This is a genomic window from Winogradskyella sp. (genome assembly GCF_016744625.1).
In the GTDB taxonomy this organism is placed as follows: domain Bacteria; phylum Bacteroidota; class Bacteroidia; order Flavobacteriales; family Flavobacteriaceae; genus Winogradskyella.
Window position 1 is genome coordinate 1 of record NZ_JADGDZ010000008.1, and the last position, 57,671, is coordinate 57,671.

The window sequence follows — 57,671 nt, forward strand, 5'->3', positions numbered from 1 at the left end:
AGAAAAGAATTAATTGAAATCACACATGCAGCAGGCTATGAACATCCTAGTCAGTTTAAAATGAGTGATGTAGAAATAAATGTCGATGACCATAATTTATCTAAAGAATTTGATAAAACTTTTGGTTATAAAAAATCACCTGTTAAATTTGAAAACTTTCAACAATTAAAGGATTGCGAGTATCTTGGCGGACAAATAAACTAAATTAAAAAACTAGAATTTTAATGGATTTAGATAAAATTATCGAATTACTTTTCAGCTTATTACCAGCACTAATTGTTAGTGCAATAGCCTATTATTTTTTCAAACAACATATTGAGAATGAAGAAGGTCGAAGACGCTATTTATTACAAAAAGACATGCAAAAAGAAGCCTTCCCTTTACGCCTACAAGCTTATGAACGTATGGCATTATTCTTAGAACGCATAACACCTTCTAAATTATTAACAAGAACAAATCCAACGTCCTCAAATAAAGAAGATTACGAAGGTTTACTTATAGCAACAATTCAACAGGAATTTGAACACAATTTATCACAACAAATCTATGTTAGCGACGAATGCTGGAACATTATTTTGGCTGCTAAAAATGCAACAATTCAATTAATCAGAAAAGCTAACATGCTTGAAAAAACAGATACCGCAAATAAGCTTAGAGAAGTTGTCTTAACCGAATTAATGGACAAGCAAGCACCAAGTAATGCCGCATTATCTTATATTAAACAAGAAGTTGGTGAGATGTGGTAATTAGCTTGAATGTTTCTGCTCTGCATGACCATAACCTTGTTGCCACCATTTTTGCATAAGACGTTTACTAAATATCAATGAGTTTTCGGTTAATTTTGTTGGCGTATAATACAAGTTAAGTTTTACATTTTTATTCTTAGCCGCTAATTTTCCTATCATAATATCATTGCGCTCCACCTGATCCATTAAATGACCAAATAAATTAATCATTAAGGAAAAAGGATTTTTTCCGAGCACCTTTTGCTTTTTAAGACTCTCAGACTCTAAAACAACCGCATCAACTTCTGTTGCACCTCTTCTAATTGCTTCTCTAATAGGAATTACACAACCTAAACCTCCATCTGCATATTCATAGCCATTAACTTTTGCTAAAGACATAAACGGAACATAATTACAAGAAATCCATATCCAATTACAAAATTCTTCATAACTACAGTCATTAATAGACTTATACTCCACTCTATTCATAGACAAATTAGAAACAGTCACTACAACATCTTTCTTTTTGTTCTTTATTTTTTGATATTCTTCGAAAGTAAAATCCTTACGTATTTTTCGTTTCAACGCCTTACTCTCACCAAATGTACGCTTGCGTTTTATAAACTGCCACAGGGAATTCACAAAATCAATAGAAACGAACTCTCTATCACCTTTTTGACGCTGCACAAATGGACTAACACTAAAGATATCTTGCTGCTGCACATTAGTAAATATGTCGTATAACTTAGAAATATCATTTACAGCTAAATGCGGAACTAAAAGACTCCCAGTAGAAGTACCCAAAAACATATCGTATTTACGACCTTCTCGCTCCATGAGGTATTGCGCTACACCACCAGCAAACGCACCTTTACTTCCACCACCAGATATTACTAAAGCTCGCATTAGTTCTTTTTTTGCTCCAATTGTTCAGATAATTGTTTTGCAAACTTAACCAATCTCCAGTTATGATGCGATTTTGCAGTTTCCAAATTAGATTTACACTTTTCATTACAAGCTTTTATTAAATCTAAATACTGAAAAGCATTAATTCTTAAATCAGCATTATATTTCTCATTAGTATAACCCACCAACTCATCATACAACCCTTGCTTATTATCAGCTTCATAATACGGTGTATTTAAATTTAAAACCAACCATAGTAAACGAACATTCTTATCACTAAAGCCAACAATATTTCGTGTTTTAAAAAGATATTTAGAGCGCTCTAAAGGAAAATTAATCCAAAGATTATATAATGCGTTCTCTATAGTAATATAAGACTTATCATTGAGCAAAGACTCATAATCCGATTTTAAACTCTCAGGTATCTTAGTTACATGTTTCGCAATAGCCTGTCTTACTTTTAAACCATTCTTAAACACATTTGATATCACCAGTTCCGGCACTTGCGAAATTACCTTTGCCTTTGCTTCATCTGAAACATAATATTTAAGATACTCAGCACATTTAGAAGATTTAGCCTCACAATCAACCTGAACAAATTCATTAATAAAAGTAGATTGCCGCTTCAATATTGCGAAAGCCATATCATATGGAAATGCTTTTTGCTTAATCCACAAATTAACGAAAGTAGACAAAGACCTCCCATACAAACGTTCAACTTCTGAAATAAAATCAGAGGTTTCCACACTAGCCAATTGATATTTTTCGAGGTAATTCTTAACCGCTTGTTTAAAAACTACATCTCCAACTTTATTACGCAATGCATATAAAACCCATGCGCCACGCTGGTAAAATGTTAAACTACTCGACTTAGGGTTTAAAAGCGATGTTCCATTACCTGAAAGATCTTGCCGACCAAGCTCCACAACAGATTCATATAGCTTGAAATAGTAATAATCATCACCAAAAATCTCCCGTTCTGATAATAATGCATAATAGGTTGCAAAACCTTCCTGCAACCAATGGTGCTTACTAGATTTTGCAGTTACCAAATCACCAAACCATTGATGCGCTAATTCATGAGCATTGACATTCACATAGTTTTTATCATTAAAACCAATAGAATCAACAACAAAAGCATCCGAAAAAATAGTAAGACTTGTATTCTCCATGCCAGCATATAAGAAATCATGAACAGGCACTTGCTTATAATTTTGCCATGGATAAGCAAAACCTATTTCTTCTTCTAAAAAATCGAACATTTGCTTAGAGTAACGATAGGTTGACTCCACTTTTAAAGAATCCTCAGGATAGCAATAATACTCTAATGGAATTCCGCTTTTAGAGGTTTCTGTTTTTTTGTTGTATTTACCAATAACCAAAGCAACTAGATAGCTTGACATTGGTTTTTGCATATCAAAAACATGCAAGCTTTCCTCTTTATCCTTTACAGGCTCAGAACCAATTAAATTACCGTTAACAACAACATTATACGCTTTATCAAAAGCGACCCTTAAATCAAACTCAATTTTATCATTAACATCATCAATACTAGGCAACCAATTACTCGTGTATTTCCCTTGACCTTGTGTCCATATTTGCCACGCATCCTCACGCTTAAGAAAATACAAGGCTTTTTTAGGATACGCCACATAATTAAAAATCACAGAATAAGTCTCACCTTCTTCAAAATCAGATTTAACCCACAACTTCTCGCCATCATTCTTCAACTTTATATTTTCATCTGATTGTACAAAAAATTTAAAATCCATATCAATAGCATCTAGATAAACTGAGTCTGTCTTTTTAAGTATCTTAAACTCTAAATAAACGCCTCCTTGTATTTTGGAAGAATCCGGAACAAAACCTAGAGTAGCCTCTAACTTCTTAAAATCCACATAATCCGCTTGCTGAGCAAAAGAAATACTCAACATAAAAACACAAAAAATGATTAAGATTTTTTTCATAAAATAAAACTAAACAAGGATAACGCCAAAGTACAAATTTTTAAAAGTATTGTTCTAAGAGAATATTAATTAAACATTTAATTAACCTTTTCCTACACTCAACTTATAATTAGAACACTTCAACGAAATATAAACGTCTATTTCTTTTAATTCTTTTGCTTAGAAGTATTTTTGCGCAAAATTTAAGAGATTAAAAAAAAACAAAGTATGAAAACATTCCTAGTACCTATTAGCTCTTTAAGAGAAAAGAAAGCAACTTTAATCTACGCCATTGACTACGCAAAAGTAGTTGGAGCAGAAATGATTTACGGAATTCAACTTAACGAAATAAACGAAGAAGACCACCTAGAAGAGATTATGGCTCACGCCAAGAAACAAGGCATTAGTATTAATTTTAGATTTTTTGAAGGAGACACATTAGATTACATTAAAGAGTTTTGCACTGATTACAATATAGACCTTATTATTGCCTCAGCTAGAACTCCAAAAACTAATGACAAACTTTATTTAGATGAATTATCTGGAAGTATTGTTAAGAAAACAGAAATGCCAGTATTACTAATTCCAGAAAATTATGAATACAAAACTATAAACACTGTATTAACAGCCATTAAATCTGGAATCATAAAAGCAAAAGGATCACTAATTCCACTAGAACACATGTTAATAGCCGCAAAAGCAGACATGACATTGTTACAAATAAAAACTCCTTCATATTTACCTGAAGATTTAATGTTTGATAAAGATTTAGCTATTCTTACTTCTAAATATTACTCTTCGGAAAATGCAACACTATTTCAAGGTGTTTTAGAATATATCCATGTGATTAATCCAGATATGATTTGTGTTTTTAGACGTAAACGTGGCTTCTTTGAAAAACTATGGAACGATGTCACTTTAGACCATAGCCTAAACAAAGCCGATTTTGAAAGCCGTGTTCCCGTTTTAGTTCTCAAAGGAGATCAGTAAACTTATATATTAAATTCTTTAAAAAAAACTTCAAAGCATACGCTTTCACACCCGAAATAAATCAACAAAAAAATATTAATCAGCAACTACAGGCTTAGCAATAGGAGTATTACTTTTTACCACAACATAAGTTGATGTTGCATAAAATGCGTTACCACCTACACCATCACTGACCCAATTCTCATAGTCATATTCAAAATCAAAAGTAGTACCAGCTAATGGTGTGCCAAAACTATCTACTCTAGGCGGAACGACCATTCCTGGGCACCATCCTGCTCTATCTGGCTGCCAGTTTCCAGGATTTTGATTATTTATTGGATTAGAAGCACAGCCTAATGGCTCTAAATTATGCTGAAAGGCTGCCACTCCATTAATAACAACATTATGAGTTCTAAAGCACCACTCAGCACAAGGCCTTCCATCTTGATCATTTGGCGTTGCGTGTCCCCAACCAGAGATTACCGTTCTTAAATGAGTACTTTCTGCATTAGACGGTACACTAATTTGTTTATCTAAATCAAAACTATGACCTACACCATAAGGTACACCATCAATAGAGTTAGCATGATACCCTAAAATCTCAGACACTGCGTAATAAGGGTAATCTGGAGTACCTTCAATATAATCAAAATCTACAGTAATTAAATCTGCTTTTGCTGTCCAGTTTTCTATATATATTCTTAATTCAGTAGTGCCAACCAACAGTGATTTAAAATCTGTAACATCAAACTCTAAACCTCTTTCCAACAACCCAGTACCAACCCAGTATGGCGTAATATACCTACCTATTTCATACCAATCACCAGTACTTTGGTCTTTAACTTTAACATTTGCAAATCGATCCCAATCATCACATCCAGTACCTGGACAATCAATTTGTAAGTACATTTTAATTTGAGATATATTGGACAAATCTGAATGTAAATTAAACACCTGACTAGCAGATTGATTAAATCCATTTCCAAAAGCCAAAGCTTTTTGATTAAACGCAACATAATTATACGTAACTGGCACTCCATTACCTGACAAAGAAATTTCTACATTCTCTACTTCAGCATTTATGACACTCAAAATCCCTGTAGCATCTCCAATTGTTAATGGAGCAAACCTTACATATACCACAGTTTCTACATTAGCAGTTTCTACAGGTATTTGTAAGTTATCACCATAATTAGTTCCATCAAAAGATATTTCAAAACGCTCTGTAACACTTAAATCTATAACCGTATTTAAGTTAGCTCCATCCACTAAAAACGTACTTGCATCTGAAACATTCATAACTGAAGTGTTTTCAAAATTAAGACTTGCATTATTCACACTAATCGCAGGAGCAGCACTCAACCCTACTCCATTTAAACTAACGGTCTTAGCTACAGCAGAATCACTCTCAAACATTAGCGTACCATTAATAATACCTATAGCATTCACCAATGGCGAAAACTTAACATAAATCGTTTGATTTATTGCATTTGCGTCACTTGCACCAATAGTTAGTTCACTTAAAAAATTCACATTATCTAAGGAAATCAAAAAACTATTAGTAACAGAAATTGACAAATTTGAAACTAAATTATCACCAGTAACCTGCAAATTCTGAGAAGATGAACTACCAAGCACATTAACTTCTCCAAACGGATTAATTGCTCCTGTAACAACAATAACAGAAGACTGCGCAGCACTATCTGAACTATCATCACCACTACAATTGACTATAAACAATATACTTAGCAAAATACTCAAAATCCCTAAACCCCTCTTAACTTGATAAATCGTCATAATTTTTTTATTGCATGATTAACACAATATACAATTATCATTTATAAAAAAACTAAATTATTAAGTACTCCTCAGAAAAAAATAATAATTTTGATTGAATGAGTGTGAATTTACAAACTCCCATTGACTACCTCAAAGGCGTTGGTCCAAACAGAGCGGATTTATTACGCTCAGAATTGGATATTAAAACATATCAAGACCTCATTAATCTATTTCCCAATCGCTATATTGATCGTACTAAGTATTACAAAATCAATGAACTTCAACGAAATAATGCTGAAGTTCAGATTATTGGTGTAATCACAGGCTTTAAAGAAGTAGCCCAAAAGCGAGGCAAACGTTTGGTCGCTGATTTTAAAGACGAAACCGGAATGATGGAACTCGTCTGGTTTAGAGGACAGAAATGGATAAGAGAAAGTCTTAAAATTGGGCAACCTTATGTGATTTTTGGCAAAACCAATTGGTTTAGCGGAAAATACAGCATACCTCATCCAGAAATTGAATTACAATCTGAACACAACAACAATTTGCGCTCAGCAATGCAAGCGATTTATCCTTCTACTGAAAAACTATCTAACAAGGGCATTACAAATAGAGTTGTAACTAAAATAATGCAACAACTATTTTTAGAAACCAAAGGACGCTTTATTGAAACTTTATCAGATTCTACAAAAAACGAATTAAAATTAGTTTCAAAATCTGATGCACTATTTAATATTCATTTTCCGAAGACTCCAGAGCAACTATCAAGAGCTCAATTTCGACTAAAGTTTGAAGAATTATTTTACATTCAATTGCAATTAATTCTTAAAAATTTAATTCATAAATCAAAAATTAAAGGCTTTCCTTTTGATAAAGTCGGAGACTATTTTAACAGCTTTTATAACAACCATTTACCATTCGAATTAACCAATGCACAGAAACGAGTTTTAAAAGAAATTAGACAAGACTTAGGTAGCAATGCACAGATGAATCGACTTCTGCAAGGAGATGTAGGCTCAGGGAAAACCATAGTCGCATTTATGTCAATATTAATGGGACTTGACAACGGTTTTCAATGTTGTTTAATGGCTCCGACTGCTATTTTGTCAGCACAACACTACAATGGATTATTTGAATTATGCAAACCGTTAAATATCAGTATTTCACTACTCACTGGTTCAAGTAAAACTTCAGAACGAAAAAAAATTCACGAAAACCTAGAAAATGGTAGTTTACAAATACTAATTGGCACACATGCACTTTTAGAAGATAAGGTGAAATTTAAAAATTTAGGGCTTGCTATTATAGACGAACAGCATCGTTTTGGAGTTGCTCAGCGTTCAAAATTATGGCACAAAAACACGTCTCCTCCACATGTCCTTGTGATGACTGCAACTCCAATTCCGAGAACCTTAGCAATGTCTGTTTATGGAGACTTAGACATTTCTGTAATTGATGAATTACCAGCGGGCAGAAAACCGATAAAAACAGTTCATAGATTTGACAATAATCGTCTTAAAGTTTTCAAATTTATGAAAGATGAAATCGCTATAGGTCGACAAATTTATATCGTCTATCCATTAATTCAAGAAAGCGAAAAAATGGATTACAAGGATTTAATGGATGGTCATGAAAGTATCTCAAGAGAATTCTCAATGCCAGATTACCAGATTTCTATTGTCCATGGTAAAATGAAGCCAGCTGATAAAGATTACGAAATGCAACGTTTTGTAAAAGGGGAAACCAATATCATGATGGCCACAACGGTTATTGAAGTTGGCGTAAACGTTCCAAATGCCTCTGTAATGATAATTGAAAGCGCAGAACGTTTTGGCTTATCTCAATTACATCAATTACGTGGCCGTGTTGGTCGTGGTGCAGAACAGAGTTACTGTATTTTAATGACAAGCCATAAACTGAGTCAGGATAGTAAAACAAGACTAGAAACTATGGTTCGCAGTAGCGATGGATTTGAAATTGCAGAAGTCGATTTAAAACTTCGTGGACCTGGTGATATTATGGGAACACAACAAAGCGGTGTTTTAAATCTTCGTATCGCAGATATAGTAAAGGATAAAGATATTTTAGAACAAGCACGCTATTATGCAAAAAATATTTTAAAGTTAGATTCTAGTTTAGCATTACCAGAGCATAGAGTGATTCTTGATACTTATAGACAAATGAGTAAATATCGTAATATCTGGAATTATATTAGTTAAAACTCATAGAACTACTAGATTCTGAAATACTGAAACAATTTCTGCACAGGCGAGTTCAGAATGACAAACACTGATATCTCATAGATTTACTATGAGATTCCTACTTTCGCAGGAATACAAAAAAAAGGCCTGGCACCAACTATGACCAGACCTTCCAAAACAGAACTATACGTGTTTTGCTGATGAAATTCTTATAGTACTCCTAATTCTTTTAGATTCTTTTCAGAATTGGCTTTTACATTTGCAGCTGGATTTAAAGCCAAGGACTTTTTAAAATGTTTAACTGCAGTCTTCTTATCACCTTTAGCTTTATACGCCTCTCCTAAGCTGTCGTGCCAATTAGCGTTCTTAGGATCACTTTTCACATTCATGCTAAAGTATTTTACTGCTCTATCAAAATCTTTTGCTGTAATCATAGCATAGCCCATTCTATTGATTTGGTTAGGATTCGCCATTGTTGCTGCTTCATCCATAGTTTTACCAAAACCATTCGCATCTCCTTTTTTCTGAAGTATTTGTGCTTTAATCGCTAAACCATTCACCGTTTTTTGACTAAAAAACTGTCCTTCTAAGGCTGAATTAACCCAACCTAGTGCTTCATCTAAATCGCCTCCATTATTCATTGAAAAATTAGCAGCCTGTTCCCAGTTTTGTCTTGTAAAGCCTTTTTGACCTTTAAACTGTGCTCTAATATCTTCTAGAACAACTTCAGTTACATTAACCTCAATTTTAAAAGGAATTGCTTTCTTTCCCCAAGTTAATGATGCAGTAGTCGAATTTGCTTTCACATCATTAAACTCATAAGTCAGTAATTCTGTATGGCCATTATCGCTAAGCTTTACATCTGCTCTTAATGCATCATTTGCTGGATCGTAGAAATAACTTCCCCAAGCATCAGTGTCTTTAGATAAGATAATAATGGCATTGTCTGCATCTTTTACGTTGATATGCAAACCATAAGTACCAGCTGCTATTGATTTACCCTCAATTTTAGCATCGTGTGTAAACGTAATCGTAGTGTTTTCGTTAGCACCAGCTCTCCAAGGTGCTGCTTTAGAAGTCCCAAATCCAAGATTATTCATACCATAAGGCACTAGCTTTCCCCAGATTTCACGATCATTTACACTTGGTCTAGAATAAGTAATCGTAACATCAGTAGTTCCTACACGTTGCATCACAGAAGCCATTTGACTACCACGTGGCGTGCTTAACTGTGCATTTGCAGTGAAAGAAAAACACAACATAAAACACATAACAAAAGAAGTAATTGTTGTTCTCATTTTTATATAAATTTTGATTAGTAGTACCAGCAAATTACTCTCATTATAGAAGCAAGGCTGTTAGGAAGTTGTTAAAGAAATTGAAATGTGTGTTAATTAACGTATTGTTAAGAATAAGAAAAAAATTATCTTAGTACTATTTAAGAACAGTAATTATGCCCACTAAACTAGGTCAAAAATTCACAGACACCTTTACCAAATATATGCCAAGTGCATATGTCTTTGCATTACTACTAACTTTATTAACCGGAATCTTAGCACTAACTTTTACTAACAGCAAACCTATTGCCATCTTAGAAGGTTGGTATAATGGGTTTTGGAATTTATTGTCTTTTGGAATGCAGATTGTTTTAATCATTATCACAGCATACTGCATTGCTCAATCTTCTCCAATAAAAAAAGGAATTGACAGATTAGCAAAGCTTATTAGAACACCAACGCAAGTCTATTTTATTATTATCGCTTTAGGTGCACTATTGTCATTAGTAAGTTTTGGAATGGTTGTTATTACAGCAATCTTAGGTCGTGAATTAGCATTACGGATTAAAGGCATCCATTATCCTTTTTTAGTCGCTTGTGTCTATTTTTCATTTGGAGGTTGGGTTTGCGGACTATCGAGTTCTATTGCTCTATTATTAAATACTAAAAATAATTTTCTAATTAAAAGTGGCATTTTAAGTGATACTATTTCTACAAGCTTCACTTTAGGCTCAACATTGAATTTACTAATGATAGGTCTTTTTGTTATTATTTCTCCAATAATTATCTGGCTATTGATTCCGAAATCATTTGATGGTAAAGAGCTTAACGATTTAAAAGCCGATTCTACAGATGAAGAAGGATCTGTGAAAGATGAAGCGTTATCTTATAAATTACCTTTTAAAGCCCTTTCTGATGCACTTAATAATGCTGGTTGGCTACAAGTTAGTGTCGCTCTTCTAGGCCAGACGTATATTATTTATCACTTTACTACTAAAGGATTTGATTTAAATTTCAACATCATGATCTTTATATTCTTAATCGTTGGAATGTTGTTACACATTACACCAATGCGCTATAGTATTGCTATGAAACGTGCAAGCAGTAATATCTCTGGTATTTTGTTTCAGTATCCATTTTACGCAGGCATTATGGGCATTATGATGGCATCTGGCTTAGGTGAAAAAATTAGTGACGTATTAGTATCTATTGCTACACCAAATTCTTATGCCTTTATTTCATATTTAACAGGAGGCATCATCAATTTTGCAATACCTTCTGCTGGTGGCGAGTTTGCAGTTATTGGACCAAGTATTATTAATATGGTACAAGAGTTAGGAGCTAACCTCTCGCCTACTGAAGTTACAGCAATGACAGCCAGAGCATCAATGTCTGTAGCTTATGGTGAAAGTTTGAGTAATTTATTACAACCATTTTTTCTGTTGATTGTGTTTCCTGTAATGGGAGCTGGTATAAAAATACAAGCCAGAGATGTCGTTGGCTATTTATTTATTCCTTTTTTAGTATTATTTATAATTCAGGCCTTGATGGTAACATATATACCACTCTAGATCATTTTTCATTAATAAAGCATGAATTCATTAGCAATTAAACTTAAATAGTATACAAATTTTGCGATAACGCTTTCTTTCACTAAATTAGATAAACATAGCTATAAGATTATTTTGAGCATAATTAAAAACATAAGAGAACAACGAGGTTTTACACAAGCCGAATTAGCAAAACAAACGGGTTTATCTTTAAGAACAATTCAGCGTTTAGAATCTAGCAATAAGGAACCTAAAGGTCATAGTTTATCTGTACTTTCTGAAGTTTTTAATATAAAACCTTCTGCATTACAAAATCAATTTAAAAGCATTAAACAAACAAAGGAATCAGAAGCCACTTCTATTCGGCTTATCAATTTATCGGTTTTATCATTTTTAGGAATCCCATTTGGTAATATCATTTTACCATTAATACTCTGGAGGAGAAACCGAAAATCTAAGTTTGTTGATGAAATGGGCAAACGGATTGTTAACTTTCAAATTATATTCTCTGTAGTGCTTTCATTATTGCTCTGCATCTCCCCTTTTATTAGTCGCGCTTTATTTTCAAACACTTCAATAATCTTATGTGTTTTGTTTGCCGCTTATGCTGTTAATGTGATTATTGTTTGTCGCATCGCTATGAAATTACAACGCAATAATTTCGACTTTCTAAACAGTCCACTTCGCTTTATATAGGCCTAAAAACTTGAATTGTCGTAAAATTGTCGGCATCCTAAACACTAATTACTTTCATTTTTAATATTACTTTGTGTATCTGTGTTTCTATAAACTCATAGATTTTCATCACATCAAAAATTATTAATCATGAAGAAAAAAATCGGCTACACGCTACTCATTCTTTTAATGCTTATGCTTTCTGTTGGGTTTTACTACATCAGAAAATTTAATAACGCTTTTTTTAAAGAAAAAACAGCTTACTTAGAATATACTTTTGAGTCTAAACCCATTCATTTTGATTGGGCTGCTAATTCTACAGGTTCAGAAGGTTATCACGAACCACAAGCGGCAATGATAATTCCATTAAAGATTAAAGGATTAGCACATCATTTCTATATGCAGTTTGATACTGGTGCGCCACATTCCTTTATCTATGAAAATGATTTAAAATCCTTACGTGCTATTGGAATAGACATTAAAGAAGTTACAAAAGGTGGAGAGCGTTTTGTAGAACAATTAGAATTTGTATTAGATGACAACCATATTAAAGCTTCTATGATTAGAATTTTAGGTAATTACGGAAATACTTTTGGTAAAAATGACACCATCTCTAGAATAGGCATAGGTACTATTGGTAGTGATTTTATAAAAGATCAGATAACAGCAATTGACTTTAAAAATCAAACATTAGAGTTCTATAATGAGCGTTCAGAATGGATGAAAACTTTACCAAAATTCAAACCCTTTGATTTTACTGGAAGACGTATTATGTTGCCAGTAACTATCAACAACAAAGATTACGAACTCTTCTATGATTCAGGCTGCAGTGCTTTTGGATTAATCACTATAAAAAGCCGATTTGATAAGTATAGTAATGAGAATACTGAAGTTATTGCATATAATGCCAAAAGTTGGGACAGCAGTATACCCATTACAAGTAAAACAACTAACCAACCTATTAGCATTGGTGATTCTAAGCTAAGTTTAAAACGTGTTAGCTTTATAGATATGTACACTTTTATACAACCCGTAGTAACACCTTTTACTCGTATTGGTGGATGGTTAGGCAATCAACCCTTTAATGAGAGTGTTTTAATTCTCGACACAAAAGCTGAAGAGTTTATTGTAGTTAATAATTAAATCAGACTTAAATCACTAAATTGTGGGTAATAAATCTAATGATATGAACATTTTTGAACAAGCTGCAAAAAAAAATGAAACAAGATGAAGGTTCTGCTTTTTTAGAAAACCATACTTCCAACTCATTTTTTGAAATAAAAGAATCTTCTGATAATAAAAAAATTGGACGTCAATATCCACAAGTAGATTCTATTAATTTAACTTTCGCACATTCAATAACACACCATCAAATGCCTCGTCAAAACTTAAAATTTGACAAAATTTAATTATATAAATCTGCTAAACTGACTGATATTATTAGTTCTGGAGCAATATGTGCACATGGTCTTTTGCTAAGTGAAAAAGCCTTGAAAATTTTTCAAAATTATAAATTAGGTAAGCACAAAGTATTTTAAAGCTAAAGTTTTCCTTAAAGGAGAAAAGTATGATTATGGGTATTTGCAAATAATGAATGATTTAAAAAATCGTATTGATTATGAAATGTCTAGTTTTTATGTAACTGATATACTTGGTAAACCTTTAAGTGATTTTGAAATAAATGACATTCTGGAATATGAGAGGATGGATAAAAAAATTCACTCAGGAGAAATTGCAGAATTTGAAGAGTACAGCTATTTGAGCATCAAATCTGCATTTTTTAAAAACAACTCTCAAATACCAGATTTTTTTACTCTTGATCCATGTGGAATAACATTGTTTATTTCAAAAAGATTAAGAGATGATATAGTAAACAGTAATATATCTGGTTCAGAAATTAGACCGACAAATAAAATTATTACTACCTAAAACTACATGCATAATTTATTGCTGGCTCTGTGTGTACTCAGAAAACCTATACTAATTACCTCTGATTCGTTTCAATTTTGCTAAATTAGTTGCTTAACCATACATAAATACGTTAAGCCCATCAATGAAAACCTATTTTAAAATCATATGTATCTTATTGCTGATACTCTCTTGTTCATCAAACGACAATGATGTAGACACTTCCCAGATGTATCCTTCATTTGGTTCAGAAATCAACGTCACCATTAATGGTTTATCCTTTGATGCTATGGAGCCTTTTCTGTCACCAGATGGAAATTATTTATTCTTCAACAATTTAAACGATGGAGAAAACACAAAACTATATTATGCAACTAGAGTTAATGATTCAACATTCAATTATATAGGAGAACTAGTGGGAACCAACCAAACCACAGCACCGCATTTAGATGCCGTTGCCGACATGGATGTTAATGGCAATTTCTATTGGACCTCAACACGGAATTACCCAACGGAACTAAATAATCTCTTTCACGGCACTTTTAATAATGGGACAATTAGTAATATAGAACGTGTACAAGGAGATTTTAACAGAAATACTCCGGGTTGGCTCGTTATGGATCATGGTATAAGTTTAGATGGTCAATATTTATACTTCAACAATGCAAGGTTTGATGACTCTAATTGTTTAGGTCCTTGTGAAACAACCATAGGAATTGCTCAAAAAGAAAATGGATCTATGTTTACTACACTTCCAAACTCTAGTACAATTCTACAAAACATCAATGATGCAAATTACATTTATTATGCTCCTTGCATAAGTAGTGATAATCTAGAGTTGTATTACACAAGATATTTAAAAGGCAACATTACATCTAATACTGTTTTTGAGATATGCGTTGCAGTTAGACCTAATGCTTCGTCCAATTTTTCTCTTCCAAAAGTTTTGTTTTCAGAAGTGATTGCAAATTTAATTGAAGCACCTACAATATCTATAGATAAAAGCATTATCTATTACCATCAAAAGACTTTTGACTCACATAAAATAGTGATGAGGTATCGAAATGTTTTGTAAAGCTATATAACGGTTAGAATAAGTCTTTTAATTATTTATTTTTAATTTCAGTAATTGTTTTCTTAAGTCTGTTTATTAACTCATAAATTTCTTCTTCGTTGTATGCTGCAAAACCAATTCTTATACAATTGTGTTCTAATTTAGCACTATCATAACGCAACCAATCACCAATTTCTAATTTATGGGTTCTTGCAACTTCAGAAATAGTTTCCCAAGAATAATTTTCATTCAACTTCGCCCAAACTGCCATGCCTCCTTTTGGAATTTCAAACTGTAAAAAACTGCCCAATTCATCTTTTAAAAGTTCACAAAATAAATCGCGTCGCTGTTTGTAAATCTTCATCACTTTACGAATATGTCTATCTAAATCACCAGATTTTATAAAATCTGCAAATGTCAATTCTAATAAGGCATCTCCTTGCCGATCTACTATACCTCTTAATTTAGAGGCTTCATCTACAAATTCTTTTGAAGCAATTAAATAACCTATTCTAAAAACTGGAGCTACCGATTTACACACAGAACCAATATATATTACATTTCCGTTAGTATCGTGACTTGCTAATGGTAAAATCGGAGCATGATTGTAATTAAAATCGTAATCGTAATCATCTTCAATAATGGCAAAATTAAACTGCTTTGCAAGATTTAAAAGATGAATTCTCCGTTTTGCGGAAAGCGTTACTGTGGTTGGATGGTGATGATGCGATGTTACATATACAGCTTTAATTTGTTGTCGTTTACATAGCTTTTCAATCTCGTCAGTTAAAAGTCCATTTTCATCAACCAAAACACGTTTTAGTTTTGCTTGTTGATTTAGAAAAGTAGAATTAGCAGACTCGTAATTGGTATTTCCAACGACAATACTATCATCTTTTTTAAGCAATAATTGTGATGACAACCAAACTCCCATTTGACTACCACGTGTAATCAAGACATTTTCTTTTGTAATATGTAAACCTCTTGTTGTATTCAAATAATCAACTAAAACATCTCGTAACGTATCATTTCCATAAGTAGAACCATAAGACAAATGCTCAAACACATTTTTTTTAGCACAAACTCTTCTATATGTTCTTGCAATTTCATCAATTGGAGTTAATCTTCCATCGGAAGTTCCATCATTTAAATATATAAAATCCTTATTCTTTTTCGGAGCTCTTTCGCGTAAAACACTAGTCTGATAAAAAGAAAAACCTGTCCTTTTTTTCATGTCAAAAGCCACACAATTCTCAAGTTTCTCTTGATCTAATAGTGGTAAATTACGACGTACAAAAGTTCCTTTTTTAGGAATACTCTCTACCCAACCTTGTAGCAATAACTCTTCATAGCAGGCAACAATCGTTTTTCTATGCACATTTAATTGCTCTGCTAAAGTTCTACTACCAGGAAGTTTAGTATTAGGAGCGAGCGTTTGATTCTTTATTAATTGAATAATTTGATTTGATAATTGCAAGTACAATGCCTGATTGCATTTTCTATCAAATTGAATGCTAGTTTTAAATGGAAACATCTGGACTACTTGTTATATTTATTCTGGATTATTATAATAGTCCATAAATATAGTATTTTTGAATTATACAAGCAATAGAAATGACAAAACTAGACTTAAACCCATCCGAATTTGATGACTATTATTTAAGATATATTAATAAGTTATCTAACAAAACAGAACTTAGAAAAGGCTTTAAAAATGGTAAAGACACATTAATCGACTTTTTTAAATCCATTCCTAAAGAAAAATTAACGCATCGTTATCAACCAGAAAAATGGAGTATAAAAGAAGTGCTTCAACATTTAATAGATACCGAACGTATTTTTATGTATCGCTGTTTTAGAATTGCCAGACAAGATAAAACGGCCTTGGCAGGATACGATCAAGATGAATACATTACGCCTTCTGGAGCGGATGAAAAAACAATTGCCAATTTACTAAATGAATTTACTACAAGTCGTAACCATTCAATTTCATTACTAAATAGTTTAACCGATGACGACTTGTCTTTCATTGGAAATTCTAGCGGAAATGCAATGTCAGCAAGAGCTGCTGCATTTACTGTTATAGGTCATGATATTTGGCATAAGGAAGTCATAGAGAATAAATATTTATAAATCTCAATTAACAAAAATGATTTATTATAAGTATTATGATGGAATTCAAACCACACAGTATTGATTTTGCAAAAGAGTTTTCAGAACTGAAAAATGTACCTGAAATACTTGATAATGGATATGATAAAACACCAAATCCATACACTGAAAAAGATGCTATTGAATTTATAACTAAAGAAATTGGAAAAAAACCAGCAGAACGATTTCTTATTTACTGGAATAATGAGGTCGCTGGCGAAATAGGTATTACAATAAAAGAAGATGTGTTTCGGCTAAATGCGGAAATCGGCTATTTTATTTCTAAAAAATTCTGGAGAAAAGGATTAGCAACGCAAGCGGTGAAAAAAATGACAGATTATACATTTAAACATTTTGATGTCGTACGACTCGTTGCTGGAGTTTTTGATTTTAATAAATCTTCAATGAAAGTATTAGAAAAGAATGATTATTATTTAGAAAGTATCCGAAAAAATGCAGTCATAAAAAACGGTAAAATCATTGACGATTATATTTGGGTAAAATTAAGAGATACAGAGAATTTAACAGAATAAAAATGGAACTAACAATAGAAAATAAAGCCTATATAGATAGAAGTGTTCTATGTTGGCTTGCAACGGTATCACCTGAAAACGCACCAAATGTCTCGCCAAAAGAAATCTTCAAATATTATGGAGCAGATAAAATAATTGTTGCAAATATCGCTTCACCACAAACCGTTCGAAACATAAAGCAGAACAATAATGTTTGTGTAAGTTTTATTGATATTCTGATTCAGAAAGGTTTTCAAATAAAAGGAAAAGCAAAGATTATTGGAAAAACTGATTCTGAATTTTTGAAAATGAAAAAAGTATTAACTGAAATGACTGGCGGAAATTTTCCTTTTGCAACTATTACAGAAATTACAGTAGAACACGTTAAGCCAATTATTGCACCTAAATATATTCTCTATCCTGAAACAACAGAAGAAGAACAAATTGAAAGTGCAAAAAAAGCTTACGGAATTTAAAACACTAACTATATGCTAGAAATAAGACCCAATTGTGAGCATTGCAATAAAGATTTGCCAAACACATCTACTGAGGCAATGATTTGCTCATATGAATGCACATATTGCAAATCTTGTGCTTTAGAAATCTTTGAAAATGTATGTCCCAGTTGTAGCGGAAACTTTGTTGAACGTCCTATAAGACCACAAAAGGAAGTTGCGAAATATCCAGCCTCAGTAAAACGTGTATTTAAACCAAAAGATATAGAAAAAGCTAGAATAAATTCAGATGAATTTAAAAACATTCCACCAGAAAAAAGATAAGATATGAGCCCATTTTTAATTGATTGTATTGGTTACGGAGGTTTAGTCATCAATTTATATTCTATGTCAACAAAAGGTGAATATAAACTGAGATTAATCTCTCTAATCGCAAATGTAATTTACATTTTATACGGAGCATTAATTAGCGCAACTCCAATAATTGTAGGATGTACTATTGCTGTACTTCTACATGGATATCACATAAGAAGATTAAGAATAAAAGATAACAACAATGATTAAAATAAAAACAGCTAAGGAAGAAGATACAGACGTTTTAGCGCTTTTAGGACGACTAACATGGGCTGAATCTCATGGTCATTATATAGATGATAAAAACGATGTATCAAAATACCTTAATGAGAATTTTTCAGTTTCTAAAATGAAACAAGAAATAAAAGACCCTAAGAAGCTATTCTATATCATTTATGTAAATGATTTACCTGTTGGTTACGGAAAGTTAATAGTAAATGCTATACAAGAAAGTGTTGCCTCACAAAACAGCTGTCAATTGCAAAGGATCTTCATTTTAAATGAATTTATACCACTAAAGATTGGACAACAGTTACTAACTTTTGTTGAAGAGAAAGCTAAAGCATTACAATTAGATACAATGTGGCTTACCGTATACATAAAAAACAAAAGAGCCATAAGGTTCTATGAAAGAAATGAATTTAAAAACGTTGGAGAAGTAAATTTTATAGTTAGTGGAAATGAATATGAAAATATAGTCTTTTCAAAAAAAATATAAACGCGTTTAATATGAAAGAGTATTCAAAATCAAAATTAAATAGAGTTAAACGCGGGAAAATAAGAGCTACTTATGATGTTGAAAAAATCAATATCATTTTAGATGCTGGGTTTATTGGTTATGTAAGTTATGTCTATGAAGGCAAAGCAATTACATTACCAATGGCATACGGAAGAAAAGACAATAAAATTTATTTACATGGCTCACAAGCTAATAGAATGTTACTTGCTTTATTAAAAACTAAAGAAATGAGTATGACGGTTATGCATTTAGATGCTCTGGTTCTAGCACGTTCTGGTTTGCATCACTCTGTAAATTATCGCTCTGCAACGTTGTTTGGCTCGGTTAAAAACCTTGAAGAACCAAAAGAAAAAGACGCAGCGCTTTTCTGTTTTATGGAGCATATGATGAAAGGGCGTTGGGACGGCATTAGACCAATGCACAAAAAGGAGTTAGACAGAACTATAGTTGTAGAAATGACTATTGAAACTGCTTCAGCAAAAATTAGAGATGTTGGTGTTGGTGACGAACCCGAAGATTATAATTTAGATGTTTGGGCTGGCTTAGTACCTATAAAACAAATAGCTAAATACCCTATTTCTGATAAAGGATTACCACAAAACATGGATATTCCTAAACACGTTTTAGATTATTATCAAGAGCATAAAGCATAGAATGAAGGAAAAACTAATATTCCGAGAGTTAAAAGAAACAGACTGGGAACAGGTTTCAAGTATTTACCAAGAAGGACTTGATACAGGAAATGCAACTTTTGAAACAAATCTTCCTGATTGGGATAGCTGGAATTCTGGGCACATAAAAGAATGTAGACTTATTGCAGAAATAGACAATGAAATTGTTGGTTGGGCAGCATTATCACCAATTTCTTCTCGTTGTGTATATGGCGGAGTTGCAGAAGTGAGTGTATATGTTTCATCTAAGTTTTCTGGACAAAAGATTGGAACCAAATTATTAGAACAATTAATAGTTGAAAGCGAAAACAATGGTATTTGGACTTTACAAGCCGGAATTTTCCCAGAAAACAAAGGAAGTATTATTATTCACAAAAGACTTGGATTCCGGAAAGTTGGCTACAGAGAAAAAATAGGAAAAATGAATGGGATTTGGCGCAACACTTTTCTTTTTGAAAAAAGAAGTCAATCCTTAGGAGTGAAAAATCAATGAAAATAAATATGTTTTTTATTGAAGGCATATAATTACTAATAACAACAATCAAAAAAACGGAAAAATGAAATTCCCAGTTAACGACATAATTAATCTATTGGATGAAAGGCTCGAATTAAATTTAGCCGAAAGCACAAATAAAGATTTAGTATTAGAAGAGATTTGGGATGAATCTTTTAGTAAAGGTTTAAAAACAAGTCGCAGAATACCCAATTGCTGATGAAGGTTTACCACAGAATATAAAAACCCCTAAACACGTTTTAGATTATTATATTGTAAACAAAAAAAGAGGGTTAAACAACATGAAGAAACGTGTGCAAGAAATTAATGTTTCATTAAAAATTCAGTCACAAAAAGATACAGAAACTACCTTTTTGTTACAGAAAAGCATGGTGTAAAATATACGTAATTCATCGTATGGTATAATGTTGTAATATACTATAAGTTTACTTTTTAATTTTTTTTAAAAAACCTATACCATGAAAAAACAATTTTCAATATTATTAATAGTAGGCTTGTGTTGTGTTCATTTTTGTTTAGCACAAGATGTGCCTAGTCAAAACAAAATTTTAGACTTGCCTTTAATACATTTAGAAAAAGATTTTCAGCTAAAGACAAATAAATCACAAAATGCCATTCCTGTAAATGTGGAACATATTTCGTTTAAAAAAGAGTCTAATGTGTTTAAAAAAACCTTTGAGCAAACTTTGGTTTTTAACTCTAAAAATAAATTAATCGCTGAGCATAAATACCACAATATAGCTTTTGCATCAGCAGAACGTGTTCATAAAAAACATATATACGCAAGAAATAATACACTTTCAAATATCGAGTTTCATAACAGAAGTACAGGAGAGAAAAAAGTTGAAAACACAAAACTAGAATCTATAAATGGAAAACTTAGTAAACACATCTATTCTAGATATGGTTTTGGTGGCGATATTGTTGTCGATACTAAAGAAGTAAGTTATCCGTCATCAACACAAATAAAAATAAAAGCGGTCTATACAACCAAAACGTTTACTAGAGTAAATAACCTAATAACAAAGCAGATAACAGTTTATCAAAACGACAATAAACCTTCAAGCATAGTTTATAAATATGATAATAACGGACGAATAATTTATTCTGAAGAACCTTGGTTTGTAAACGAATATGTGTACAATAATAATGGGTTTTTAGAAAAGCGCATAAGTACAGAGCGTATAAACTCGCCTAAAGTGCACACTACATTTTATAAATATATGATAGATGAATTTGGTAATTGGACCATGTGTATGACTGTTACAAACTATAGCGAATATGCAGAGTTCACTGCTATTGCAAATCCGCCAAAGATACAGCTTAGAAAAATAACTTATGCAAACAAAAAAACCACAGGAACTTTAGATACAGAATCATCTACATTAAAACCTCATATTGAAAAATTCACAAAAGAATTAAGGCAACTAGATAATGAAACTAACATGCCTAAAGGTGTTGTTTGGAAAAAAAATGCAGATGGTTCATCGTTTTGGGTTTTAAAAGACGGTAAATCTATAGTTAGTGAAGGCGTTAATTGGCAAATGGGAAATACACAATTGTTTTTTTATAAGCCAACACATACCTTATATGTATTTAAAAATTTTAGAGAAGGCTCTAAGTCAGATGAGTTTCATAAAGCCGAAACACTTTTAGAAAATGCATCAAATGGTTTTTATTATACCATAAATCAAAAGGGTAATTATTACGCTTTCGATAAAAACGGAAACCGTATAGAAAAATTTGAAAGTAAAACATTAGCCAGCAACCAAGAAGATGTTTTTGTAACCCTAAAAGGAAATAACCAAATAACAGTAATGCCAAGCATGAAAAAAGCAACACCTTTTGTTCCAATTGCTTTTGAAAACTACGACGAGTATGTCCTTAAAAATAATGACAAGACTGTTGAGAATCAATTTACACTATTAAAAGGCAATAACCAAAACGGTTATGCCGAAGTAAAACTAACAAGCGATCAAACCTACGAAGGGTTTTATAGTAACGGCAAACCCTATGGCTTAGCATTAATACACAATGGTAAAGACTTTTTTCATTTAAGAGCATTTAATGGTACTTATGATAAAGACTATTACAATTTTTTGTATGAAAGAACAGCAACAGGCGAACTTGTATGCAGTTCCTCTTTAAAAGAAGGGTATTATCAAGATTATAAAACGCAAATATTATATCGTATTACTTTAGGAGATAACCATAACATAGTGTCTAAAAGCAAGGTGAAAAGTACGGGAAATACTAGTGGTTGTTTATTAGGCGATTGTGAAAATGGTATAGGATATTATACCTACAGTGATGGTTCTTTTTATATTGGAAGGTTTAAAAATGGCGAATTACATCACTTTGGAAAAATGCGATTTAGTAATGGTGATTTTTATATTGGGGAATTTAGAAATGGAAAAAGAGCTGGTAATGGCGAATATTCTTGGCCAGACAAAAAATATTATAGAGGTCAATGGAAAAACAATCAAAAACATGGTAGAGGTGTTATGTTTCATAGCGAAACCGTGTACGAAGCTGGTCAATGGGAAAATGGTGTGTTTAAAAAGAATCTAAAACCGACAAATATAAATTCAACAAGCTCTTCAAAAACTAGTAGTTTAAGAAGCACATCTAAAATTTCAGAAAAAGATAAAAATGATATTATTAATTGTAAAGATGATGGCACTTGTTTAGCAAAATTATACAACGCCAAATATGATGAATTAGCAAAAGTATATTCTAGAGACGAATTACTTCAGAAACTTGCCGATTATTTGGCCTCACCTTATATAACACCTAAAAACTTATTTTCTATATACGTAAAATACCGTAGAGGAAATATAGAGGACGTTAAAGAAAAATTGCCGCAACACGTAATAGACGGCTTAAAAAACTATTCAAGAGAATTAATGAACGGCTATAACAAACACATAAACTCTAAAGAAACACAAGATAAAGTTAAAAAGAATGGAGGTTCAATCATTAAAAATTAAATTATGAAAAAAATTATTACAATATTATTTTTTAGCGTTTCAATAGTTGCGCTTTCTCAAGACATAAAACCTATTGAAGCTAATACAGAGCTAATTGAAAAAACACAAGCTTTTTTTAATAACTATTTCCAACAAATAAAAGCACAGAACTGGAATGAATTAATGGATAATATGCCTAAAGATTTTTTAGAATTAGTAGGCAAAGAATCTTTAATAAAACAAACAAAGCAGGCATTTAATAACGAGGCATTTACAACAACTTTTAATGCTATGGATTATAAAAGTATAGCTTCGGCATTTCAACATGAAAACATAATATATGCTAATGTGAATTACCACAATTCATTTACATTTAATTTTATTCAAACAGAAAAACAAACCGATAAAGAATTTAATTTATATGTAGACTTCATGGCGGAAACATTTACCAATAAATTTAAAGACCAAAAAGTAGAACGCAATGGGAAAGATATTACTATTAGTGGCGAAAAGATTATTTTAGTCATTGATGACTCAAAAGTTGGTGCATTAAAGATGCTTGAATTTGATAAAAACATGGTAGAGTTTTATAAGTTGTTTTTAGCAGAAGCAGTAGTTAATAAACTATCTGAATAATATGAAAGTTTAAATAACCATAGTTTACGATAATTCATTTTTAATACATGTCGTAAAAGAAAACTTGTCTTTTTTTTAAGAAGTTAGCTAGTAAATTTTCAAGCAATAAACAGTTCAGATTTTCTAACAAAGCTTGAAGATAATCATAATCTAGAATCAAGAAATGTTGATTTTAAGAGGCCAAAAAACAATTAAGACAATCTATTTATTGCTTTTTCATGGATACTAAATTAGTTGCAAGCTTACTCAGCTAACAAAGCACCAACAAACCCTTCAAACTCAGCCTTAAACTCAACATACTTCTCGCCAGTTGCTGATCCATTAAAACCAGTATGAATCTTCCGAACTTCCCCTTTCTTATCAATAAAGATAGATGTTGGGTAAGACAATACATGATTCAACATTGGTAATTTTTCTTGTGCTTTAGCTTTATCAGACGTTCCATATTGTGCTAACAGTATCGGGTAATCAATACCAATTTTAGATTGCAAACGATTAATACGACTAAACGCAATTTCTTTGGTCTTTGCGTACTCAAAAGCAAGAGCTACAATTTCTACTCCCTTGTCTTTATTGCTCTTATAGAATTCAGCATAATATTTACTCTCATCCAAACAATTAGGACACCAAGTACCCATAATTTGTACAATAACCACCTTGTCTTTAAAACGGTCATCTTTTATAGACATCAACTCATCAGACGTATTAGGGAAAACAAAGTCTATACTGTCATAACCTTCTTTTAAAAAGGTTAGATCGTTAGCACTTGGTAATTCGTAAGTTTCATTACGTTTAGCTACAAAGGGTTCTTTCCAGTGATTACCTGAATAAAACTGCCCTTCTAAAGTAGAGTCGGTAACTTTTGCTGTGAATAGAAAAGCATGTGCACCATCAAAGGTGGATAATTTCATGGTGTTGCCATCCATTACGCCTTCCAAATAACGATAATCGCCAGTTGTGGTTCTAAAAGTACCTGTGACCTTCTCTCCTACTTGTTTAAAAATGCCTTTGGCAATATATTCGTCACCTTCAATATCTTTACTGAAAACGGTTTCCCATATTCCTGTTACATTTTGTGTTGGCTTCGATTCTACATCAAAACGGTTATCATTCTTATATTCAGCCGTAAATGGAACAACACGATTCAAGCTTTCTTTTATAAAACTCCCTTTTAAATTATCACCTTCAAATGTAGCAGCTATGTAACCTTCAAATACTGGTGTAGAAATAAAAATAGAATCGTTTCTATACTCTACTTCATCAACTTCAATAATTTCCTCAGCATTAAAAATATTGAGTTCTGTAGGCGATTTGACTTCGAAAACAAAAGGCAATTCTTCATTGCCTTGCACTTCTAAAATTGCTCTGTAAGTTCCGTTTTTAAGTACTTTTTCTTTTAGCTCCTCAGCTTTGGTTTCGTTTTTACAAGACAACATTGCTAAAGTTATAAGGCAAGCTATTAAATATCGCATAATTATTTAGACTTAAATTTTATCAAAATTCGTCAATTCGAGTGGTTTTTCGTCATTAAAAGCGAAAAATAGTATCGAGAATAGAATTTCACAAATTGGTTCTCGAAACTTTCCCTTTAGAAAACTCGAACTGAAAATATTTGTCGTTTCAAAATTCAAAAAATTACAGTGTTGATATCAATATTAAAAATTATCATTCCTCATTTCATTAGGAGTTAACTATTATTATCTTTGTGGCTTGATTAAAAGAGACTATGAAGATTTCATACAACTGGTTAAAGCAGTTTATAAAAGTAGATTGGGACGCTGAGAAAACAGGAAATTTATTAACTGATCTTGGCCTAGAAATAGAAGGTATTGAACCTTACGAATCTGTAAAAGGCGGATTAGAAGGTATTGTTGTAGGAGAGGTTTTAACTTGCGAGCAACATCCAAACGCAGATCGCTTAAAGGTTACAACTGTAAATATTGGAGCTGACACACCTGTACAAATTGTTTGTGGAGCACCAAATGTAGCTGCAGGACAAAAAGTACCTGTTGCAACTATAGGAACAACACTATATTCTGCTGAAGGCGAGGCTTGGAAAATTAAAAAAGGAAAGATTCGTGGAGAGGAAAGTTATGGTATGATTTGCGCTGAAGACGAATTAGGTCTTGGCAAATCTCACGATGGTATTATGGTTTTAGATGCTAAACTAAAAGTTGGCACTCCAGCTACAGAGGTTTTTGATATCAAAAACGATCAGGTTTTTGAAATTGGTTTAACACCAAACCGAGCAGATGCTATGAGTCATTATGGTGTAGCACGAGATTTAAAAGCGGGATTATTACAGCACGAAGTGTCTTTAGAGTTAATTACACCTTCTGTGAGTTCGTATCACATGGATGCCAGATCGCTTAAGATAGATGTAGATGTACAAGACAAGGAAAAAGCTCCACGTTATTGTGGTGTTACAATCTCTGGTTTAAAAGTTGAAACGTCACCAAGTTGGTTACAACATCGATTAAAATCAATTGGCTTATCACCTATTAATAATATTGTAGATGCAACTAACTATGTGTTGCATGAGTTAGGGCAACCGCTTCACGCCTTTGATGCTAGTAAAATTTCTGGTAATAAGATTGAAGTTAAAACCTGTAAAGCTGGTACAAAATTTACCACATTAGATGGTGTTGTTAGAGATTTACACGAAGATGATTTAATGATTTGTGATGAAGAAAAGCCAATGTGTATTGCTGGTGTTTTTGGAGGCATTGATTCTGGTGTTTCAGAAAGCACTACAGCTATTTTCTTAGAGAGCGCATATTTTGATCCTGTTAGTGTTCGTAAAACAGCAAAACGTCATGCTTTAAACACTGATGCATCTTTTAGATTTGAAAGAGGTATCGATCCTAACATAACAGAATATGCACTTAAACGTGCAGCACTTTTAATTATTGAAATTGCAGGTGGAGAAATAACAAGTGATATTTCTGATGCTTACCAAAATAAAATCAAAGACTTTGAAGTCCGTCTAAGTTTTGAAAATGCTAAGAAGTTAATTGGAGAAGAGATTCCGAGAGAAACTATTAAAAGTATTTTGACGTCTTTAGATATTAAAGTAAACAATGTTACTGAAGCTGGTTTAGGGTTAACTGTGCCAGCCTACAGAAACGATGTTACACGCGAAGCTGATATTATAGAAGAAATACTTCGCGTTTACGGTTATAACAATATTGGTACAACTGAAAAGTTGAATGCCTCTATTTCTAATTCGTCTCGTTTTGAAGATTATAAAATTCAGAATATAATTGGAAATCAATTGGCTTCTCAGGGTTTTTATGAGATTATGGCAAATTCGTTGACATCTCCAAAGTATGTAGAGCTAAGTGAAGACTTAAACGCAGACCATAGCGTACATATGCTAAATCCGTTGAGCAACGATTTAGAAGTAATGCGTCAATCGTTGTTGTTTTCTGGCTTAGAAGCAGTATCACATAATATCAACAGGAAACGTGGAGATTTAAAGTTATTTGAATTTGGCAAGACTTATCATCAATATTCAGATAACAGAGAAGAACACAAACACTTATCTGTATTTGTAACAGGACACAAAACAGAAGAACGTTGGAATGCTATTACAGCACCTGGTGATTTCTTCTATTTAAAAGGAACTATTGAAACCATCTTACAACGTTTAGGATTAAATCGTTTAAAACCAGCTCCGACTAAATCAGACATTCTTAGTGAAGGTATGAGTTTAACGATTGGAAAGAAAACCTTAGTCAATTTTGGATTGGTTAAAAAATCAGTATTAAAACACTTCGGAATTTCTCAGAACGTCTTATTTGCAGATTTTAATTGGGATAATGTTTTAGACATGGCGCTACATAACAAGATTAAGTTTAATGCGATTCCTAAATATCCTGAAGTACGACGTGATTTTGCTTTGTTATTAGACAACAGTGTTTCTTTTGAAGAGATACATACGATTGCTAAACAAACAGAAAAGCAGTTGCTTAAAAATGTAAATCTGTTTGATGTTTATGAAGGCAAAAAACTACCAGCTGGCAAAAAGAGTTATGCTGTGAGTTTTACGCTTCAAGATGAAAATAAAACGTTGACAGATAAGCAGATTGACAAAATAATGTCTAAGCTACAGGCAAATTTTGAATCTAAACTTGGTGCTGAGTTGCGATAGTCAATTATACTTCTTATTCATTAAATCAATTAAATTTCCTAGACGTGCTAATGCCATAGTTGGATGTGAGTATTCCTTAAAAGATTTTGCCCCTTGTAATGCATTATTAAAATCAATGTTCCATACCTTATGACTTGACTTCTATGGTCTATTTTTTCTACATCAATAGCACCTATAAAGGTTTTATAATATTCTAAAAATTCATTAGCATCAACAGAATTTCTGTAGATTATTTTCCACAACTGACTAGCGTGTAAAAACAAGCTTGTTGGTTTGTAATAAAGATGCGATGCTACTTTCCAAAACTCACCATCAAATAAAGTTTCATTTTCTACACCTACTTTAAAAGATTGCATCAATTCTTTCTTGGCTTTCCAATTTTTTTTGAGTTGCTTGGTGTTATAATAAAAATAGCAAATACCATGAGTAATGTTGTAGAGTACACAACAAGACCTAACTTCTCTGCAAGGTCTGAATCAAACACATAAGTTAAAAAGAATAAGCTAGCTACTATAGTTACAATCCATGTTGGCAAAAAAAAACAATCTCCCTTTTAAGCCTTTAATATCCGTAAACATTGTAATGAGTGCTGCAGCTTGTAATTGAATAATTGCACCTATAATCTCCATCAATAGTTTTACCTATATCAAAAGTTTCTGTTATGAGATATAAAATACATAAACAAACCGCTAAGATTATGGCTTGTATAAAAGCTTGTCCGTTAAATACTAGCATCTATTATTCTTTTGCTTCTAAAAGTATGTTAACTTTTTTAAACTTTAATTCTATATATGAGATCAATGCATACATAAAAATAATAGCGCCAGACATTTCTAATAGTTCTTCAAAGCTATACATCATAGCATAAGTCATAGTTTCCTCTCCATGCTTTTCAGCATGCATTCCGCTTATCGCTTCCATTACTACAGCTCCAGAAACAAATAATACACCAGCCAAAATAAATAGTTTTAAAATCGACTTAGGTAAACGCATCATAAATTTAAAATAAGCGATAACTATAATTAGCATAATGGCTATATAAGGAATAAACCATGCAAAATATAAGATGCCAGACGTATTAAAGAGTGCTTCCATTGGAGCTCTTAGTTGTTCATGTATTTGAATCATTTCGTCTAAAGCTAAAAAGACAAAAATAAATGCTAATCCAAACCAGTGCCAAAATTTTTCTCCAAGTGTTTTGTGACTCTTTCCTATTAATGCTAGTATAAACCCATTAAACAGTAATACTAAAGAAGAAAAATACGTTGGTAAATTCGCTTCTAAATTAAAATCCAACAGTTTTATAAGCAGCCTTGGAACCTTGTTATCCATTCCACCAGTATTAAAACGCAAGTAAACTGCTAAAAGATTTCCTATTAATAGTAGACCAACTACAATTAATAAATTACGTAGAACTTTCGACTTATTTAATCTGAATTTCATATTGTTAAAAATAAAGACAGTGTGGGATATCTGTCGGGTTGATAAAATTAGTTAGACATCGAAGGTAAAATATTAAACCAATTGAGCTTAATATATTATCCAAACGACAAATAACTTCGTTAAAATGTTGCAGCCTATTTTTCAAGACAACACACAAACACGTCAACACACTGAAAAACAAATACTTAAATTTGAATAAGGTTAAGTAAGTCAATATTTTTAATTGTTAAATATTATATTTTATTTAATACATATAAGCTCAAATATTTTTATTTTTAACACTTACAAAAAACATAGAAAATGGCAAATGTAACTTTAGGAGGAACTCCAGTAGAAACAACAGGAAATTTACCAGCAGTTGGCAGTAAAGCACCCAGTTTTAAACTCACAGGAAGTGATTTAGCAGATAAATCTAATAGAGATTTTAATGGCTATAGATTGATCTTAAATATATTTCCTAGTGTAGATACTGGCACTTGTGCGCAATCGATAAGAACATTTAACGAAAAAGCGAGTCAAATAGAAAACACTAAAGTATTGTGTATTTCTAAAGATTTACCATTTGCAATGGCACGTTTTTGCGGTGCAGAAGGGATTGATAATGTAGAAAGTTTTTCTGATTATAAAACAGGAAAGTTTGGCAACGATTTTGGATTAACATTTACAACAGGAGCTTTTGAAACACTACTATCACGTTGTGTAATAGTTATCGATACTGACGGAACGGTTTTGCATACAGAGCAGGTTTCTGAGATTGCTGATGAACCAAATTACGAAAGTGCTTTAGCAAGTTTAGCATAATCTTTTATGCAAAAAAAGGAATCATTTATTATCAATAGACTTAAAAGTGTAGGCTATGCTTTTAAAGGCATGCTTATTCTTGTAAAAACAGAAGCTAGTATTAAAATACAGATCTTCATTGCTATAGTTGTAACTATCGCAGGTTTTTATTTTGAAATTTCTAAAACCGAATGGATGATTCAAATAGGCATGATTGGTTTGGTAATAAGTATTGAAGGTATGAATACTGCCATTGAATATATTGCAGACTTTATTCATCCGGAATATCATAAGAAAATAGGATTAATAAAAGATATTGCTGCTGGAGCTGTTTTTATAGCATCTGTAGTCGCAGTAATTATTGCTGGTATTATTTATCTTCCTAAGATACTATAATACGAAAGTCAATAGAATAAACGTTACATAGTAATATTTTCACCTAATTATAATTCACAACACTTTTAAGCACAAAAATGAAACATATCCTTGCAACATTTTCTTTTGTGCTTTTCATCTTTAGTTATAATACTAGTGATAAACGAATAGTTTCTACTGAAATCATTGAAACACCTTTAGACACTATTCAAATAGTTGAAGAAGTGCAACCCTACATTACTAAAAATTTTATTCTAGGAAAGTTTGACTATAGGAAAGACTCAACGTTTGTAAAAGTAAGCTCTAAACATTCTACAAAGTCAGTTCACCTTCAAAATGAAGTATACACAGCTTTTTTAGAAATGTTAGATTCAGCAAGCAAAGTCGGAATTGAATTAAAAATAATATCAGGAACTCGTAATTTTGAAGAACAAAAAGCAATTTGGGAGCGTAAATGGAAAACCTATCAAAACCTTAAACCTCTAGAACGTACTTTAAAAATTTTAGAATACAGTTCTATGCCAAGTTCTTCAAGACATCATTGGGGAACAGATATAGACTTAAATAGTCTAAATAATTCGTATTTTAACAGCGGAAAAGGACTTAATGAATATCAGTGGTTAACAACCCATGCTAATGACTTTGGATTTTATCAGGTTTACACTGAGAAAAATAAAGATAGGACAGGCTATAATTTAGAAAAATGGCATTGGTCCTACTTGCCTTTAGCAAGCAAATATTTAGAGTTTTACAATACGCGAATTATTAATGACGACATTAATGGTTTTAATGGTTTTGAGCAAGCAGAAAAAGTAATGATTATTAAAAACTATGTGAACGGCATTTCTAAAAAAGCAAGAGGTTATAAATAAAAAATAAATTTTCGATACGTCGGAATTAGTTACCGAAATAAATTCGGCATAAAATGGCAAAAAAAACAACTAAAAAGAAAACCACAACTAAAGCGAAACCGAAGACTAAAACAAAGGCGAAGACGAAATTAAAAAAGCCGTCTTTTAAACTATCTAATCAGCAAAAACTTGTCTTTGGTAGTTTGCTTATTATACTCGGTGTGCTTCTTTTTATCTCATTTTTATCTTTTGTATTTACAGGTAAAGAAGATCAAAGTGTGCTTAGCAACTTCCCTGAACGCTCAGAGGAATACAAAAATTGGGCAAGCCAGTTAGGTGCTTGGGTAAGTGAGCTATTTATCACCAAAGGTTTTGGGATTCCTTCATTTATTTTTTCTGGCTTATTGTTTCTTTCTGGCGTTTATGTGACTTTAAATTTAAAGAAAGTCAAACTCAGAAAGCATTGGATTTGGGGGACATTAATTGTGATATGGTTATCGATTTTATTCGGATTCTTTACACATAAATATGACCTTCTCGGCGGAACCATTGGCTATGAAATGAATCATTTCTTTCAAGATTATATTGGTAAAGTTGGTACAGCACTACTCCTACTCTTTGGGCTTATCGCTTATTTAGCTATTCGATTTAAAGTGACTGGAGATACTTTTGTAAATCTTTTTAATAGAGCCAAACGTGATATTAAAGAAGACTTACAGTCAGAACGTGAAACTTCAGAATCAACCGTAATTATTGACAATAGCTTAACAGAAGAAGCTGAAGCGATTAAATCTGCTTTCGAAATTCCTTTAGATAAACCTGAACCAACAATTAGTAACCATTCTAAGCCAGAAACAAAAGTTGAAAAGCTTAAAATGGAGGTAACAGAAAAGCCAAAGGAAGAAACAATTGAGGTACCTGAATTAAAAGTCGAAACTGTTGAAGAAGAAAAGTCTGAAACAGATAACCTTGCTGACAAACTGGTTGAAGATTTTGGACAATTTGATCCTACTTTAGAGTTAGGTAAATATCAATTTCCTCCATTAGATTTATTAAAAAAATACGATAATGAAGGAATCTCTATAGATCAGGAAGAACTTGAAGAGAATAAGAACAAAATTGTTGAAACGTTAAGTAATTATAAAATTGGGATTAGTAGTATAAAAGCTACTATTGGCCCAACAGTTACATTATATGAAATCGTACCAGAGGCTGGTATAAGAATTTCAAAAATAAAAAATCTAGAGGATGATATCGCTTTATCTTTAGCTGCTCTTGGGATTAGAATTATTGCACCAATTCCTGGGAAAGGAACTATTGGTATTGAGGTACCTAATAAGAACTCTACCATAGTATCTATGCGTTCGGTCATTGCATCTCAGAAATTTCAAAAATCAGAAATGCAATTACCAATTGCTTTTGGTAAGACAATTAGCAACGAAACCTTTGTTGTAGATCTAGCTAAAATGCCACATATGCTTATGGCTGGTGCAACAGGTCAAGGTAAATCGGTTGGATTAAATGCAGTTTTGACGTCCTTATTATATAAGAAGCATCCTGCTGAAGTTAAGTTTGTTTTGGTTGATCCTAAAAAAGTAGAATTGACGCTTTTCAATAAAATTGAGCGTCACTATTTAGCAAAGCTTCCAGATAGTGAAGATGCTATTATTACAGATAACACTAAAGTTATAAACACATTGAATTCACTTTGTATTGAAATGGATAACCGTTACGAAATGCTTAAAAATGCTTTTTGTAGAAACATTGCAGAGTATAACACTAAGTTTAAAGCCCGAAAGTTAAACCCTAATGATGGTCACGCATTTTTACCTTATATCGTATTAGTGGTTGATGAGTTTGCCGATTTAATAATGACAGCTGGTAAAGAAGTAGAAACACCTATAGCTAGATTAGCTCAATTGGCTCGTGCTATCGGAATTCATTTAATTATTGCAACACAACGTCCTTCTGTTAATGTTATTACTGGTATTATTAAAGCGAATTTTCCTGCTCGTATTGCATTTAGAGTAACAAGTAAAATAGATTCGCGTACCATTTTAGATGGCTCTGGTGCAGATCAATTAATTGGCCGTGGAGATATGTTGTACACGCAAGGCAATGAATTAATCCGTATTCAATGTGCCTTTGTAGATACTCCTGAGGTTGAAAAATTAACTGAATTTATTGGTTCTCAAAAAGCGTATCCAGATGCACACTTATTGCCAGAGTATGTTGGTGAAGAAGGTGGCACAAATCTTGATATAGATATTTCAGACAGAGATAAGTTGTTTAGAGATGCCGCAGAACTTATTGTTATAGCTCAACAAGGATCAGCTTCTTTATTACAACGAAAATTAAAATTAGGTTATAACAGAGCTGGTAGAATTATTGATCAGTTAGAAGCTGCCGGAATCGTTGGCGGTTTTGAAGGCAGTAAAGCTAGGCAAGTATTAGTACCAGATTTATTAGCCTTAGATCAATTATTAGAAAACGAAAAACAATAAAAAAGATTATACTACATAAAGATGAAAAAATTAATTGTAATAGCATTTTTTGCACTAGGACTTACAGGATTTGCCCAAAGCGACGCAAAAGCTGAAACATTACTTACTGAGGTAAGCAAAAAAATTAAAGCATATAAAAACATTAGTTTAGATTTTAAATACGAACTAAACAATGCTAGCGAAAATATTAATCAAGAAACACGTGGTGACGTGGTTATGCAAGGAGAAAGATACAAGCTTAATATTTTAGGTGTTACTCGTATTTTTGATGGAAAAACACTTTATACAATTAGTCCAGAAGATGAAGAAGTTACAGTTTCTTCAGATAACACAGAGGATGAAAGTACAATTACACCAAGTAAAATGTTGTCTTTCTACGAAGATGGTTATACTTATAAAATGGATATTGTTCAAAATGTAAAAGGAAGAAAAATTCAATATGTAAAATTAAGTCCTATTGATACAAATTCTGAAATAAAGCATGTCTTATTAGGTATAGATGCTACTACAAAACATATCTATAACTTAATTGAAGTTGGCAAAAACGGAACAAAAACCACATTAACCGTTAATTCTTTTAAAACAGATGAGCCTATTTCAAAAACCTTATTTACATTTGACGAAAGTAAATACAGTGATTACTTTATCAATAAAATCGATTAAGGTTTAATGAAATATCAATTTTATTTACTCAAAAAGAGTAATACTTATATAGATATTCTATGTGACCATTCCGAATCAATAAGAATAGGCACATGAAAATATTAGATAGGTACATACTTATCACATTCTTAAGGACGTTTTTTAGCGTCTTTATTATATTCATGTTCATCTTTGTCCTCCAAGGAGTTTGGCTATACATTGCTGAACTTGCTGGTAAAGACTTAGATGTTTCAGTAACCGCAAAATTCATTATGTACTACATGCCAAAGCTTATTCCTTTGGTTGTACCATTAACGATTCTTTTGTCCTCTATCATGGTATTTGGCAACTTTGCCGAAAATTATGAATTCGCTGCAATGAAATCTACAGGTATCTCATTACAGCGTGCCATGAGAAGTTTAAGTGTTTTTATTATTGCGCTTGGTATTGGTTGTTTCTTTTTTGCAAATAATGTGATTCCTTGGGGAGAATACAATTTCTATAATTTAAGACGAAATATTGCCAAAGTAAAACCTGCATTAGCTATTGCAGAAGGACAATTTAACGAGATAGGGAATATTAATATTAAAGTAGATAAGAAATCTGGTGACAGAGGTCAATTTTTAGAAGGAGTTATTATTCATCAAAAAACTACAACGCGCGTAGGCAACTATAAAGTTATTTCTTCAGAAAAAGGTGAATTAAAAAGTAGCCCTAGTTCTAATATTCTTCAGCTCGAATTAATAAACGGAAACTATTACGAAGAAATCCTTAATAAAGACAATCGTAAGAATAAAAACAAACCACATGTCAAAAGTTATTTTGATAGTTATATTATTAATGTAGATTTAGAAATCTTGAATTCTGACGACTTAGAGGACAAGAATCATACTGGTCGTTATAACATGCTAGATGTAGAACAATTAGTTTATACCATTGACAGTCTTAAAGCTAAAAGAAATGACGATTATATGTCATTATCTAAAACATTATATAATCGAAGTACATATTCCGCATTAAACAAAAATATAGATACAATTAGAGTAGATACACTTTATTCTGGTAAGAATATCCTAGATTTATTTAACACGACTAACAAGGTTCAAATTGTAAACTTGGCAATTAATAGTACTAACAGTACTAAACAGATTATAGATTCCAACAAAACAACATTTGAAACAAAAAACATTTGGCTGAATAAGCATACTATTGCCCTACACGATAAATTTGTTTTAGCATTTGCTTGTATCATTCTATTCTTTGTTGGTGCTCCCCTTGGTGCTTTAATTAGAAAAGGTGGTCTTGGTTTACCAATGGTAATTGCTATTGTGTTATTCTTAACTTATCACTTCTTTGGTATTTTTGCTAAAAACAGTGCAGAAAAAGGAAGTTTTAGTCCAATTATTGGTTCTTGGCTTTCTACAGCTGTGATGTTGCCTTTAAGTATTTATTTAACTACGCGAGCAACTAATGATAAGGGAGTCTTTCAATTTGATGCGATATTAGTACCATTAAAGCGTTTATTTACACCAAAGAGTAAGTTTCAACTTTCTGAAAGTGACACAAAATCTTATAACTATTATAAAAAATATTCTGTTGAAGAATTAGTTGGTATCATAAAAAAACAAGGAGACTTTGATTTAGATAAAAAACCAAAAGAGATTGCGCTTCATAATCTATTAAATAGAAATATTCCTCTAGAAGGTTTAAAATCTGAAGGTTTAGATATTTCAGATAAATTAATTAAGGCTAAAGCATTGCTTAAAGACTATAAAGATTATTCAAAAACAAACCTCGTTAGCTTTTGCACTGGTACAATATTGTTAATCCTTTTCTTTGTATTTAAAAACAATAAGCTTCCCGAAATTGCTGAAACGTCATTGAGTCTTAGTATTGTTGCTTTTGTGTTTTTTATAATTTATGTGATTGTCGATGCTGTTGTATATTATAAATTTTATAAAACCATAGAGCAAAAAGCACAAGGAAATAGTCTTATTATTCTTATTCTAACACTCCCACTCTATCCTATAAAATATATCTTCCTCAGAAATAAAATAGGTCAAGACTTCTATAGGAGCTGTCTTCAGAATATAAAATAAGCTTACCTTTGTTAAATCAAATATGTCGCTATGATAGCTAATAACGTGAAGACTACAACCTGTTTAAATACAATTGAAGAAGCCATCGAAGATATTCGTCAAGGCAAAGTAATCATCGTTGTTGATGATGAAAATCGTGAGAATGAAGGAGACTTTTTAGCTGCAGCTGAGATGGTAACGCCAGAGATGATCAACTTTATGGCTACTCATGGTCGTGGTTTAATTTGTGCTCCTCTTACGGAACACCGTTGTGAAGAATTGGAGTTAAACATGATGGTTAGGAATAATACGGACCCTATGGAAACAGCTTTTACGGTTTCTGTAGATTTAAGAGGAAATGGAGTTAGTACAGGAATTTCTGCTAGTGATAGATCTAAAACAGTTAAAGCATTAGTACATAAGAACACAAAGGCTTTCGAATTGGCAAGACCTGGACATATTTTTCCATTAGTTGCAAAAGAAGGTGGTGTTTTAAGGCGTACAGGACATACTGAAGCTGCAATAGACTTTGCGCGTTTAGCTGATTTTGAACCTGCTGGTGTGATTGTAGAAATTATGAATGAAGATGGTACTATGGCACGTTTACCACAACTTATGGAAGTGGCTCAAAAATTCAATTTAAAAATTGTATCTATTGAAGATTTAGTAGCTTATCGTATGGAGTACGATTCGTTAATAGAACGAAAAGAAGATTTTGAGATCGAAACGCGATTTGGTAAGTTTAGATTAAGAGCTTATTTACAAACCACAAATAATCAAGTACATATTGCATTAACAAAAGGGACTTGGAAATCTGATGAACCTATCTTAACTCGTGTTAATGCAACACTAGTTAATAATGACATTTTAGGTACTTTAACCAATAATGCAGACAAGAAGCTTGATGATATGTTCAAAGTCATCAATAAAGAAGGCAAAGGTGCAGTTATCTTCATCAACCAACAATCCCAGTCTATGAACTTGTTGACACGTTTGTCTATTCTTAAAGAAAATCAAGTTGATGGGAAATTAGTAAAAGCGCCTAGCTTAGGAATGGACAGTAAAGATTTTGGTATTGGAGCGCAAATCTTACATGATTTAAAAATTAGTAAACTAAAACTTATTTCTAATAATCTTCAAACTAAACGTGTTGGAATGATTGGTTACGGTTTAGAAATTTCGGATTACGTTAATTACTAGTTTATTAGTACCCTTTTCGTTGTAGAAAGATTCCCTGTGTATATTTTAAAATATAAACTCCAGAGTTTAAATCTTCAATATTTAATTGCTTAGTATTTTTCTTTTTATGAAGGACCAACTGACCAATCGAATTATATAGTTCTAGATTATCGATGTTTTCTTCCGATATAATATTAATAATATCTGAAGTTGGATTAGGATAAACACCAAACTTACTAGCAAATTCGTCATCTATACTTAAATTATTATTTTGGTAAACCCTCACATAATCAATGACCATACTGCTCTCAATAAAATTTAGATCTATAGTACCAGCAACTCCACCCATTGCAATATTTAACAATAGATACTGATCTTCATAAAAGGGCCAAGTACCATTATCCTTAACAGCAGGATTATAAGTATAAAAACCAACGTCATCAATTAAAAATGTAATCTGATTTGGAGACCAGTTTACAGAATACTTATGAAACTCATTAGCTACATCATTTAAAGTGTAAGACTGAAAATTCATTGTAGCTCCAGAACAACCAGCACAAGGGGTATGCAACGCACTACTAACATGGTTTGTAGCACCCAAGCCATGCTCCATTATATCTATTTCACCACAAGCTGGCCAACCTACTGTTCCGTATTGACTATCCCAAAAACCGCCATCTTCGTTAACATTTTTTCCTAAAGTCCAAATCGCTGGCCAAGTACCATCTCCAAAAGGCAATTTTGCCATTACATCTACTCTACTATAAGTAAAAGCAAATTTAGAATTCAATCGTGCAGAAGTATATTGTTTTGTTTCATTTTGATCAGTAAAAGATTCTTTAATTGCTACTATATTTAAAAAACCATTCTCAACAAAAGAGTTTTCTATGCGATTAGTATAATGCTGCTGTTCTCCATTAAACCAACTTCCACCTGCTGGCAATTGCGTTTGATGATACCAATTACTAGAATTCACAGAACCATTTGTATCAAATTCATCTGACCAAACTAAATCAGTATATATTACATCTAATTCATTAGGGTCTGTTGCCTCTGAACCATCATTAATGTTATCTATTAAATAGGTTCTAGGTGTGGTTACTCCTCCATCTATAAAAATAGTTACCCTACTGTATGCACCTGTTGCAAAAACAGTATTACTTGTTCCACTAATGGTAGCATTGGCAAAATCGAAAGCAATATCATTTGCCCAACCAGCTCCAGAATTGTTATGAACAACTTCAACATCTGCATTAGTTCCATTCTCTAGTTTTATCATTATGGCATGTGCATTCGGATCAAATTGATAAAAAGATAAAGTAATTAGTTGTTGCTCGTCTAAATCTATAGGTTGAGATAAATCTTTATAGAAGCCTTGCCATCCTTCAGAACCATCATTAAAAAACTGACCAACATCATCACTAGCATCTTGAGGATTTACATTAAATGAAAAGCCACTATTACTAAATGCTGTAAAATTATCAGAGCTACCTGAAAAATCTATAGGTGTTTGTTATGCTAGCGACAAAAGATTAAATAAAAAAAGAAGTGTAGCTAAAGCGTAATTTAATTTCATAGTGTATTTTTTGATAAAACTATGAATAGAAATAAGCGCAAACTAATTTTTAGCCTATACAAGAACAATACAACAATATAAAAATGTACAACTTAAAATCATGACGATTGTAACGCTTTATATTACAATCATTATAATAATACGGATTTTATAATACCAACCATGTTCTCTGCTCGCTCTCTAACTTCTTCTTCAGTCCAAGATAATTTTATTAAACAAGATATATTACGAGCAATGTAATGGTCTGATTGCTCAAAGGTTTTTGTTTGAAGATATTCTAAACCTTTTTTAACTTCAGAAGAAATAGGATATAATGATTTCATTTCTTTTAAATGATTCCATTCTCTAATATAATGCCAACTGTTATCATAATAATTCCAACAAGCATCAACACCTTTGTTTTTATATGCAATAGAAACTTTTCTAGAAATCTCTATATCTGGTAAAAAGAAGCTTAAAAACGAGTAGCTTTCTACTCCACCTTCTGGAACTCTTCTAAATGTAACTTCAGGGATTTGAGAAAGAGCTTCTCTTATAATCGTATAGTTTTTTTTCTGTATTGCAACAAACTCATCTAAGCGTCTTAACTGAGCCAAACCAACTGCTGCATGCAATTCTGAAATTCTAAAATTATAACCTAAAAAAGGATGTGATTCTGCACCACGATCTTTACCAACATGGTCATGTCCATGATCACTGTAATGATCTGCATGTCTGTAAAATTGCTCATTATTAGTTAATACAGCTCCACCTTCTCCTGCAGTAATAATTTTAACAAAATCTAACGATAAACATCCTAAATCACCAATACTACCTAATGGTTTCCCTTTGTAAGTAGCTCCTGTAGCTTGTGATGAGTCTTCAATTAAAATTAAATTATGTGTTTTACAAATTGCAAGTAGTTCATCTAAGTTGGCCATACTACCACACATATGCACAGGCATAATTGCTTTGGTTTTAGACGTAATCGCTTCTTTAACTTTTATAGGGTCTAAAGTTAAAGTATCATCAATATCAACTAAAATAGGAATTGCTCCTAGCATCATAATCGCTTCAAAACTTGCAACAAACGTAAAGGTTGGCATAATAACCTCATCACCAGACCCAATACCAGCTGAAGCTAATGCTACAGAAACTGCAGCTGTTCCACTAGAAACCAATTGCGCATGTTTAACCTGTAATTGTTTTTCTAATTCTTGCTCTAACGATTTAGCTTTCCAATGTCCTTTGCGCATACCATCAAAACCATAGCGCATTAAAACACCATTGTCTAAAACATCACTCACTTCTTTTCGTTCTAAATCACTAAATAATTCGAATCCTGGCATAAACTTTAATAGTTGAATTTACTCTAACAAATATAATCTTTTGTGAATTTTGCTGAAGAAAACTTTTACATTTCTATAATAGTTTCTGCTAAAGGCTTACGTACTTTTTTAAAATCAGCAAACATATCATCTTCTGCTCTGTAACCAACTGGAAGCATTAAAACAGAACTTAAACCATACGTGTCTAACTTTAAAGCCTTATCAACTTCTACTGGTAAAAACCCTTCCATTGGGCAACTGTCTATATCTTCTATAGCACAAACCGTCATCAAATTACCTAAAGCAATATAAGCTTGTTTGGTTGCCCAATCTATCTTCTTATCAACTGGCATAGCATCGAGCGTAGATTTTAATTGATCCTTAAATGGATCTAAAATAGAATCAGGTGTATTTCTTATTTCCTTTACAGTATCAAAATGTTCATCTACATCTTCATTATCAATTTCAGTTTGAATACAAAGCACTAATAAATGTGATGAATCGGCAACTTGTCTCTGACCATAAGATAATTCTACCAAACGTTCTCTGATCTTTTTCTCTTCGACAATTACGAGTTTCAAGGTTTGCAAACCATAAGACAAAGCTGTTAAATTAAAAGCTTCCTTAAGAATTGTAAGTTTTTCTTCGGAAAGTTTTTTAGAAGAATCAAATTTTTTGGTCGCATAACGCCATTGCAATTTTTCTATAATAGACATTCTTTTTTTTTTGCAAAAATACGCAATATGACTATCATTTAAATTAAAGACCATTATTTTGAATAACTTTAGCATAAACAAAATTAATAGATGAATATTGCTATTCTTATACTAGCAGCAGGCAACTCATCACGAATGGGAGTTGCAAAACAACTTTTGCCTATAGGAAAAACGACACTTTTAGGAGTGACCATTGAAAATGCATTGCAATCTAATGCAAATCAGGTATCTTGCATTTTAGGTGCAAATGCTGAGGCTGTAAGAACATCCATTTCTAAATATAATATAGAATCTATTTTCAATCCAAACTATGAATCAGGATTAAGTTCTAGTATTGTATCTGGGATTCAATATATAATCAATCAAAATTTTGATGCTGTTTTAATTTTGTTAGGAGACCAACCTTTAATCAAAGGCAAGTATCTTAATGAAATGATTAATACTTATAAAAATAATGGTACGAAAATAATAGCATCTACATATGATAACACGTTTGGAGTTCCTACAATCATTCCTAAAACTTACTTTAATCAATTATTAAAACTAAAAGGAGACAAAGGAGCTAAAGACTTTTTGAATACTAGAAAAGAAGATATTATTCCATTAAAAAAAACAAACTTGATGGATATAGACACTAAAAAAGAATATCAAGACTATTTAAATTCAATAAATTTCGAATAAAATAGATTAACTTTAAAGGAAATATTAGGCATATGGCAAGTTATAATTTAAAGATTAACGGAAAGAAAGTTAGCGTTAAAGCTGACTCAGACACACCTCTACTTTGGGTACTCAGAGATGAACTCGATTTAGTAGGTACTAAATTTGGCTGTGGTATTGGTCAATGTGGTGCATGTACGGTTCATATAGATGGTGTTGCAACTCGTAGTTGTCTTTTACCAGCTTCGCGATTAGAAGATTCTGAAATTACAACAATTGAAGGCTTATCTGAGGATAAATTACATCCTGTACAAGATGCATGGAAAGAACTCGATGTACCTCAATGTGGATACTGCCAAGCTGGTCAAATAATGACAGCTTCTTCCTTTTTAAAGCAAAACCCTAATCCTAATAATCAAGATATTAGAAACGCAATGCATGATAATCTTTGTAGATGTGCAAGTTATAACCGAATAGAAAAAGCAGTGGCTTTGGCTGCTAAAAAAATGTCTTAAGCTAAATAATTATGAAAAATCAAAACAAACTAACTTTTAGCAGACGTAATTTTATAAGAACATCTGCACTTGCCAGTGGTGGACTTTTAATCGGGTTCAACTTTTTTAATTCTTGTAAAGAAGCAGCCGTTCCTCCTGTTGATGTTTCAAAACTGAACTTCAATGATTTTAACGCTTTTATCAAAATTGCAAATAACGGTTATGTCACTATTTTTTCTCCTAATCCAGAAATTGGCCAAGGAGTAAAAACCTCTATGCCAATGATTATTGCAGAAGAATTAGATGTACCATGGGATCATGTTAGTGTAGAGCAAGGTGCTTTAGATACTGAAAATTTTCAAAGACAAGTTGCAGGTGGAAGTCAGTCTATTCGTTTTGGTTGGGATGCATTACGCCAAACTGGTGCAACTGCAAAACAAATGCTAATTAACGCAGCTGCAGTAAAATGGGGAATTGATGCGGCTTCTTGTTCAGCTTCCAATGGAATTATAAAAAACGCTAATGGAGAAACCTTAGGTTATGGAGATGTAGTAAATGAAGCTGCAACTCAAGAAGTACCCGAAAATGTGGCTCTAAAAGAACCAAAAGATTTTAAAATTATTGGTAAAGATGCTATTAACGTAGATATAGATGATATTATAACCGGAAAACCATTATTTGGATTGGATTATAAAGTCGATGGTATGTTATATGCCTCAGTACTGAGACCTCCTGCATTTGGGCAAATTTTAGAATCATATGATGCTGCCGAAGCTAAAGCTTTACCTGGAGTAATTGATGTGATTACTATTGGAGAAAAAGCGAGGAATTATTTAAATCAAGATGAGTTTGACAGATCTGCACATTGGAGTGTACGCTTAAGTGAAAGTGATAAAGTCGTAGTCATTGGAAAGACAACTTGGGATGTTATAAAAGGTAAAAAAGCTATAAAAGCTATATGGAAAGATAAATCCTCGACTGAGAGCACTGAGCAGCATGATAAGGAATTGAATGATTTATTGAATGGTAAAAAGTTTAATACCATGAGATCAGATGGTAATGTAAAGAAAGTTTTTGCTGGTGCTGATAAAGTTATAGAGCGAGTTTACGAATCTCCTTTCTTACCTCACAACTGCATGGAGCCAATGAATTTTTTCGCAAATATCACAAATGAAAAAGTGCATTTAGTTGGACCAATACAAACTCCAGAAGCTGCTGCAAAGGTTGTAGCATCATTATTAAATCGTAATCTTGAAGATGTACATGTAGACATGACGCGAATGGGTGGAGGTTTTGGAAGACGTCTATATGGAGATTTTGCATATGAAGCTGCTGAAATTGCAGATAAGATAAAACAACCTATAAAATTAATCTCTACAAGAGAAGACGATATGACTACTGGTGTTTATAGACCAGCTATTAAATACAAAATTGCTGCAGCATTAAAAGATGGTAAGATTACTGGGTATCATTTAAAAGAAGCTGCTGTTAATAGTAATATGTATGGTCTAATTCCAAACTTTTTCCCAGCTGGAGCCATTGAGAACTATCAAGTAGATATCGCTAATTATCAAAGTAATATTACTACTGGAGCTTGGAGAGCACCTTACACCAACTTCCTCGCCTTTGCTGAACAAAGTTTTTTTGATGAATTAGCAACAGAATTAAATATCGATCCTGTACAACTACGTTTAGATTTACTCAAAAATGTAAAAGATGGTGAGGATGTAACTATTGAGTATTCCGCAGAACGAATGACAAATACTATTAAACTTGCTGTTGAAAAAGGTAATTGGGGAAATAGCAAAAATGGAGTTTACCAAGGATTTGCAGCTTATTATAGTCATAATACACATGTTGCAGAAGTTGTAGATATTACAATGAAGAATGGACAACCATCAGTTGAAAAAGTTACTGTAGCTGTAGATTGTGGCATTGTTGTTAACCCAACAGGCGCGAAAAACCAAATTGAAGGTGGTGTTATTGATGGTATTGGCCATGCAATGTATGGAGACTTTTCTTTTAAAAATGGTAAGCCGCAAGATGTCAACTTTAATACCTATCGTTTAATTAGAATGAAAGAAACACCAATAGTTGAAACCTATTTTGTTGAAAACGAGTTGTCGCCAACCGGATTAGGTGAACCGGGTTTACCTCCTGCAGGAGGTGCTTTGGCTAATGCCATTAAAGCTGCAACAGGACAAATTTTAACTAAACAACCTTTTATTAAGTCTTTACAAGATCGCAAGACAGATTTGAATGTTTAATTCAAAAAACACTTAAACAGAAAGGCTTTATCTATTAGGTAAAGCCTTTCTGTTTATTGGTTAATTGGTAACATTCATTTTAAGAATTTAGTAAGGTATGACCATTATCATATTTATTTTCAGCTAGATATAGTACTTTTCTTAAGCAAATAAAAGTGTTATGAAAAACATACTGCTACTCACGGACTTTTCAGAAAATTCAATTAATGCAATGCGCTATGCGTTACAATTATTTAAAGAAGACACCTGTAATTTCTTTGTACTTCATGTTGAAATGTCTACATCCTATATTAGTGACGACTTAATGTTAGCAGGAAATCAAAGTATTTACGATGTTCTTATAAAAAAGTCAAAGCATGCATTAACGAAACTAGTAAGAGAACTTAAAAGCGAGTTTAATAACAAGAATTTTAATTTTGAAATAATTGTTGACCATGACGTGTTAATAGACTCCATAAACCAAGCAATATCATCTAAAACTATTGATTTGATTGTTATGGGTACAAATGGTGTTACTGGAGCCAAAGAGGTTGTTTTTGGTAGTAACACGATTAATATTATACGCAAAGTCGATTGCCCTACTCTAGTTATTCCTGAAGGTTTTGAATATAGAATTCCTAATCATATTTTATTGCCGTTAGACCTATTTGATTCTTTAAGCGGAACTGCCTTTACTGACATTTTAAAGTTTACTAATCGCTATTGTAAAAAGCTTCACCTTTTAAGAATTAAGCCTCAGAATGAGGATTCTAAGGAAGCTCTAAAAGACAACAATCATATTAATTATTTTTTGAAAGAAACTAATTATGAATATCATGCAATAAACAATATACCTACAGAACATGTTGTTAGTTGCTACACTCAAACTCATCATATCGATTTAACAGCTTTAATAGTACAAAAAGAAAGTTTTTTTGAACGCTTTTTTATTGGTTCTCCTACAACAGAAATAAGTAATAAAATTAGAGTTCCTTTACTCATCTCTCACTCTTAAAACTTATGAATGCACTTTTAGAACATGAAGAAAACAGTATTCATAACACAAATAATTGGTTTCATAAATACCAAGACTATTTAGGTGAATTTGTATATGGAGGCATTGATGGAGCAGTTACAACATTTGCGGTAGTATCTGGTGCTGTTGGTGCAGGCTTAGATAAAAAAATTATAATTATTCTAGGATTTGCAAATTTACTTGCTGATGGATTTGCCATGTCAGTTGGTGCTTACCTTTCTTCAAAATCTGTCAAAGACAATTACAATAAGCATAAAGCTGTGGAGTATTGGGAGGTAGATCATCTACCAGAAAGCGAAAGAAAAGAAGTTGAAGACATTTATCGCAATAAAGGGTTTACAGGAAATTTATTGCAAAAAGTTGTAGATACTATTACAGCAGATAAAGACCGTTGGGTCGATGTGATGATGAAAGATGAACTAAAGATGTCTGAAGAAACTAAATCCCCATTTATGATGGGATTTGTAACCTATATTTCATTTATTTCAATTGGCATAATTCCATTAATAATTTATGTCTGGGACTATATAGGCACTTTTCCAGGAAACCTATTTGTTTGGACCAGTATATTTACATCTATAGCTTTTATTTTTATTGGATTCTTAAAAACCTATGTTACTCAAACTAGTAAACTAAAAGGCATTTTAGAAACACTCATTTTAGGCATTTTGGCCGCAATGGTTTCCTATTTTGTTGGTGATATTCTCGAAGGTATTATATCCGCTTAGCAAGTTTCTTATTCTATAGGTCTTTCAATAGCTTCTAAAATCCTAGGGCTAATCAATTGTTGTTCTTCTAAAACAGTAACAACTAACTTTACATAATCACTTACAGTAGTATCAATGGATTGTGGATCTACTATATCTATATAACCTTTCCAAATAAGTTCTCTGTCTTTAGAAGGGCAAATACAGAACATAGATGTTTCTGCATTATAGACTGTATATTCTTCATAATAATCTGGATTATAAAAAACATCTTGATACCTTAAATAATCGTCTTTAAATCGTATGAAGGTTTTATCATAAACATCAAAGTTCTTACTGTAGGCAATTTTATCCTCTACTCCTATTACTTTTGAAAATAAAACGGTATCAAAACCATCTCTAATTAAATCATTTTCTAGTATTTTGAGCTCGGCTTCTGTTAACTTTTCGGTTTTAAATGATGGCTTAAAAAAGTCCATACTTGTAATTGCTTCGATACCACGCATTTCTAATTGTTCTTTAAGCTGATCCTCAAATTTTTGTTTTGCAACGATGTTAGGTGTTAACCCAACAATTAAAACTTTAGAAGGCGAATAAGTATCTATATCTGGACTTTTCCAGCTATCAACAAGTTGAGATGTAGAGCAACTTAATACTAATAATACTATAATAACTAATGAGCGTTTCATAAGAGTTGTTTTTAGTTTAATCATTGTTTATCCAATAGCCGTTTTTGTTTTCCTTCTTTCATTACAATCTTTATTAAATTAAAGAGCTTCGTTTTAATAGACTTGTATCGCTTTTGAAATTCGCTTATTAGCTCAATAAGATTTCGATGTTCTTTTCTGTAAGCCATTTCTTCTTGGATTTGATCTACTCCATCAACAAGAATAGATAATTTTTTTTCGTGTGATATGACAGCATTTATTAAAACTTGCGTCTGTTTAACAATTTTGCTGAGTTTAACGATTAAGATTTTACTTTCTTCAAAATGATTATTATCTAGTATTTGAAGTGTAAACGATCTAATTAAATCTTCAAAAAAAAGTTGTTCTTCTTTGCCGAATTCTAATTCTGACAACCATTTTTTAGAGGTGTCGTGCATATCTTCTGCACTTAACCATTCAGTATGCCTTGCATTGGTCTGTATTGTTTTCATGAGAATTAGGTTTAAAAAGCAGAGTGTACATTTACAATACACTCTGCTTTAATTAATAGGTTTTAGATAACTTCTATAACTTTTTTAGGTTGCTCTTTTGCTTCTTCTTTTTTATGAAGATTAAGTTTAAGAATACCATTTTTGTAGGTAGCCTTAACTTCTTGATCTGTGCTTACAGATTTAGGCAATGTTAATGATCTTCTAAATGAATTGTAACTAAATTCTTTACGAGTATAATCTTCCTCTTTCTCTTCAACTTCATGCTTTTTCTCACCACATACATTAAGAATATTATCGTCTATGGTTACTTCGAAATCTTTTTTAGAAAAACCAGGAGCTGCAAATTCAATTTCAAAATCTTCATCGTGCTCTTTCACATTCATTGCAGGCATTAAACTATCTTCTTCAAAAAAGTCATTGTTAAAAAAGTCATCACTGCTCAAAAAACTCTTTAAGCTTTCATTATTCCAAGATGGGAATAATCTGTTTCGGTTATTAAATTTAATAAGTGACATAATTTATAGGTTTTAGAATTAAACTTATTTTTTTACGTCTCTAATTTACTAACAGCATGTGTTTTTCGAAATGATATTAATCAGTTAAACACTTTAGCATTAAATAATTACTTTATCGACATCAGTCAATTTCGGAATACGCACTGTCCAACCGTATGTATCTTTAATTTTAACTCTAAACGCATCTAATGCCGTCGGTTCACCATGAATTAAATATACTTTTTCTGGAACATTTTTAATGTTTTGCATCCAGTTTATTAAATCTCTTTGATCGGCATGTGCAGATAAACTTTCAATACTTTTTATCGTTGCCTTAACTGGATAATATTTGCCAAAAAATCGTATTTCATGAACACCATCTTGCAATTGTCTACCACGTGTTCCTTCTGCTTGATAGCCAACTAATAAGACTGTTGTTGATGGTTCATCGATAAGTTGCTTCAAATAAGTGAGCACTCTTCCACCAGTAACCATTCCACTACCAGCAATAACAATTTTTGATCTTTTATCATCAATAGTTTCCCATGTTTCTCTATAGGATTGTACAATATTGACGTGATTACACATTTCATTATACTCAGCTGGAGACAGTTTGTGCCAATTAGGAAAGCGCTTAAATACGTCTAAAACATTATTTCCCATTGGGCTATCAATAAAAATAGGAATGTTTGGTATTTTATGTTTTTTGTAAAGTTGCCAAAGAATATACATAAGAGTTTGTAAGCGCTCAACAGCAAAACTTGGTATAATTAAATTACTCTTTTTGTTTATGGTTTTTTTTATTAGTGATGCCAGTATTTCTTCTATGTCTTCTTCTGGATGCAATTTATTACCATACGTACTTTCTATAAACAAAAAATCTGCCCATTCTGGAGTTTTAGGATCATCTAAAAGATAATCATTACGTCTTCCAATATCTCCTGAAAAAACGAAACGTTTTTTGTTTATATCTAATTCAATAAAAGTAGCTCCAATGATATGTCCATTATATTGAAAACGATAAGATATATGCTCTGATAAAGGCATCCATTTATCATCAATATTTGCATGAAATAATTTTATAGTCTCTTCTGCCTCTCTAATAGTAAAAAAGGGCAATGCTGGATTGTGTTTAGTGTATTTTTCTTTATTCGCTTTTTCAGCCTCTTCTTCATGTATTTTGGCACTATCCTTTAATATAATTTCTGCAATTGCCAGCGTTGGTGCTGTGCCAATAATCTTACCTCTAAATCCTTGTTTAAATAATCGTGGTAAATAACCTGTATGGTCTAAATGTCCATGTGTTAATAAAACGACATCTATCGCTTCAACATCTATAGGAAGATCGCTCCAATTCAATTCTCGTAGTTCTTTTAGCCCTTGAAACATACCACAGTCAATTAATATATTTTGTTCTAAGGTTTCAATAAGGAATTTAGAACCTGTGACAACACCTGAGGCTCCTAAAAAATTGATTTTTGCAAAATTTTCCATTACTTGTGATTTTCAATGGTGCATAATTGTGATATTTCATTAAATATTTTTTCTTTTCTAACTTCTGAAACACCTAAATGATCTAAATAAAATTTATCATGTATTAGCTCTCTACAAAGCACCACATCTCTGCTTAATAAAAACTGCTTTTCTCTATTAGTGAGTAATGTAGACACAGTAATTGGGTATAAACCTAAACGGTCAATACGGTCCTTTAGTCCATCATTTTTCGGGTAATCCCAACTTAATAAATATAAGCCACAGCACTTACTATACTTTATTGCATCATCTGTAAACCTTGTATTAGTTACTACCCAACCTTTTGAAAGTGAAGTTCCATTTTTCGGATTAGCATTCCAATGCGTTTTTACATCTTGGTATCTCGAATTAATATATAATGGAATTTTGACGTTGCAATTAATACCTTGTTCCCCATGAAATTTACACTCTATTAATGTAGTTTCATTCCCTTTATGGGCAATTACGTCTATCTCATGCGTCACACATTTTCCTTGTAATACTTTACCAACTTTTACTTTATAGCCAGAATATTTTAAAACAGCACCTATAAAACATTCAAAAGGAAATCCTGTTGGTCCTAACTCATAAATTGCCTTTTTAAGCTTGTATTTTGAAGCTAAATAACTCTTCTTTTTCTTTAGCAATGCAAAGGCTCTATTATAGATTTCTTTTGTAGAAATACCTTGATACAATTCATCCCGAACCTTGTCTATAATTTGACTAACAGTCTGTTTATCTGCGCCAGTTCGCTTTAAAGATCCTTGTAATTTGTCTAGTGAAAATTTAACACGCTCACCTGATGATTTTGTAATATCAAAACTCTCATTTTTCATTTGTTACTATTTTAAAAAACTGCCAAAACAAAAATCATTCTGACAGTTTTTACTTAACTAATAAAATTGTCGAAACTTAATTCAACCCAAAGAAACTTCTTACTAAAGCTTTTATTTGATTATCTGTCATACTATCAGCCTTTTTCACTCCTTTTATTTTTGTGCTTAAGCTCTTGTAATTTTCGTGCAATTCAGTACTAAATTTCTCATTAGTTTCTGCTGGTCCAAAAATCACTAATGCATCTGTTTCTTTAATTTGCGTAGCAATAGTTTTAAAATACTGCTTTAATTGATGCTTTTCTCGTTCTAAGTATTTACGATCTTGCATAACGTCTTGTGGACCGCCTTTTAGCCTTGTACCAGAACCACCATGAATATTAAAATGTTCTATGTTTGAAGAAATTGTATGGAATTTTTCAACTCCATTTTCAATAGTAATAACATGAGCCTTGTCTTTGTCTATCCATATACCTGTTTGTTTCATCTTTAATGTGTTTTTAGTTTCTTAAATCGTGCATCGCCAATATTGGAACGTTAAGGTGAAATGAAATTTCTTTCACCAAAGGACTTGAGAGTATACTGCCAAAAAAAGCATGCTTTTTGTTTATAAAAGCAACCATATCACTACCTCTGCTTTCTACAAAAACATTAACTGCCGTTATAACAGAATTATGAGATAACTCATGAAATTTATAATTTATACCTTGCAAAATTTCTTCTAATAGTTGCTTGTTTTCTTTTTGGTTTTCATCTAATTCACTGGCTTCAGCAACATGAAGTATTACAATTGTTGCATTACATTTTTTAGCAATATCTGTGAGATAGATGAGTTCTCTTCTTTTATAATGTGTTCTATAACTTGTAGGAAATACAATCTCTATAGGCAATGCTAATTTTGCCTTTTGAGGCACTACTATTACTGGGCAATTGCGTGCTTTTTCCATAACATATATTGCTGTACTACCAAATGCTGTAGCTCTAGAATGTGTTTCGCCTTTGGTTCCCATTACAATCATTTCAATATCCTTTTTCTCAACTACAGTTTTAATAGCATCTATAGTATTGCTAAACATTGAAATCGTTTTAAACTGATGCTTAGAATCACTTTTACCTCGTAATATCAGTTTCTCTAAAACTTTAGCTAACCCATTTTCAGAATCCCATTTTTTTGTTTCGTATAATTCACTTCCAGGTTCAAGATTCATTAGACTTTCCAATACATTTCCAGTCGCAGAAAACACATTTAAAATATAAAAATCAGTCGGTTCATTTTTATATAACTCTGTCGCATAATTAATTGCATGCCAAGCATTCTCTGAGAAATCTGTAGGTAATAATATTTTATGTCTCATTGTCGTATATTTTAAGTTACTACTTAACACTATGTAATATTATTATAAGTCTATAGATGGTATTACAAAAAAGGGCACAGTAGCGTGGAACCCAATTTTTTTAATCACTGGCTCATTAATAATGCTTTCAATAAAACTGTGTTTATAATTTATCATTACAAGAATGTTAATGTTAAGTTCTTCAATAAAATCAACAATTGCATTCGCCTTTTTGGTGTAATCTGGCATCCAATGAAATGAATGTGGATAATTCTCTAGGTAAGTTTTAAGCATTGCTACATTGTAGTCTTGCAAATGACTTAAGTTCTTCTCCTCATTAATATGAACTATTCTTATTTTAGAATTATATAACTCTACTAAACGTTTTAATGGAAGTAATTCTTCTCCGTAAAATCTGTTATAATCTGTTGGAAATGCAATCTGTTTTGGCTCTACAAAGTCGTACTCATGAGGTACTAATAGAATTGGACATGATTTAATATGTTTTATAATTTTTACAGTATTGCTACCAAAGAAAATTTCTTTTGCTCCAGTTGCTCCTTTTGTACCCATTACAATAAGGTCTATTTTATACTTTTGAATTGCGAATTCAATCGCATCATCCATAGCTTCAATACTTAAGATTATTTTAAACTCATGGTTAGCATTTACATTTGCATTTTCTGCCATTTCCTTTAATTCTAAAAGCTCTTCTTTAGCATTGTCTGACATCACTTTTAATAAGCGATTAGAGATATTAGACATCGTCGAAGTTTTCATTTTTGTAGAATGCAAAAAGTAAAATACACATTCTTCTTCTGCATATAACTTTAAAGCATATACTGCTGCACACCAAGCGTTATCTGAAAAATCCGTTGGTAATAGTATGTTTTTTTTCATGGCCAGAATCTTTAATTACAGTTGAAAATTAGCACTTACACTTACCCTATGAAATGATATTAATCAGTAATAACTATAGTTTTGAAGGAATTACTAAAAAAGGAACATTTAAGTGAAATCCGATATGATTAATGGTCGATTTAAAAAACAAGTTTTCGAAAAACGAATGCTTATTATTAATCATTACCAATAAGTTTACACGTGCTTTAATTTGAAATTTGGTAATTGCTTCGGTAATATTCTCATTCTTTACATTGTGAAATAAGTGCGCGATGCTTTTAAAATAATTTTCTAATTTTATACGATTTTGCTCCTGTTTTTCTGACAATTCTTTGCTATTAAAAACATGAATAATGTTTATACGTATATTATACAATGAAGCAATATCTATAATTGGTTTTACATGTTTTTCTTTAAAATCGACTTCATAATCTGAAGGAAATAACAGCTCTTGAGGTGTTTCAAAAGAAAAGTCATTAGGTACTGCTAATACAGGACATTTAGCGTTTTTTAAAACATGTACTGTATTAGATCCTAATAGCACTTCTTTTACACCAGAAGCACCATTGGTTCCCATAATAATCATATCCATTGCCTGTCCTTCATAAAGCTCATTAATTTCTGCAGTGAGTGTATTGAAAGATGATAATTGATTAAATACATGATTAGGGTTTTTAAATTCTGTTTCAATTTTTTGCAATAGTATTTCTAAGTTCCTTTTTGAGGATTCTTTTACAGCTTCCAATACATGAAATTGAGGAGAACTTGCCTGCATATACTCATATTGATAAATAATTGGTGTATACGTATGTAATAACGTGAAGCTACATTTTTCATTTTTATACAGTTGAAGTGCATATTTTATAGCATTCCAAGAATTATCAGAAAAATCCGTTGGTAATAGTATTTTTTTCATGGTAATTGATTTTATGTTATTTTTTAATAGCGTCTTATATTTTGTAATGCTAAAAATGGAATATCTATGTACAAGCTTACTTTATCTATAGTAGATTGAAACAATATGTTTTCTAAAAATGAATGTCTTGTATTCATCATAACCAACATATCTACATCATTCTCTTTTATGTAAGCATAAATGGCATTGGTAATATTTTTATCCTTAACCCTTTTAAAATTAATCTGGTTCTTGCACAATTCATCTTTTATAAAACTCTGATTATCTTTTTGTCTTAAAGAAAGTTTTTCACTTTTAGAAATGTAAAGCATATCTATATCTGCTCTATAAGGTGATGCTAATTCGCACAATAGTTTAAGTTCTCTTCTTTTGTAGGGAATTAAATAATTTGTTGGAAATAGAACATGTCTTGGTTGTATGCCTTTATAGTTTTCTGGAATCGCTAAAACAGGACATTGTACATATTTTAATACTTGTAATGTATAGCTCCCAAAGGTTAATCTCCTATCATTAGTTTTACCACGTGTTCCCATAACAATGATATCTATATTCTCTTCATCAACAATTTTATCGGCTTCATCTATAAGCATACTGTTAGAAGAAATTATATTATAAGTGTGACTTGGATTTGGGGAAATTTTTTTTATTTCATTTAAGATACCTTCTAACTTTAATTGAGACCTATTACTAATTATCTCAGTAACCTGATCCATTGTTTCTCTAGATAGTAATTCTTCATCTGCATATATTTCGTCTTGATAAGCATGCATAATAAAGAACTCACTCACATCGTATTTAAATAGCTCCAAAGCATATTTTAGAGCATTCATGGCATTGTCTGAAAAATCAGTAGGAACTAATACTTTTCTCATAACTTTATTGTTTTATGTGATGTTTAAAAGTACATCTCATAACCCATTGAAACTATGACATATATCAGATATAGCATAATTAGAGTCAAATGATTTAGTTCTAATTTCTACAAAATAAAAGAAGCCAAACTAGCGTTTGGCTTCTTTCAAAATTAAATGCAAACTAATAGAAAACCCCATTTTCAATAGTCATAGCTAAATGCTATTTTCAAATGTAACTAGATGTTATTATATATAAAATGATATATATCATTTTTCATTTTCCTTACTTAAATCAGTACGATACCATAAACCTTATTCAGTAAAAAAAGACCAATAAAGAATAACAGCATATATATAACTTGCACAAGCTTAATGTTAACATACTCTAGCCAAGAAATGGTTCGTCTTGGCAGTATAAACAATGCTAATCCAATACATAATGAGAACCATCCTATTAGCGTAATAATAAGTTTATAATTCAGTTCCCAAATATTATGAAATATAATATTTAACAGACCAATTATAATGGCAACAAAAGCAGAAATGATTAAAAATTTTTCGTCTTTTAGATCATTAAATATTTGTTTAATACGTTTGGGTTTTAGGCTTAATATTAAAAAGAAAATAATAAGATACCAGCCCCAAAACTTTGCTAAGAAAATTGAATTATCCATAATATTCGTTTTTTTCGTGTAATACTAAAAATGGTACTTCTGTATGATAGCTTATTTTTTCAACCCTAGAATGAAATAGAATTTGCTGAAAGTAATTTAAATTTTTTGCTACCATACAAATGATATTTATATCTCTACTTTCTACAAAACATTGAACAGCATCTTCTACTCTTCTGTTTGTTAAATAATGAAAACTATAAGGTTGATTATTAAAATATTCTTCTATTAACTCTTTATTTTTCTCTTGTTCATTATCTAGATCTACTTTCTTTTTATTGATATGAAGAATTCGTAATGAGGATCTAAACTGTTCTATAATTTCTATTATTGGTTGCAAAACTTGTAAATTGTGAGACAATGAGAAATCTGTTGGAAATGCTATCTCTTTTGGTAAAATAAATTCTGCGTTTTCTGGGATGGCTAATGTGTTGCACTTTACTTTTGTGATAACATCTGATGTATTAGTGCCTAAAATAATCCTTCCAAATCCTGAGGCTCCTTTTGTTCCCATTACTATAATATCTATACGTTTTTCATTTACTATTTTACGGATAGACTCTATAAAAAAATTATAATCCGTAAGTGTATAAAACTTATGATTCTTTTGATTTGGAGATTCTTTTGAGATACGTTTTAAGATATTACGCAGTTGCTTTTTAGCTGGTTTTGTATAAATTTCTTCGATATAGTTTTGGTCAATAACTATTGACGTATCATTAGCAGCTAGATGCCCCAATTTATTAATATGCAATACATAAAAATTGCATATTTCATTTCTAAAAAAACGGAGAGCATATTTTATGGCATTCCATGAATTCTCCGAAAAATCGGTAGGAAGTAATACATTCTTCATAATACTTATAATTTAAAGTATCAAATGTATATGCTAAATGTAACTCATAAAATGACCACAGTCATTTATAAGAGTTTACTAATTTATTTGCTTTAAACGTTCTAGGTCTAACACTACAATATTTCTACCTTCAGATTTAATAATTCCTTCATTCTTAAAATTGGTGAGTGTTCTAATAAACGTTTCCGTTGCAACACCAGCAACACTAGCCAAATCGTTTCTAGAAATTTTAATTGGATCGTCTGGCTTTCGGTTAATTCTTTCGGCAAATTTTACTATTGTATCCGCTGTTTTTTTATTTACAGAACTATAAGCCATTTGTAAAAGCTGCTCTTTAATATTTGACAAATCATCTGTTAACAAATCTATTATTGCGATTGCTACCTTATGATTTTCATTTAATATCTCAGAGAGTTGTAGAATAGACACACCAACTAATACCGTTTCCTTAATCGTAGTGGCTGTCTCTTTATGTGGCAAATTATGTGTAAAAGAAGTGTAACCAAATAAATCATCTTCTTTATATAACCCAGTTACTAATTCTTTTCCTTGTGTATCTAGTTTATGGCATTTTACTGCTCCTTTAGTTATAAGGTAAATAAAATTAGAATGATCACCTTCTCTATATATAATTTGATCTTTAGCTATGTAAAACTCCTTACCATAATCATCGAAAAAATTCTTTAAATCATTGAGTGAACACAATTCATCTTCTTCAGAATAATTATTGACATTATTATTATCTCGCTCATTCAAAATACTTGCCTTGGCTAATCTGCTTTTTATAGCACTAATCAATTCGTCTTCAGTAAATGGTTTTGTTATGTAATCATCTGCTCCAAGATTCATTCCTTTTCTAACATCATCATGTTCTGTTTTTGCAGAAAGGAAAATAAAAGGAATGTGCTTTGTTAAATTATTTTTAGAAAGACGATCTAATACTTCGTAGCCATCTAATTCTGGCATCATAATGTCACAAACAATAATATCTGGACAATACTTTTTCGCTTCTTTTAAACCTAGTTTTCCATTAGAAGCTGTGGCTAATTTAAAGCCAGATATCTCTAACAACTCTGCAGTGTTCTCTCTTAAGACAGTATCATCTTCTATAAGCAATATTTTAGTCATGAGATTTCTTTATTTGGTATATGAAGTTTTACGGTTGTGCCTTTGTGCTCTATACTTTTTAAGGTAATACTACCTCCTAAGTTTTCTAAGTGTGTTTTTACAATATTCAACCCTATACCAGTTCCTTGCATATTTAAAACATTTTCCGCTCTAAAATACCTTGTAAAAACATTGCTTATATCGTTTGGTGGAATACCAATACCGTGATCTTTAATTTCGAATATCGCTTTATTGATATCATGTTTTACACCAATATTAATTTCTGAATTTTCGCCC

The 57,671-nt window shown here is 31.8% G+C and carries 58 protein-coding genes and 1 pseudogene (1 of these 59 running past the window's edge); 34 read left to right on the forward strand and 25 right to left on the reverse strand.

Annotation, left to right across the window (positions count from 1 at the left end; translation table 11 throughout):
- Positions 1-204: pseudogene (locus QZZ53_RS03215) on the forward strand (FMN-binding glutamate synthase family protein); the annotation flags it as partial.
- Between the two features lie 20 nt (positions 205-224).
- Positions 225-746, forward strand: a complete 522-nt coding sequence (locus QZZ53_RS03220; protein WP_296381410.1) for a hypothetical protein — start codon at positions 225-227, stop codon at positions 744-746.
- Here QZZ53_RS03220 and QZZ53_RS03225 read toward each other — a convergent pair whose 3' ends face one another.
- On the reverse strand, positions 747-1,631 hold the full coding sequence (locus tag QZZ53_RS03225; protein ID WP_296381412.1) for a patatin-like phospholipase family protein: 885 nt from the start codon (positions 1,629-1,631) through the stop codon (positions 747-749).
- Complete coding sequence (locus QZZ53_RS03230; protein ID WP_296381414.1) at positions 1,631-3,598, reverse strand: M1 family metallopeptidase; 1,968 nt, start codon at positions 3,596-3,598, stop codon at positions 1,631-1,633. Before QZZ53_RS03230 ends, QZZ53_RS03225 begins: the two co-directional genes overlap by 1 nt.
- Before the next feature lie 207 nt (positions 3,599-3,805).
- Here QZZ53_RS03230 and QZZ53_RS03235 point away from each other — a divergent pair, with 207 nt between their 5' ends.
- On the forward strand, positions 3,806-4,567 hold the full coding sequence (locus QZZ53_RS03235; protein WP_296381417.1) for a universal stress protein: 762 nt from the start codon (positions 3,806-3,808) through the stop codon (positions 4,565-4,567).
- A 75-nt stretch (positions 4,568-4,642) separates the two neighbouring features.
- Here the strand turns inward: QZZ53_RS03235 and QZZ53_RS03240 are convergent, their stop codons facing one another.
- Positions 4,643-6,343: a peptide-N-glycosidase F-related protein gene (locus QZZ53_RS03240; RefSeq protein WP_296381419.1), complete on the reverse strand. Its 1,701-nt coding sequence runs from the start codon at positions 6,341-6,343 to the stop codon at positions 4,643-4,645.
- Between the two features lie 98 nt (positions 6,344-6,441).
- Here QZZ53_RS03240 and recG point away from each other — a divergent pair, with 98 nt between their 5' ends.
- Entirely contained in the window at positions 6,442-8,544 is a 2,103-nt protein-coding gene (gene recG / locus QZZ53_RS03245; protein ID WP_296381421.1) for an ATP-dependent DNA helicase RecG, read from the forward strand.
- Between the two features lie 191 nt (positions 8,545-8,735).
- Here recG and QZZ53_RS03250 read toward each other — a convergent pair whose 3' ends face one another.
- Positions 8,736-9,824 (reverse strand): DUF2911 domain-containing protein, encoded by a 1,089-nt coding sequence (locus tag QZZ53_RS03250; RefSeq protein WP_296381423.1) that lies wholly within the window; start codon positions 9,822-9,824, stop codon positions 8,736-8,738.
- A gap of 155 nt (positions 9,825-9,979) precedes the next feature.
- On the opposite strand from QZZ53_RS03250, the gene QZZ53_RS03255 reads away from it, so the two are divergent.
- The 6 genes from QZZ53_RS03255 to QZZ53_RS03280 all read left to right on the forward strand — a co-directional run bounded on the left by QZZ53_RS03255 (position 9,980) and on the right by QZZ53_RS03280 (position 15,011).
- On the forward strand, positions 9,980-11,374 hold the full coding sequence (locus QZZ53_RS03255) for a TIGR00366 family protein (RefSeq protein ID WP_296381425.1): 1,395 nt from the start codon (positions 9,980-9,982) through the stop codon (positions 11,372-11,374).
- Positions 11,375-11,488: 114 nt separating this feature from the next.
- Entirely contained in the window at positions 11,489-12,049 is a 561-nt protein-coding gene (locus tag QZZ53_RS03260; protein WP_296381429.1) for a helix-turn-helix domain-containing protein, read from the forward strand.
- A 129-nt stretch (positions 12,050-12,178) separates the two neighbouring features.
- Positions 12,179-13,171, forward strand: coding sequence for a hypothetical protein (locus tag QZZ53_RS03265; protein WP_296381431.1), 993 nt, complete (start codon positions 12,179-12,181; stop codon positions 13,169-13,171).
- 74 nt (positions 13,172-13,245) lie between these two features.
- Positions 13,246-13,437 carry a hypothetical protein gene (locus QZZ53_RS03270; RefSeq protein WP_296381433.1) on the forward strand — a complete coding sequence of 64 codons (192 nt, stop codon included), beginning with the start codon at positions 13,246-13,248 and terminating at the stop codon, positions 13,435-13,437.
- A gap of 181 nt (positions 13,438-13,618) precedes the next feature.
- Positions 13,619-13,957 (forward strand): hypothetical protein, encoded by a 339-nt coding sequence (locus QZZ53_RS03275; protein WP_296381437.1) that lies wholly within the window; start codon positions 13,619-13,621, stop codon positions 13,955-13,957.
- 208 nt (positions 13,958-14,165) lie between these two features.
- Complete coding sequence (locus tag QZZ53_RS03280) at positions 14,166-15,011, forward strand: hypothetical protein (RefSeq protein WP_296381439.1); 846 nt, start codon at positions 14,166-14,168, stop codon at positions 15,009-15,011.
- Between the two features lie 31 nt (positions 15,012-15,042).
- Here the strand turns inward: QZZ53_RS03280 and QZZ53_RS03285 are convergent, their stop codons facing one another.
- The gene (locus QZZ53_RS03285) at positions 15,043-16,524 is read right to left on the reverse strand and encodes a PLP-dependent aminotransferase family protein (protein WP_296381441.1); all 1,482 of its coding nucleotides are present in this window, start codon (positions 16,522-16,524) and stop codon (positions 15,043-15,045) included.
- Positions 16,525-16,604: 80 nt separating this feature from the next.
- Between QZZ53_RS03285 and QZZ53_RS03290 the strand changes: the two genes are divergently transcribed.
- From QZZ53_RS03290 to QZZ53_RS03340, 11 genes are all read left to right on the forward strand, one after another.
- Complete coding sequence (locus tag QZZ53_RS03290; RefSeq protein WP_296381443.1) at positions 16,605-17,123, forward strand: DinB family protein; 519 nt, start codon at positions 16,605-16,607, stop codon at positions 17,121-17,123.
- Positions 17,124-17,158: 35 nt separating this feature from the next.
- A complete protein-coding gene (locus QZZ53_RS03295) occupies positions 17,159-17,674 on the forward strand; it encodes a GNAT family protein (RefSeq protein WP_296381445.1) in 516 nt (171 codons plus the stop codon).
- Between the two features lie 2 nt (positions 17,675-17,676).
- Positions 17,677-18,129: a pyridoxamine 5'-phosphate oxidase family protein gene (locus QZZ53_RS03300; RefSeq protein WP_296381447.1), complete on the forward strand. Its 453-nt coding sequence runs from the start codon at positions 17,677-17,679 to the stop codon at positions 18,127-18,129.
- 12 nt (positions 18,130-18,141) lie between these two features.
- Positions 18,142-18,432 carry a DUF1272 domain-containing protein gene (locus QZZ53_RS03305; RefSeq protein WP_296381449.1) on the forward strand — a complete coding sequence of 97 codons (291 nt, stop codon included), beginning with the start codon at positions 18,142-18,144 and terminating at the stop codon, positions 18,430-18,432.
- A 3-nt stretch (positions 18,433-18,435) separates the two neighbouring features.
- Positions 18,436-18,672 carry a hypothetical protein gene (locus QZZ53_RS03310; RefSeq protein WP_296381450.1) on the forward strand — a complete coding sequence of 79 codons (237 nt, stop codon included), beginning with the start codon at positions 18,436-18,438 and terminating at the stop codon, positions 18,670-18,672.
- Complete coding sequence (locus QZZ53_RS03315; RefSeq protein ID WP_296381453.1) at positions 18,665-19,180, forward strand: GNAT family N-acetyltransferase; 516 nt, start codon at positions 18,665-18,667, stop codon at positions 19,178-19,180. The genes QZZ53_RS03310 and QZZ53_RS03315 overlap by 8 nt, the downstream gene beginning before the upstream one ends.
- Before the next feature lie 11 nt (positions 19,181-19,191).
- Positions 19,192-19,854, forward strand: a complete 663-nt coding sequence (locus QZZ53_RS03320; protein ID WP_296381454.1) for a pyridoxamine 5'-phosphate oxidase family protein — start codon at positions 19,192-19,194, stop codon at positions 19,852-19,854.
- A gap of 1 nt (position 19,855) precedes the next feature.
- A complete protein-coding gene (locus QZZ53_RS03325) occupies positions 19,856-20,365 on the forward strand; it encodes a GNAT family N-acetyltransferase (protein WP_296381455.1) in 510 nt (169 codons plus the stop codon).
- A 64-nt stretch (positions 20,366-20,429) separates the two neighbouring features.
- A complete protein-coding gene (locus QZZ53_RS03330; protein ID WP_296381458.1) occupies positions 20,430-20,585 on the forward strand; it encodes a hypothetical protein in 156 nt (51 codons plus the stop codon).
- A gap of 259 nt (positions 20,586-20,844) precedes the next feature.
- Positions 20,845-23,376, forward strand: a complete 2,532-nt coding sequence (locus QZZ53_RS03335; protein ID WP_296381460.1) for a hypothetical protein — start codon at positions 20,845-20,847, stop codon at positions 23,374-23,376.
- 3 nt (positions 23,377-23,379) lie between these two features.
- Complete coding sequence (locus QZZ53_RS03340) at positions 23,380-23,991, forward strand: hypothetical protein (protein WP_296381462.1); 612 nt, start codon at positions 23,380-23,382, stop codon at positions 23,989-23,991.
- Positions 23,992-24,233: 242 nt separating this feature from the next.
- Here the strand turns inward: QZZ53_RS03340 and QZZ53_RS03345 are convergent, their stop codons facing one another.
- Positions 24,234-25,463 (reverse strand): TlpA disulfide reductase family protein, encoded by a 1,230-nt coding sequence (locus QZZ53_RS03345; RefSeq protein ID WP_296381464.1) that lies wholly within the window; start codon positions 25,461-25,463, stop codon positions 24,234-24,236.
- 254 nt (positions 25,464-25,717) lie between these two features.
- On the opposite strand from QZZ53_RS03345, the gene pheT reads away from it, so the two are divergent.
- Positions 25,718-28,144, forward strand: a complete 2,427-nt coding sequence (gene pheT, locus QZZ53_RS03350; RefSeq protein ID WP_296381466.1) for a phenylalanine--tRNA ligase subunit beta — start codon at positions 25,718-25,720, stop codon at positions 28,142-28,144.
- A 47-nt stretch (positions 28,145-28,191) separates the two neighbouring features.
- Here pheT and QZZ53_RS03355 read toward each other — a convergent pair whose 3' ends face one another.
- Positions 28,192-28,500, reverse strand: a complete 309-nt coding sequence (locus tag QZZ53_RS03355; protein WP_296381468.1) for a hypothetical protein — start codon at positions 28,498-28,500, stop codon at positions 28,192-28,194.
- A gap of 382 nt (positions 28,501-28,882) precedes the next feature.
- Complete coding sequence (locus QZZ53_RS03360; RefSeq protein WP_296381470.1) at positions 28,883-29,587, reverse strand: hypothetical protein; 705 nt, start codon at positions 29,585-29,587, stop codon at positions 28,883-28,885.
- A 300-nt stretch (positions 29,588-29,887) separates the two neighbouring features.
- On the opposite strand from QZZ53_RS03360, the gene tpx reads away from it, so the two are divergent.
- From tpx to ribB, 7 genes are all read left to right on the forward strand, one after another.
- Entirely contained in the window at positions 29,888-30,388 is a 501-nt protein-coding gene (tpx, locus tag QZZ53_RS03365) for a thiol peroxidase (RefSeq protein WP_296381472.1), read from the forward strand.
- A 6-nt stretch (positions 30,389-30,394) separates the two neighbouring features.
- The gene (locus tag QZZ53_RS03370) at positions 30,395-30,763 is read left to right on the forward strand and encodes a diacylglycerol kinase family protein (RefSeq protein WP_296381474.1); all 369 of its coding nucleotides are present in this window, start codon (positions 30,395-30,397) and stop codon (positions 30,761-30,763) included.
- Between the two features lie 77 nt (positions 30,764-30,840).
- Complete coding sequence (locus tag QZZ53_RS03375; protein WP_296381476.1) at positions 30,841-31,614, forward strand: M15 family metallopeptidase; 774 nt, start codon at positions 30,841-30,843, stop codon at positions 31,612-31,614.
- 53 nt (positions 31,615-31,667) lie between these two features.
- The gene (locus tag QZZ53_RS03380; protein ID WP_296381478.1) at positions 31,668-34,097 is read left to right on the forward strand and encodes a DNA translocase FtsK; all 2,430 of its coding nucleotides are present in this window, start codon (positions 31,668-31,670) and stop codon (positions 34,095-34,097) included.
- Positions 34,098-34,118: 21 nt separating this feature from the next.
- Positions 34,119-34,760: an outer membrane lipoprotein carrier protein LolA gene (locus QZZ53_RS03385; RefSeq protein ID WP_296381481.1), complete on the forward strand. Its 642-nt coding sequence runs from the start codon at positions 34,119-34,121 to the stop codon at positions 34,758-34,760.
- A 92-nt stretch (positions 34,761-34,852) separates the two neighbouring features.
- Complete coding sequence (locus QZZ53_RS03390; protein WP_296381483.1) at positions 34,853-36,838, forward strand: LptF/LptG family permease; 1,986 nt, start codon at positions 34,853-34,855, stop codon at positions 36,836-36,838.
- Positions 36,839-36,868: 30 nt separating this feature from the next.
- On the forward strand, positions 36,869-38,017 hold the full coding sequence (ribB, locus tag QZZ53_RS03395; protein ID WP_296381485.1) for a 3,4-dihydroxy-2-butanone-4-phosphate synthase: 1,149 nt from the start codon (positions 36,869-36,871) through the stop codon (positions 38,015-38,017).
- 4 nt (positions 38,018-38,021) lie between these two features.
- Here the strand turns inward: ribB and QZZ53_RS03400 are convergent, their stop codons facing one another.
- The 3 genes from QZZ53_RS03400 to QZZ53_RS03410 all read right to left on the reverse strand — a co-directional run bounded on the left by QZZ53_RS03400 (position 38,022) and on the right by QZZ53_RS03410 (position 41,595).
- Positions 38,022-39,275: a family 16 glycosylhydrolase gene (locus QZZ53_RS03400; RefSeq protein WP_296381487.1), complete on the reverse strand. Its 1,254-nt coding sequence runs from the start codon at positions 39,273-39,275 to the stop codon at positions 38,022-38,024.
- Between the two features lie 428 nt (positions 39,276-39,703).
- Entirely contained in the window at positions 39,704-40,900 is a 1,197-nt protein-coding gene (locus QZZ53_RS03405; protein ID WP_296381489.1) for a DegT/DnrJ/EryC1/StrS family aminotransferase, read from the reverse strand.
- Between the two features lie 65 nt (positions 40,901-40,965).
- Positions 40,966-41,595 (reverse strand): NAD(P)H-dependent oxidoreductase, encoded by a 630-nt coding sequence (locus tag QZZ53_RS03410; protein WP_296381492.1) that lies wholly within the window; start codon positions 41,593-41,595, stop codon positions 40,966-40,968.
- Between the two features lie 90 nt (positions 41,596-41,685).
- On the opposite strand from QZZ53_RS03410, the gene QZZ53_RS03415 reads away from it, so the two are divergent.
- From QZZ53_RS03415 to QZZ53_RS03435, 5 genes are all read left to right on the forward strand, one after another.
- Positions 41,686-42,276 (forward strand): nucleotidyltransferase family protein, encoded by a 591-nt coding sequence (locus QZZ53_RS03415; protein WP_296381494.1) that lies wholly within the window; start codon positions 41,686-41,688, stop codon positions 42,274-42,276.
- 32 nt (positions 42,277-42,308) lie between these two features.
- A complete protein-coding gene (locus QZZ53_RS03420; protein WP_296381497.1) occupies positions 42,309-42,770 on the forward strand; it encodes a (2Fe-2S)-binding protein in 462 nt (153 codons plus the stop codon).
- A gap of 11 nt (positions 42,771-42,781) precedes the next feature.
- On the forward strand, positions 42,782-45,016 hold the full coding sequence (locus QZZ53_RS03425) for a molybdopterin cofactor-binding domain-containing protein (RefSeq protein WP_296381500.1): 2,235 nt from the start codon (positions 42,782-42,784) through the stop codon (positions 45,014-45,016).
- A gap of 160 nt (positions 45,017-45,176) precedes the next feature.
- On the forward strand, positions 45,177-46,010 hold the full coding sequence (locus tag QZZ53_RS03430; protein ID WP_296381503.1) for a universal stress protein: 834 nt from the start codon (positions 45,177-45,179) through the stop codon (positions 46,008-46,010).
- A 5-nt stretch (positions 46,011-46,015) separates the two neighbouring features.
- A complete protein-coding gene (locus tag QZZ53_RS03435) occupies positions 46,016-46,759 on the forward strand; it encodes a VIT1/CCC1 transporter family protein (protein ID WP_296381505.1) in 744 nt (247 codons plus the stop codon).
- An 8-nt stretch (positions 46,760-46,767) separates the two neighbouring features.
- On the opposite strand, the gene QZZ53_RS03440 is transcribed toward QZZ53_RS03435, so the two are convergent.
- The 14 genes from QZZ53_RS03440 to QZZ53_RS03505 form a co-directional block, all read right to left on the reverse strand.
- The gene (locus QZZ53_RS03440) at positions 46,768-47,427 is read right to left on the reverse strand and encodes a hypothetical protein (protein WP_296381508.1); all 660 of its coding nucleotides are present in this window, start codon (positions 47,425-47,427) and stop codon (positions 46,768-46,770) included.
- Between the two features lie 20 nt (positions 47,428-47,447).
- Positions 47,448-47,897 carry a hypothetical protein gene (locus QZZ53_RS03445; RefSeq protein ID WP_296381509.1) on the reverse strand — a complete coding sequence of 150 codons (450 nt, stop codon included), beginning with the start codon at positions 47,895-47,897 and terminating at the stop codon, positions 47,448-47,450.
- A 62-nt stretch (positions 47,898-47,959) separates the two neighbouring features.
- Positions 47,960-48,412 carry an Hsp20/alpha crystallin family protein gene (locus tag QZZ53_RS03450; RefSeq protein WP_296381511.1) on the reverse strand — a complete coding sequence of 151 codons (453 nt, stop codon included), beginning with the start codon at positions 48,410-48,412 and terminating at the stop codon, positions 47,960-47,962.
- Between the two features lie 99 nt (positions 48,413-48,511).
- Entirely contained in the window at positions 48,512-49,885 is a 1,374-nt protein-coding gene (locus QZZ53_RS03455; RefSeq protein WP_296381514.1) for an MBL fold metallo-hydrolase, read from the reverse strand.
- Positions 49,885-50,739: a restriction endonuclease gene (locus tag QZZ53_RS03460; RefSeq protein WP_296381516.1), complete on the reverse strand. Its 855-nt coding sequence runs from the start codon at positions 50,737-50,739 to the stop codon at positions 49,885-49,887. The genes QZZ53_RS03455 and QZZ53_RS03460 overlap by 1 nt, the downstream gene beginning before the upstream one ends.
- A 76-nt stretch (positions 50,740-50,815) precedes the next feature.
- On the reverse strand, positions 50,816-51,223 hold the full coding sequence (locus QZZ53_RS03465) for a hypothetical protein (protein WP_296381518.1): 408 nt from the start codon (positions 51,221-51,223) through the stop codon (positions 50,816-50,818).
- A 13-nt stretch (positions 51,224-51,236) separates the two neighbouring features.
- Positions 51,237-52,091 (reverse strand): universal stress protein, encoded by an 855-nt coding sequence (locus QZZ53_RS03470; protein WP_296381519.1) that lies wholly within the window; start codon positions 52,089-52,091, stop codon positions 51,237-51,239.
- 42 nt (positions 52,092-52,133) lie between these two features.
- Positions 52,134-52,970 (reverse strand): universal stress protein, encoded by an 837-nt coding sequence (locus QZZ53_RS03475; protein ID WP_296381523.1) that lies wholly within the window; start codon positions 52,968-52,970, stop codon positions 52,134-52,136.
- Between the two features lie 73 nt (positions 52,971-53,043).
- Positions 53,044-53,886 (reverse strand): universal stress protein, encoded by an 843-nt coding sequence (locus QZZ53_RS03480; RefSeq protein ID WP_296381525.1) that lies wholly within the window; start codon positions 53,884-53,886, stop codon positions 53,044-53,046.
- Between the two features lie 23 nt (positions 53,887-53,909).
- On the reverse strand, positions 53,910-54,758 hold the full coding sequence (locus QZZ53_RS03485; protein WP_296381527.1) for a universal stress protein: 849 nt from the start codon (positions 54,756-54,758) through the stop codon (positions 53,910-53,912).
- A gap of 269 nt (positions 54,759-55,027) precedes the next feature.
- On the reverse strand, positions 55,028-55,414 hold the full coding sequence (locus tag QZZ53_RS03490; RefSeq protein ID WP_296381529.1) for a hypothetical protein: 387 nt from the start codon (positions 55,412-55,414) through the stop codon (positions 55,028-55,030).
- Positions 55,407-56,267, reverse strand: coding sequence for a universal stress protein (locus tag QZZ53_RS03495; RefSeq protein WP_296381531.1), 861 nt, complete (start codon positions 56,265-56,267; stop codon positions 55,407-55,409). Before QZZ53_RS03495 ends, QZZ53_RS03490 begins: the two co-directional genes overlap by 8 nt.
- A gap of 78 nt (positions 56,268-56,345) precedes the next feature.
- The gene (locus tag QZZ53_RS03500) at positions 56,346-57,395 is read right to left on the reverse strand and encodes a response regulator (protein WP_296381533.1); all 1,050 of its coding nucleotides are present in this window, start codon (positions 57,393-57,395) and stop codon (positions 56,346-56,348) included.
- A protein-coding gene (locus tag QZZ53_RS03505; protein ID WP_296381535.1) for a PAS domain S-box protein crosses the window boundary here: on the reverse strand, positions 57,392-57,671 show its 3' end. The gene runs 1,604 nt beyond the window's last position; 280 of the gene's 1,884 nt are visible here — the last part of the coding sequence; its start codon lies beyond the right edge, outside the window; the stop codon is at positions 57,392-57,394. The genes QZZ53_RS03500 and QZZ53_RS03505 overlap by 4 nt, the downstream gene beginning before the upstream one ends.

Excerpts from the sequence above, each read along its gene's own strand:
- QZZ53_RS03220 (WP_296381410.1), top strand. The coding sequence starts at position 225 with ATGGATTTAGATAAAATTATCGAATTACTTTTCAGCTTATTACCAGCA.
- QZZ53_RS03225 (WP_296381412.1), bottom strand. The coding sequence starts at position 1,631 with ATGCGAGCTTTAGTAATATCTGGTGGTGGAAGTAAAGGTGCGTTTGCT.
- QZZ53_RS03230 (WP_296381414.1), bottom strand. The coding sequence starts at position 3,598 with ATGAAAAAAATCTTAATCATTTTTTGTGTTTTTATGTTGAGTATTTCT.
- QZZ53_RS03235 (WP_296381417.1), top strand. The coding sequence starts at position 3,806 with ATGAAAACATTCCTAGTACCTATTAGCTCTTTAAGAGAAAAGAAAGCA.
- QZZ53_RS03240 (WP_296381419.1), bottom strand. The coding sequence starts at position 6,343 with ATGACGATTTATCAAGTTAAGAGGGGTTTAGGGATTTTGAGTATTTTG.
- recG (WP_296381421.1), top strand. The coding sequence starts at position 6,442 with ATGAGTGTGAATTTACAAACTCCCATTGACTACCTCAAAGGCGTTGGT.
- QZZ53_RS03250 (WP_296381423.1), bottom strand. The coding sequence starts at position 9,824 with ATGAGAACAACAATTACTTCTTTTGTTATGTGTTTTATGTTGTGTTTT.
- QZZ53_RS03255 (WP_296381425.1), top strand. The coding sequence starts at position 9,980 with ATGCCCACTAAACTAGGTCAAAAATTCACAGACACCTTTACCAAATAT.
- QZZ53_RS03265 (WP_296381431.1), top strand. The coding sequence starts at position 12,179 with ATGAAGAAAAAAATCGGCTACACGCTACTCATTCTTTTAATGCTTATG.
- QZZ53_RS03270 (WP_296381433.1), top strand. The coding sequence starts at position 13,246 with ATGAAACAAGATGAAGGTTCTGCTTTTTTAGAAAACCATACTTCCAAC.
- QZZ53_RS03275 (WP_296381437.1), top strand. The coding sequence starts at position 13,619 with ATGAATGATTTAAAAAATCGTATTGATTATGAAATGTCTAGTTTTTAT.
- QZZ53_RS03280 (WP_296381439.1), top strand. The coding sequence starts at position 14,166 with ATGTATCCTTCATTTGGTTCAGAAATCAACGTCACCATTAATGGTTTA.
- QZZ53_RS03285 (WP_296381441.1), bottom strand. The coding sequence starts at position 16,524 with ATGTTTCCATTTAAAACTAGCATTCAATTTGATAGAAAATGCAATCAG.
- QZZ53_RS03290 (WP_296381443.1), top strand. The coding sequence starts at position 16,605 with ATGACAAAACTAGACTTAAACCCATCCGAATTTGATGACTATTATTTA.
- QZZ53_RS03295 (WP_296381445.1), top strand. The coding sequence starts at position 17,159 with ATGATGGAATTCAAACCACACAGTATTGATTTTGCAAAAGAGTTTTCA.
- QZZ53_RS03300 (WP_296381447.1), top strand. The coding sequence starts at position 17,677 with ATGGAACTAACAATAGAAAATAAAGCCTATATAGATAGAAGTGTTCTA.
- QZZ53_RS03305 (WP_296381449.1), top strand. The coding sequence starts at position 18,142 with ATGCTAGAAATAAGACCCAATTGTGAGCATTGCAATAAAGATTTGCCA.
- QZZ53_RS03310 (WP_296381450.1), top strand. The coding sequence starts at position 18,436 with ATGAGCCCATTTTTAATTGATTGTATTGGTTACGGAGGTTTAGTCATC.
- QZZ53_RS03315 (WP_296381453.1), top strand. The coding sequence starts at position 18,665 with ATGATTAAAATAAAAACAGCTAAGGAAGAAGATACAGACGTTTTAGCG.
- QZZ53_RS03320 (WP_296381454.1), top strand. The coding sequence starts at position 19,192 with ATGAAAGAGTATTCAAAATCAAAATTAAATAGAGTTAAACGCGGGAAA.
- QZZ53_RS03325 (WP_296381455.1), top strand. The coding sequence starts at position 19,856 with ATGAAGGAAAAACTAATATTCCGAGAGTTAAAAGAAACAGACTGGGAA.
- QZZ53_RS03330 (WP_296381458.1), top strand. The coding sequence starts at position 20,430 with ATGAAATTCCCAGTTAACGACATAATTAATCTATTGGATGAAAGGCTC.
- QZZ53_RS03335 (WP_296381460.1), top strand. The coding sequence starts at position 20,845 with ATGAAAAAACAATTTTCAATATTATTAATAGTAGGCTTGTGTTGTGTT.
- QZZ53_RS03340 (WP_296381462.1), top strand. The coding sequence starts at position 23,380 with ATGAAAAAAATTATTACAATATTATTTTTTAGCGTTTCAATAGTTGCG.
- QZZ53_RS03345 (WP_296381464.1), bottom strand. The coding sequence starts at position 25,463 with ATGCGATATTTAATAGCTTGCCTTATAACTTTAGCAATGTTGTCTTGT.
- pheT (WP_296381466.1), top strand. The coding sequence starts at position 25,718 with ATGAAGATTTCATACAACTGGTTAAAGCAGTTTATAAAAGTAGATTGG.
- QZZ53_RS03355 (WP_296381468.1), bottom strand. The coding sequence starts at position 28,500 with ATGCAATCTTTTAAAGTAGGTGTAGAAAATGAAACTTTATTTGATGGT.
- QZZ53_RS03360 (WP_296381470.1), bottom strand. The coding sequence starts at position 29,587 with ATGAAATTCAGATTAAATAAGTCGAAAGTTCTACGTAATTTATTAATT.
- tpx (WP_296381472.1), top strand. The coding sequence starts at position 29,888 with ATGGCAAATGTAACTTTAGGAGGAACTCCAGTAGAAACAACAGGAAAT.
- QZZ53_RS03370 (WP_296381474.1), top strand. The coding sequence starts at position 30,395 with ATGCAAAAAAAGGAATCATTTATTATCAATAGACTTAAAAGTGTAGGC.
- QZZ53_RS03375 (WP_296381476.1), top strand. The coding sequence starts at position 30,841 with ATGAAACATATCCTTGCAACATTTTCTTTTGTGCTTTTCATCTTTAGT.
- QZZ53_RS03380 (WP_296381478.1), top strand. The coding sequence starts at position 31,668 with ATGGCAAAAAAAACAACTAAAAAGAAAACCACAACTAAAGCGAAACCG.
- QZZ53_RS03385 (WP_296381481.1), top strand. The coding sequence starts at position 34,119 with ATGAAAAAATTAATTGTAATAGCATTTTTTGCACTAGGACTTACAGGA.
- QZZ53_RS03390 (WP_296381483.1), top strand. The coding sequence starts at position 34,853 with ATGAAAATATTAGATAGGTACATACTTATCACATTCTTAAGGACGTTT.
- ribB (WP_296381485.1), top strand. The coding sequence starts at position 36,869 with ATGATAGCTAATAACGTGAAGACTACAACCTGTTTAAATACAATTGAA.
- QZZ53_RS03400 (WP_296381487.1), bottom strand. The coding sequence starts at position 39,275 with ATGATAAAACTAGAGAATGGAACTAATGCAGATGTTGAAGTTGTTCAT.
- QZZ53_RS03405 (WP_296381489.1), bottom strand. The coding sequence starts at position 40,900 with ATGCCAGGATTCGAATTATTTAGTGATTTAGAACGAAAAGAAGTGAGT.
- QZZ53_RS03410 (WP_296381492.1), bottom strand. The coding sequence starts at position 41,595 with ATGTCTATTATAGAAAAATTGCAATGGCGTTATGCGACCAAAAAATTT.
- QZZ53_RS03415 (WP_296381494.1), top strand. The coding sequence starts at position 41,686 with ATGAATATTGCTATTCTTATACTAGCAGCAGGCAACTCATCACGAATG.
- QZZ53_RS03420 (WP_296381497.1), top strand. The coding sequence starts at position 42,309 with ATGGCAAGTTATAATTTAAAGATTAACGGAAAGAAAGTTAGCGTTAAA.
- QZZ53_RS03425 (WP_296381500.1), top strand. The coding sequence starts at position 42,782 with ATGAAAAATCAAAACAAACTAACTTTTAGCAGACGTAATTTTATAAGA.
- QZZ53_RS03430 (WP_296381503.1), top strand. The coding sequence starts at position 45,177 with ATGAAAAACATACTGCTACTCACGGACTTTTCAGAAAATTCAATTAAT.
- QZZ53_RS03435 (WP_296381505.1), top strand. The coding sequence starts at position 46,016 with ATGAATGCACTTTTAGAACATGAAGAAAACAGTATTCATAACACAAAT.
- QZZ53_RS03440 (WP_296381508.1), bottom strand. The coding sequence starts at position 47,427 with ATGAAACGCTCATTAGTTATTATAGTATTATTAGTATTAAGTTGCTCT.
- QZZ53_RS03445 (WP_296381509.1), bottom strand. The coding sequence starts at position 47,897 with ATGAAAACAATACAGACCAATGCAAGGCATACTGAATGGTTAAGTGCA.
- QZZ53_RS03450 (WP_296381511.1), bottom strand. The coding sequence starts at position 48,412 with ATGTCACTTATTAAATTTAATAACCGAAACAGATTATTCCCATCTTGG.
- QZZ53_RS03455 (WP_296381514.1), bottom strand. The coding sequence starts at position 49,885 with ATGGAAAATTTTGCAAAAATCAATTTTTTAGGAGCCTCAGGTGTTGTC.
- QZZ53_RS03460 (WP_296381516.1), bottom strand. The coding sequence starts at position 50,739 with ATGAAAAATGAGAGTTTTGATATTACAAAATCATCAGGTGAGCGTGTT.
- QZZ53_RS03465 (WP_296381518.1), bottom strand. The coding sequence starts at position 51,223 with ATGAAACAAACAGGTATATGGATAGACAAAGACAAGGCTCATGTTATT.
- QZZ53_RS03470 (WP_296381519.1), bottom strand. The coding sequence starts at position 52,091 with ATGAGACATAAAATATTATTACCTACAGATTTCTCAGAGAATGCTTGG.
- QZZ53_RS03475 (WP_296381523.1), bottom strand. The coding sequence starts at position 52,970 with ATGAAAAAAAACATACTATTACCAACGGATTTTTCAGATAACGCTTGG.
- QZZ53_RS03480 (WP_296381525.1), bottom strand. The coding sequence starts at position 53,886 with ATGAAAAAAATACTATTACCAACGGATTTTTCTGATAATTCTTGGAAT.
- QZZ53_RS03485 (WP_296381527.1), bottom strand. The coding sequence starts at position 54,758 with ATGAGAAAAGTATTAGTTCCTACTGATTTTTCAGACAATGCCATGAAT.
- QZZ53_RS03490 (WP_296381529.1), bottom strand. The coding sequence starts at position 55,414 with ATGGATAATTCAATTTTCTTAGCAAAGTTTTGGGGCTGGTATCTTATT.
- QZZ53_RS03495 (WP_296381531.1), bottom strand. The coding sequence starts at position 56,267 with ATGAAGAATGTATTACTTCCTACCGATTTTTCGGAGAATTCATGGAAT.
- QZZ53_RS03500 (WP_296381533.1), bottom strand. The coding sequence starts at position 57,395 with ATGACTAAAATATTGCTTATAGAAGATGATACTGTCTTAAGAGAGAAC.